This is a genomic window from Streptomyces sp. NPDC002680, assembly GCF_042889145.1.
Classification (GTDB): Bacteria; Actinomycetota; Actinomycetes; order Streptomycetales; family Streptomycetaceae; genus Streptomyces; species Streptomyces adonidis.
This window is the reverse complement of the sequence record NZ_JBIAQP010000006.1, coordinates 456,983-499,620: the sequence shown is the minus strand read 5'-3', so window position 1 is coordinate 499,620 and position 42,638 is coordinate 456,983. Positions and strand designations below refer to the sequence as shown.

Below are 42,638 nucleotides of genomic sequence, written 5' to 3'. Positions count from 1 at the left end.
TTTCGCCCCCGCCGCCCCTACCCGTCCCATCCTTCTGGGGGCTGCGCCCCCAGACCCCCCTTTGTCCTCAAACGCCGGACGGGCTGACTATCCAGCCCGTCCGGCGTTTGAGGACGAGGCCCGTTCAGGGCCGTGGCGGGGGTTCGGGGGCGGCAGCCCCCGAGGATGGGAACGGGTAGGGGCGGCGGGGGCGAGGAACCGTATCGCTCAGCGACACGACTCGCTTGCCCCTCGTCCGCCCGCCCCGGACGCTGACCGGCAACCAGTCAGCATCTCTCCGCCCCCGAGGAGCCCCCATGGGATCCCGTCCCGCCCTCGCCCTGCTGGAGATCCTGCGCGGCGAAGGCGTGGACCGCGTCTTCGGCAACCCCGGCACCACCGAACTCCCCTTCCTCGCCGCCCTCGCACACACCGAGGGCGACATCGAGGGCGACAACATCGAGGGCGACAAGGAGAGCCACACCCCCGAATACATCCTCGGCGTCCACGAAGGCGCCGTCGTCTCCATGGCCGACGGATACGCCCGTGCCACCGGCCGCCCCGCCTTCGTCAGCCTCCACATCGCCGCCGGGCTCGCCAACGGGCTCATCGGGCTGCTCAACGCCCGCCGCTCCCGCACCCCCCTCGTCGTGATGGCGGGCCAGCAGGACCGCAGGCACCTCCAGCAGGACCCGATGCTCTCCGGCGACCTCGTCTCCCTCGCCGCACCCGCCGTGAAGGCCACCTTCGACATCCAGCACGCCCACGACCTGCCCCTCGCCCTGCGCCGCGCCTTCGCCCTGGCCGTCAGGCCCCCGGCCGGGCCCGTCTTCCTCTCCGTCCCCATGGACCTGTTCGCCGAGGACACCGAGGTCGAGGTGCCGGTCCGGAGCGTCCCGCCTGCGCCCGGCCCGGCCGCGGGCCTCGATCGGGCCGCCATCATCCTCGGCGCCGCCGCCCGGCCCGTGATCGTCGCCGGTGACGGAGTCGGCCGCGAGGACGCGGTGAACGCCCTGGTCAGGACCGCCGAGGCCTGCGGTGCCACCGTCCATCACCAGCCCATGGCCGACTGGCTGGACTTCCCGACCACCCACCCCCTCCACGCGGGCATGCTCGCGCCCCGCCACGACGCGATCCGCGCCGCGCTCTCCCCGTACGACACCGTCCTGATCGTCGGCGCCCACGCCTTCACGCCCCACCACTACACGCCCGGGCCCGCGCTCCCGCCCGGCATCACCGTCGTGCAGGTGGACTCCGATCCGGACGAGATCGGACGTAACTTCCCCGTCGCCGCCGGGCTGGTGGGCGCGCTCGCGCCCTCCCTGGACAAGCTCGCCGAGCTGCTGCGCAGCCAGGTTCCCGCGCACACCGCGAAGGCCCGGATCCTGCGCGCCGGTGAGCGGCACACCGCCGAGCGGGAGCGGGCGGAGGCCGCCGCCTTGGCCGCGTACTCACCGGCGCCGCTCGCGCCCTGGGCCGCCGCGCACGCAGTGGCCCGAGGGCTGCCGCCGGATGCCGTGGTGGTCGAAGAGGCCATCACGGCAGGGCTGTTGCTGCGCCGGCTCGTACGGCTCGACCGGCCCGGAAGCTATACGCACACCGTCGGCGGCGGGCTCGGCTGGGGCATCGGTGCCGCAGTCGGACGCTCGCTCGCCGAGCCTGGGCGGCCGGTCGTCGCCGTACTCGGGGACGGGTGCGCCCTGTTCGGGCTTCAGGGGTTGTGGAGCGCGGCCCGTACGCAGGCCCCCGTGCTCTTCGTCGTCATGAACAACGGCGTCTATCGCACCCTCCAGGACACCTACGCGGCGATGGGCGGCCAAGGCGTCTGCCCCGGCACGGAGTTGGGGCCGCTCGACTTCACCCAGGCGGCCCGTTTCTTCGGCGTGGACGCGGTACGGGCGACCGGCGCCGAGCACGTACGGGAGATCGTCGCCGGGGCAGGGGAGTTGACGCGGCCGCTGCTGCTCGACGTACCGCTGCGGCAGCAGTAAGGAGACGTTCCGGACTCATAGCCACGCGCGTCTTGTCACCCGGCCCCCCGGGCCCGACCATCTCCCCATGACGGACGGACCGGTTCCGAAGTCGGTGCTCGCGCGGGGCGTGACGCTGCTGCGAGTCTGCGGTGACTCCGACACCGCGCTGAGCCTCGCCGAACTCGCCCTGCGCACCGGGCTGCCCAAACCGACCGCGCACCGGCTGATCGGCGAACTGGTCCGGCTGGGGCTTGTCGAACGCACCCCCGAGGGCTCGTACCGCATTGGGCTTGCCCTCTTCGTCCTCGGCCAGTCGGCGCCGTCGATACGTGAACTCCGGGACACGGCACTGCCGTTCCTCGGCGATCTGCACGACGCGACGAAGGAGAACGTGCACCTGGCCGTGCCCGACGGCACCGACACTCTGTTCCTGGAGAAGATCACCGGCCGCCGTGCCACCCCGATCGTCTCCCGCACCGGGGGCCGGCTCCCCGCCCACTGCACGGCCACCGGCAAGATCTTCCTCGCTCACGACCCCCGGCTGCCCCGGGCCTCCCTGCCCCGCCTCACGCCCCGCACCCTCACCCTGCCCGGCCAGCTCGCCCGCGACCTGGCCCTGACCCGGGCCCGCGGCTACGGCGTCAACCTGGAGGAGGCCGAGGTCGGCATCTCGGCGGTCGCGGCCCCGGTCTACGGCCGTGACTCCCGCCCCGTCGCCGCCATCTCGGTCACCGGCGGCACCCGCCGTCTCGACGTGGACCGGGTCGGCGCCCATGTGTGCGCGGCGGCCCGGGCACTGACGAGGCGACTCTCGGCCTGAGCGGATGCTGGGTCTGGGTCTGGGTCTGGGTCGTGGGTGGTGGCTCCAGGTGAACTGGCGGATGCCAAGCCCGAGTTCGCGGGAGAAGCACCCCTTCTCACGCCTCCCTCGGCGCCCCTCGCTGAATCGCCACCGCCAACTCGTGCTCCGTCAGCCGCTCCCCGTGCACCTCCGCCGTGATCCGCCCCCGCACGAACACCAGCACACGATCGCACACCTCCGTCAGTTCGGCGAGGTCCGTCGAGGCGACCAGGACGGCCGCGCCGCCCGCCGCCAACTCGCCGACGATGCGGTGCATTTCGGCCCGTACGCCGACGTCGACGCCCCGCGTCGGATCGTCCAGGACCACGATCCTCGGGTCGGTCGCGAGCCACTTCGCGAAGACGACCTTCTGCTGGTTGCCGCCGGAGAGCCGGCCCACGATGTCGTGCGGGCCACCGCGCAGACGCAGACGCTCCGTCAGTTCGGCGGTCCTGCCGACGAGTTCGGTGCGAGACGGCATGACACCACCCCGCCCCAGCGCCAGCCAGCTCACCGCCGTCGCGTTCTCCCACACCGTGCGCCCGGTCATCAGCCCGTACCGCTTCCGGTCGCTCGGCACGAACGCGACCCCGGCCCGTACCGCGTCCCGCAGCGAGCGGGGCTGCCCCCGGCCTCCTATGTCGACCCGCCCGGCGGAGACCGCCGTACGGCCGCACACCACCTCCAACGCGCCCAGATGGCCCGCCCCTTGGAGCCCCGCGACCCCGACCACCTCGCCCGCCCGCACGGTGAACGTCACATCCGTGAGCCGACCGGGCACACTCACCCCGGACAGCACCACCGGCGGCGGTGCGGTGTCGACCGCCTTGCGCGTGCGGCGGGCCGGTGGCTCGGGACGGCCGCCGAGCATCGCCGTCACCAGCTCGGGTACGTCGAGTTCGGCGCGCGGTACCCCGGCCAACGCGACCCGGCCGTCCCGCAGGACCGTCACGCGCTGTGCGAAGCGCATCACCTCCTCCAGGAAGTGGGTGACGTACAGGACCGCGATGCCCCGCCCCGTGAGGGTGCGCAGGACCCGTTCGAGGCGGTCCACGGCGGCGGCCGGGAGCGCCGACGTCGGTTCGTCGAGCACCAGGAGTCCGGGGCGGCGCAGCAGGGCCCGGGCGATCTCCGTCAACTGCTGGTCTGCCAGCGGGAGTTCGCCGAGCAGGGTGCCCGGTTCGACATCGAGGCCCAGATCGGCGAGGACCGGCAGGGCGGCCCGGTCCATGGCGCCGTGGTCGAGCAGGCCGAAGCGGCGCGGCGGGCGGTGCGGGAAGAGGTTCTCCCGGACGGTGAGGTCGGGGAAGAGGCTCAACTCCTGGGAGACGACGGCGATTCGCGTGTCACCGGTCAGTCGTACCGCCCCTTCGTCCGCCGCCAGCGTCCCCGAAAGGATGCGCACCAGCGTGGACTTGCCGGCCCCGTTCTCACCGACCAGCGCGTGCACCTCACCGCCCCGCAGCCTGATCCCGGCCCCGTCCAACGCCCGTACCCCGCCGTAGGACTTGACCAGGTCCTGCGCCACCAGGACATCGCCGTACGTCATTTCAGCGCGCGTCCTTCAGTGGTTTGAGGTTGGCCTGCTGGTCGCCGAGCAGCTTGTCGATCGTCGGCTTGTACCAGTCGTACGCCGCCTCCGCCGACTTCTGGCGGGTGATGATCTCGTCGATGTTGGTGGAGTCCACGACCCCGCCCGGCGACAGGAACCAGCCGTCGAGCAGCTTTCCGTCGTTCTTCCGCACCGCCTCGATCAGCATCGCCGTCGACAGATAGCCCTTGAGGAAGTGCTGCGGGTCGATGGTGACGAAGTTCGAACCGTCCTTGACCGCGTCGAGCGTCTTGGGGTCGACGTCGAAGCCCGCCGTCAGCCACTTGCCGCTCTCCGCCTTCTTGATCTTGGCGAGGTTGTAGCTGTCGGCGTCCCCGACCCCGAGGAAGGCGAGTGCGTCCGGGTGCGCGTTGACCTGTGCCGACCAGGAGCTGTAGTTCTGCCCGGGATCGCTGTACGTCTGGAAGGGGCCGAGGACTTTGACGTTCGGCGCCTCCTTCGCGAACGTGTCGGCGATGCCCTTGGCCCGGTTGTCGAGCACCGGAGTGCCCGGGTTGGGCACGCCGATGACGATCTCGCCCTTCGGGTCGGCGCCGAGCCGCTTCAGGGCTTCCGTGGCCATCAACTCGCCCAGCGCGTAGTTGTCGTTGCCCACATAGAAGGTGACCTTGCTGCCGTCGGTGGGGGAGGTGTCCAGGGCGACGATCGGGATGCCCTGGTCGACGGCGCGGGCGGCCGGACGGGTGAAGATCGGCGGGTCGAGGTTCTCCAGGACGATGCCGTCCTTCGCGCGGGCGGTGAGGTTCTGGAAGAGCTGCACCTCGGCGGGGCCGTCGGTGTTGGGCGGCCCGACCGCCTTGAAGTCGATGTTGCCCGCGTGGTCGGCGGCGCTCTCCGCGCCGAGGACCATCTCGTGCGCGAAGTTCAGCGAGATGTTGGCAACGGCTATGCCCATGTTGAGCTTTCCGCCCGAGCCGGCGGAACCGCTGTCGGAGTCGCCGCAACCGGCGGCGGCCATCAGCACCAGCGCGCCGAGGGCGGCGGACAGCGTACGGAGTCGGCGGTGCATTCAGGGCCTCCAAGGGAGCGGCTCACAGGGGCACTTGGTGTCTCGGCGTGGGGGATCGGCAGTGAGGTGGAGGGAGTTACTTGCGTCGGCGTCCGGTCCGCCGCAGCGCGCTGTCGGCCGCGACCGCGACGAGGATGACCCCGCCGGTCGCGAACGACGTCCAGTTGATGGGGACTTCGAAGAACACGAGCCCGGCGGCCACGACCGACAGGATCATCGCCCCGGCCACCGCGCCGATCACCGAACCGCGTCCACCGGCCAGCGGGGTGCCGCCGATGATGCACGCGGCGATGGCCTGCAACTCGTAGCCCTGGCCGAGCGTCGGGTCACCGGCGCCGTAGAAGGCGAGGGCGAGGGCGGCGGCGCAGGCCGTGGTGAGGCCGGAGAGGGCGAGGGCCTGAACTCGGGTCCGTACGACGGGTATTCCGCTGAACTCGGCGGCGTCGGGATTCGACCCGATCGCCCGCACCCGGGCTCCGAAGCGGGTGCGGGCGAGCACCACCGACAGGACGACGACCACCGCGAGCAGCACCCAGAGCGCGAACGGGACTCCGCCCGCGTCGCCGCCCGCGAGGGTGAAGAACGAGTCGTCCAACGGCAGATCGGTGATCTGCTTGCCGTCCGCGAGGGCCAGCCCGACACCCCGGAACAGCAGCAGCGTGCCCAGCGTGACGATGAACGACGGCAGCGCGAGCAGCGTCGTGACCAGCGCGTTGAACACCCCGAGCAGGATCCCGGTGGCCAGCATCACCGGCACCGAGAGCCAAGGAGGCGTACCTTCCCGCACCAGCAGCGCCCCCACCACCAGGCACATCGCGTAACTGCCGCCCACCGACAGATCGACCTCGCGCATGGCGAGCGCGAACACCATCCCGCACGCCATCAGCGAGATGTACACGGAGTTGTGCGCGGTGGAGAGCAGGTTGTCGCTGGCCAGGAAGTCGGGATACGGGATGCCGATGCCCGCGATCAGCAGCCCCAGGACGAGCAGAACGCCCAACTCGTCCCGTACCACCCGACGCGGCAGCAGCCCGGCGAGCCGCGGCGGCACCCTGAACCGCCGCCGCCCGCCGTCCTGTTCGCGGGCGCGCTCGGCGTCGTCCACGGCACGCTCGGTCTCGGTCATCGGGCACGGCTCCCGTACGGGCGGCTGCAAAGGCGGCTGGGGGGTGCCCCGCAGCGTGGGCCCCCTGGGCGCGGGCGGCAACCGGGCCGTTCCGGCGAGTGAAATGCGCTCTTGCCGAGCGGCGGGTGCCTCATCACACTCGCCCCATGGAGACGCGTACCGCACTGGTGACCGGCGCGGCACAGGGCCTCGGCCATGAGTTCGCCGTGGCGCTCGCGGGCCACGGCTACCGGGTCGCGGGCCTGGACCTGGTCCCGCAGCCCGAGACCGCCGGAAAGGTCCTGGACTACCTGGAGCTGACCGCCGACGTCACCGACGAGACCCAGGTACGGCAGGCACTGGAACGCGTCATCGACCGCTTCGGCACCCTGCACATCCTCGTCAACAACGCGGGCGTCTACCCCTCCGCAGCCTTCGAGGAGACGACCCCGGACGAGTGGCGGCGCGTGATGCGCGTGAACCTGGAGGCGCCGTTCCTGGTCACCCAGGCGGTGCTGCCGCACCTCAGGGCGGCGGGTTGGGGGCGCATCGTGAACATCACGTCGGCGGCCGTCCTCACCGCCCCGCCGACGATGGTCCCCTACGTCACCTCGAAGATGGGCCTGATCGGCTTCACCCGCGCCCTCGCCTCGGCCCTCGGCCCCTGCGACATCACGGTCAACGCGATCGCCCCCAGCATGGTCCGCACGGCGACCGCCGAACGGACCGTCGGCGCGGACGGCGGCTTCGAGCACGTCCGCGCCCAACAGGCCGTACCTCGCACGCAGTTGCCGTCCGACCTCGTCTCGACACTGCTGTACGTGATCGACGAGGGCAGCGGCTTCCTGACCGGCCAGACCCTCAACGTGTCTGGCGGATCAGCCTACTTGTGAGGCCCCGAAGCCAGATGGCCCTGTTCGTGCACCGAGTTGGTCGCCGCGATCTCCTTCCACGACTTCGGCATCACGGGAGCCACCGAGGCCCGCGCCGCCGCAGGCGCGGCAGGCTTCGACGCCTGGAACAGCCACGTGTCGAACAGCGCCCCCAACGACTCGCCGGACACCTGTTCGGCGTACGCCCGGAAGTCGGCGACGGATGCGTTCCCGTACGCGAACTTCGTGGGCCACCCCTTCAGGATCGCGAAGAAGTCCGCCTCGCCGATCTCGTTACGCAGCGCCTGGAGGGCCAGTGCGCCCCGGTCGTAGACGGCCAGGTGGAACTGGTTCTCGGGGCCCGGGTCGCCCGGCTTCACGGTCCAGAACGGATCGTCGGCCGGGTGTACGGCGTACACGTAGTCGGCGAGTTCCTGTGCCGTGCCCTCGCCCTCGTGCTCGGACCACAGCCACTGCGCGTACCGCGCGAAGCCCTCGTTGACCCAGATGTCCTTCCAGCCGGCGAGGGACACCTCGTCGCCGTACCACTGGTGGGCCAGCTCATGGACGACGACGGAGACGTTCGTCCCGTTCGCGAACTGGCGGGGGCTGTAGAAGGGCCGGGTCTGTGTCTCCAGCGCATACCCCGTGTTCGTGTTGGGGACGTATCCGCCGAGCGCGTTGAACGGGTACGGGCCGAAGTACTCCGCCAGCCAGTCCGCGACCTCCCCGGTCCGCTCGATGCTCGCCCGCGCGGCCCCGTAGTTGTCGCCGAGGTCCTTGCTGTAGGCGTTGACCACCGGGATGCCGCTCTCGGTCGTCCCGGTCGTGACGTCGAACTTCCCGACGGCGAGCGTGGCGAGATACGTGGCCTGCGGTTTGTTGGAGCGCCAGTTCCAGCGGGTCCAGCCGAGGCGTGAACTCGTCGACTGGAGCGTGCCGTTGGAGATCGTCTGCGAGCCGTCCGGGACGAGCACCGACACGTCGTACGTGGCCTTGTCGAGCGGATGGTCGTTGCTGGGGAACCACCACCAGGCGGCCTCGGGCTCGTTGGCGCCGACGCCGCCGTCAGGGGTGCGGTGCCAGCTGGTGAAGCCGTACGCCTGCTTCGACGAGGGCACTCCGCTGTACCGCACGACGACGGTGACCGCCGCGCCCTTGGCCAGGGGAGTACGCGGAGTGATCTCCAGCTCGTGCTCGCCGGAGGTGGTGAACGTGGCGCGCGAGCCGTTGACCCGCACCTCGCTGACATCCAGCAGGAAGTCCAGGTCGAAGCGCGACAGATCCTGGGTCGTGGTCGCGAGGAGGGTCGCCGTGCCCTCCAACTCGTCCGTCGCGGGCTGGTACTTGAGCCGCAGGTCGTAGTGCGAGACGTCGTATCCGCCGTTGCCGTACGCCGGATAGTAGGGGTCGCCGATGCCCGGTGCGCCGGGGGAGTAGCTCGCGGCGGACGCCGGGATCGCCAGCATGAGCGAGGCCGTCGCGAGTGCGCCCGACGGGATGAGTCTGCGGTGCACGAAAGCTCCAAGTCGTGGGGGGCATGAAGTCTGTTCGCAGCCTATTCATCACCTGTGTGAGCAGGTGTGTCCACAACCACCCCTGTCACACGATCGCCATTCGGCCGTCATGGGCCCAAGAGACCCTCTTTTGCCCGGGAGTTGACCGCAGTACCGTCCGGCACATGCCGAAACGCACGCGCTTCACGACCTGGAGAACGCTCGCGACGGCGGCCACCGCCGCTTTCATGGCCGCCCTGCTCACCCCGGCCGTCGCCCACAGCGCCCCACGGGAGAGCAGACCCGTCTACTCGTACGACAACGCCATCCGCGAGGCCGTCTGGGTGGACACCGGACTCGACGGCGACAGCGACGGGAAGACCGACCGCGTGGCCGTCGACATCGTCCGGCCGCGCGAACTCGCCGCGCAGGGCCGCAAGATACCCGTGATCATGGACGCCAGCCCCTACTACTCCTGCTGCGGACGCGGCAACGAGAGCCAGCGCAAGACGTACGACGCGAACGGCAACGTTGTCCAGATGCCGCTGTTCTACGACAACTACTTCGTCCCGCGCGGCTACGCCTTCGTCGGCGTCGACCTGGCCGGCACCAACCGCTCCGACGGCTGCGTCGACGTCGGCGGACGCTCCGACATCCAGTCCGCCAAGGCCGTCGTCGACTGGCTGAACGGCCGCGCCAAGGCCTACACGAGCCGCACCGGCACCGACCGCGCCAAGGCGACCTGGACCAACGGCAAGACGGGCATGATCGGCAAGAGCTACGACGGCACGATCGCCAACGGCGTGGCCGCCACGGGCGTCAAGGGCCTGGAGACGATCGTCCCGATCAGCGCGATCTCCTCCTGGTACGACTACTACTTCGCCCAGGGCGCCCCCCTCTACGACTCCGGTCCCGAATGGCTGTCGAACTACGTCGAGAGCCCGGCCGCCCGCGCCAAGTGCGCCGCCGTACAGCAGAAGATCGTCGACGGAGCCCCGCGCACCGGTGACTGGACGTCCTTCTGGACCGAGCGTGACTACGTGAAGGACGCCCGGAAGATCAAGGCCAGCGTCTTCGTCATCCACGGCCAGCAGGACCTCAACGTGCGCCCCAAGCACTTCGGCCAGTGGTGGGACGCCCTCGCGAAGAACCGCGTCGAGCGCAAGATCTGGCTCTCCCAGACCGGCCACGTCGACCCCTTCGACTTCCGCCGCGCCGCCTGGGCCGACACCCTGCACCGCTGGTTCGACCACGAACTCCTCGGCTACGACAACGGCGTCGACGACGAGCCCATGGCCGACATCGAGCGTCACCCCGACCAGTGGGTCACCTCGAACATCTGGCCGCCCCGCACCACGGACACGGTGACCCTGCGCCCCGGCACCGGCGACCAGCCCGGCGTCGGCACCCTGGGCCTGCGCAAGCAGTCCGGCACGGAGAAGTTCACCGACGACCCGACCCTGAGCGAGACCGACTGGTCGGCGCAGATCGACAGTTCGACGTCCGGGAAGGTCGGCTTCACCACGAAACCCCTGGCCAAGGACCTGCGCGTGTCCGGCTCGTCCACGGTGACCGTGACGGCGACCCCGAGCACCACCACCGCCCACCTGACCGCCGTCCTGGTCGACCTCGGCCCCGACACCATCCGGGACTACGCCGACCCCGCCGAGGGCATCACCACCCTCACCGACCGCACCTGCTGGGGCCCGAGCACCACCGGCGACAGCTCCTGCTTCCGCTCGACCCAGGCGAAGACGACCGCCGTCGACTACACGATCCTCAGCCGCGGCTGGGCCGACCTGGGCAACCACGCCTCGGCCACGAAGGGCGTCCCGCTCACCCCGGGCAAGCGCTACACGATCACCCTCGACCTGCACGCCACCGACCACGTGATCCCGGCGGGTCACCGCCTCGCCCTGATCGTCGCGGGCACGGACAAGGACCTCATCGACCCCCCGTCGACGACCCCCACCCTCACGCTCGACCTGTCCCGTACGACGGCCAGGGTCCCGCTCGTCGGCGGTGCGGGCGCGTTCGCGCGGGCCACGGCCGGTACGGTCGCCGCCACCCCGAGCCCGTCCCTCCTCGACGGCGTACGCGACCCGCGCGCCGCCCACCGCATCCCGGGAGCGATATGAACCCGCGTCTGGCCACGGTGATCGCCGCCGCCCTCGCCGCACCCTTACTGTCGGCCCCCGCTTATGCCGCCGAGGCCCAACCGGCGCCCCCACGCACCGGATTCGAGCAGACGAACGGCGCCCGCTGGACCAGCCAGCCCGAGGAACAGGACTTCCTCACCGCCGTGGACCGGGCGAGCACCCGCGTGACCCTCACCGGCATCGGCACCACCAAACAGAACCGCCCCGTCCAACTCGTACGCATCGGCGAACGCCCGACCACCCGAACCGTGCTGCTCATCTGCAGCCAGCACGGCGACGAGCCGTCCGGCCGCGAGGCCTGCCTGACGACGATCCGCGACCTGGCGTACGCGAAGGACGCGCGGACGAAGGAGTTCCTGTCCCGCACCACCCTGCTGGTCGTCCCCACCGCCAACCCCGACGGCCGCGCCGCCGACACCCGGGGCAACAGCGACGGCGTCGACATCAACCGCGACCACCTGTCCCTCCAGACGGCGGAAGCGAGAGCGATGGCGAAGGTCCTGCGGGACCGCCAACCGGATGTCGTCTACGACCTGCACGAGTACGGCGCCACACCCCTGTACTACGAGAAGGACCTGTTCGACCTCTGGCCGCGCAACCTCAACACCGACGCGGCCGTCCACACCGAGGCACAGACCCTGTCCCAGACGTACGTCCGACCGGCCGCCGGAAGCGCCGGGTTCACGACCGGCACGTACGGCATCTGGACCGACCCCGTCACCGGTGACCCGATCCGCCAGGTCGCCGGGGACGGACAGGAACGCATCCTGCGGAACATGTCCGGCGTGAAGCACTCGGTCGGACTGCTGATCGAGAGCCGCGTAGAGCCGCTGACGGAGGGGATCCCGGAAGCGGACAACAACCGGCGCCGGGTGGACTCCCAACTGGCCGCCCTGAAGGGTCTGTTCAGCTTCGCCGGCGAGCGGGGCCGCCAGATCGACACAGCCACGGCCGCCGCCCGCCTGACCGGCTACCGCGACACCGGCCCGGTCTACCTCGGCGGCGCGGACAACGACCCGCCCGAACCGACCGAGGTGATCGAGAACCCGGCGTGCGGCTACCGGCTCACGGGCGAGCAGTACGAGGAGGTGGCCGACGAACTGGCGCTGCACGGAGTACGGGTGAGGCCGGAGGCGGGCGGGGCGTATGTCCCCCTGCGCCAGTCACTGCGCGCCCTGGTACCGCTGCTCCTGGACGAGCGGGCCCCCTACCACCTGACGGAGGGGGAGCCGGACACGAACTGCTGAGCGGGCAGGAAACGGGTTGTCCGCGGTGGTCCGTTGCGGGGCGGGGCGGGAATCGGGTTGTCCGTGGCGGAGGGGGCTGGGCCGGTGATGTCGGGTGGCGCGCGAGCGCCCCCGACAGGGGCGCGGGGAACTGCGCGACCAGCCCCCACCGGCCCGCGGCAAAAAACAAACCCACTCACCCCCCGACAAGCCGCGCAGCGCCCGCCGCACACCCCCAGGCGACCGTAACCCCCGCCCCACCATGCCCATAGTTGTGCACCAACACCCGCCCCCCATCGACCAGTTCACGCTCCAGCCGAACCACGTCACGGGCGGGCCGCAGCCCGACCCGATGACCCAGCACCCTCGCTCCGGCGATCGCCGGCCGTACAACCGCACAGCGCCGCACGATCTCCTCGGCCACCACCGGATCAGGCACCAACGACCACTCGTCCTCCTCCGCCGTACCGCCCAGAATCAGCCCACCCGGCTGCGGAAAGAAGTACGTGGTCTTCGGACCGGAGTGCCCCGCCGCCGTGAACCACGTAGTGATCCCCGGGTTCTCCACGACGACCAACTGCCCCCGCACGGGACGTACCGCCGGATCCGGCACCAGTTCGCGCGCCCCGAGCCCCGTGCAGTTGACGACGACATCCACCCCGTCGGCCCCCGTGGCCTCGGCGAGACTCCTGACGGAACGTTTCTCCATGATCCCGCCCGCCGCGAGGAACCGTTCCCGCAGCCACCCCAGATGAACCGGCATGTCGATCAACGGCAGCCTGGCCCGAAGCCCTTCGTCCGTCTCCCGCAGCCCCGGTACCCGCGCGGCCCACGGACCCAGCTCGTCCAGCCGCTGCCCGGCCTGTACACCCTCGACCATGCGTACGCCCGTCTCCCCGGGCCGCTCCGCCAATGTCTCGTAGACGGAGAACGACGCGAGCGCCCACTCCCCGGTGAGCGCCTCCGGCTCGATCCGGTACGGCCACCACAGCGCGCCCGCAACTGCCGAGGTGGTCCGCTCGGCGGGCTCCCGCGTCCACACCCGGACCCGTCGGCCGCGCTCGGCCAGCACGACCGCCGTCGTCAGGCCGACGACCCCGCCGCCGACCACGATCACTTCACCGCTCCGCCGCGTCTCCACGCGGGGACGGTAGCGGAATATGTCATGCCGTGCTCAGATCGCTCCCAGTGTGGGGATACTCACAGCATGTCTGCCGAGTACGCCACCTTCGGCCTGGCACCGGCGATGCGTGCCGGTGGAGTCCTCGCCAACGGTGACTACCAAGTCCACCGGGACTTCCTCGACTTCATCGTCGACGGCCGTCCCCTCCTCTACCAGCTCTCCGACCTCGACGCGGTCTCCCCGCTCGCCTCCGACGTCCCGCCCGCGATCTTCACCGCCCAGGTCCGCGGCCTGCTTCTGGAGGCCGACGCACCCCTGGAGGGCGGCCGGTACGTCATCTATGGCTGTCCCGAGTGCGCCGACCTCGCGTGTGGTGCCGTGACCGCGGCCATCGAGAGGGACGGCGACGACTATGTGTGGCGCGACTTCGCCTGGCAGACGGACACCCACGCCGACCTGGAGCAGAACGGCTACCACGGCATCGGGCCCTTCCGTTTCCCGGGCGCCGAGTACCGGGAGGCCCTCGGGTCCCTCCTCGACACCGCGGAGGCCACGGAGTCCGTGGAACCGGGCGCGGCCCGTCGCCGGGTCCTGCTGATCGGCGCCCGGGTCGCCGTCCTCGCCAAGCTCGCCGCCGCCCTGCGCACCATCGGTATCGGCGCGGACATCACCCGGGACGCCACGGACGTCCCCGCCGACGAACTGCGCGGCTACGGCGCCGTCGCCTTCGGCCGCGCGATCGACGAGGAGGAACGTGCCGCCGTACGCCGTTCCTTCGAACACGCGGGCGTCGAGGTGGCGTACGTCGACGGGCTCGCCCCGATCGTCCCGCTCCTCGTCGCCCAGATCGAACACGCCCTGGACCGCAGCCCGTTGGAACGTCGCCGCCTCACCCGCCTGGTCGCGGCCGACGGCGAGGCGGGCATAGAGGTCACCTCCACGTGCCGCGTCCACCTCACGGCGTACCGCCAGGACCGCCTGTACCGCACCCAGGCCCACGAGGTCTTCGACGGCATCCTCGAACCGGGCCGGCACCGCATCGCCCTGGACGCGAAGGCGGTGAAGGGGGAGTCGTTCATCGTGGCGCGTACGTCGGGAACGGTGCTGGTCGAGCCGATGGCGAGGTGAAATCCCGGACGCGGTCGGCCATGGACGGCGGCTAGGGTCTGTCGTTCGGATCACGCCGGCTGGGGATTGCGGCGCCCTTGTCTGCCGGTGAGCGGGGTGATGGGGGTCCCCCTGCTCGAGCGAAGTCGAGAGTGGGGGAGCGTGCAGCTGCAAGGCGGAGGAGGGAGTCGACGCGATGGGGGTCCCCCCGCGCGAGTTCGTTCGAGTGTGGGGGAGTCGGCGAGTGACGACAACGCGGCAGATGCGCGCCCGCCGCGGAGCGGCCAATGTCCCGGCCGCCCCGGGGCCCAGGCGTGATCCAAACGACAGGCCCTAGGATCGGCACCCTGATGACTGCCACCCTCGTCGCCAAGAACCTCGCCGCCGGCCACGGCGACCGCTCCCTCTTCTCCGGGCTCGACCTCGTCGTCGCGCCCGGAGACGTGATCGGGCTGGTCGGAGCCAACGGCGCGGGCAAGTCCACGCTGCTGAAGATGCTCGCCGGGCTGCTCCCGCCCGAGCAGGGCGAACTGCGCCTCTCCCCGCCGACCGCGAGCGTCGGCCATCTCCCGCAGGAGCCGGAGCGCCGGGAGGGCGAGACCGTCCGCGACTTCCTCGCCCGCCGCACGGGCGTGGCCGAGGCCCAGCGGGTCATGGACGAGGCGACCCAGGCCCTGGTCGACGGCTCCCCGGGCGCGGACGACGCGTACTCGACAAGCCTGGAGCGCTGGCTCGACCTCGGCGGCGCCGACCTGGACGAACGGGCGGAGGAGGTGGCGGACTCCCTGGCCCTGACGGTGGACCTGGACCAGCCGATGACATCCCTGTCGGGCGGCCAGGCGGCAAGAGCGGGCCTCGCCTCCCTGCTCCTCTCCCGCTACGACGTCTTCCTCCTCGACGAGCCGACGAACGACCTGGACCTCGACGGCCTGGAGCGCCTGGAACGCTTTGTCAAGGGCCTGCGCGCGGGCACGCTGGTCGTCAGCCACGACCGGGAGTTCCTCACCCGCACGGTCACGAAGGTCCTCGAACTCGACCTGGTCCAGCAGCAGATCAGGCTGTACGGGGGTGGCTACGAGGCCTATCTGGAGGAGCGGGAGGTCGCCCGCAGGCATGCCCGCGACGACTTCGAGGAGTACGCCGACAAGCGTTCCGCGCTCCAGGACCGGGCCCAGATGCAGCGCGGCTGGATGGACAAGGGCGTCAAGAACGCCCGGCGCAAGGCGAACAACGACAACGACAAGATCGGCCGCAAGTTCCGTAGCGAGGCGAGTGAGAAGCAGGCCGCGAAGGCCCGCCAGACGCAGCGCATGATCGAACGCCTGGACGTGGTCGAGGAGCCGCGCAAGGAGTGGGAACTGCGCATGGAGATCGCGGCGGCGCCGCGATCCGGCTCGGTCGTCGCCACCCTGCGGGACGCGGAGGTGCGCCGGGCGGGCTTCACGCTCGGTCCGGTGAGCGTCCAGATCGACTGGGCGGACCGGATCGCGGTCACGGGTGCGAACGGGGCGGGCAAGTCGACGTTTCTGGGCGCCCTGTTGGGCCGGGTCCCGCTGGACGCGGGGCACGCGGCGCTCGGCTCGGGTGTGGTGGTGGGGGAGGTGGACCAGGCCCGCAAGCTGTTCCACGGCCCGGAGGCGCTGCTTGACGCGTTCTGCGAGGCGGTTCCGGACACGGAGCCGGCGGAGGTGCGCACGCTTCTGGCCAAGTTCGGCCTGAAGGCGGAGCATGTCCTGCGTCCGGCGGCGACGCTGTCCCCCGGCGAGCGCACCAGATCAGCTCTGGCGCTCCTCCAGGGCCGAGGTGTGAACCTCCTGGTCCTGGACGAACCGACCAACCACCTCGACCTCCCGGCCATCGAACAACTGGAACAGGCCCTGGATTCCTACGAGGGCACGCTCCTTCTGGTCACCCACGACCGCAGAATGCTGGACGCGGTGCGGGTGACGCGGCGCTTCGAAGTGGCGGCCGGCAAGGTGTCGGAGCTGGGGTAGCGGGCATGGCTGCGGCCTGGTGGGGGCCGGCCGCGCAGTTCCCCGCGCCCCTGAAAAGCCCGTCCGTCCCGTTTCGTTTGGCTGCGGCGCCGTCGTGGCTGGTCGCGCAGTTCCCCGCGCCCCTAGGAGGGCGCTTCGCGCCCGTCCGACCCGCCCAGCTGCGGGCATGCGTGCCGCTAGGGGCGGCACGGGTGGGCGCAGCGGCACCCCGTACAGCGCCGGGCTGCGCGACCCACCCGTCGGTCGGCGTCAACGTGGGGTGCCCTCGTGACTAAGGGCAACCCGGCGTTCACCTCCGCTTGGGATCCACCAACCCCGCCTTCCGCAACGCATCCGCCATCGCACTGTTCCCCGGCGCGGGCGCCCCCTGCCGAGCGCCTCCGCCTCCACCCCCCTGCCGCTGCTGCCGAGGCTGAGGCGGCCGCCCGCCCCGCTGCTGAGGCCGGCCCCCGCCCTGCCCCTGCTGCTCCCCGGAGGGTGCTGCCTCGTCGTCCAACCGCAGCGTCAGCGAGATCCGCTTCCGGGGAATGTCCACGTCAAGCACCTTCACCTTGACGATGTCCCCGGACTTGACCACGTCGTGCGGGTCCTTCACGAAGGTCTTGGACATCGCCGACACATGCACCAGCCCGTCCTGGTGGACACCGACATCCACGAACGCCCCGAAGGCGGCCACGTTCGTGACCACCCCCTCCAGCACCATCCCGGAGGACAGGTCGCCGATCTTCTCGACCCCGTCCTTGAAGGTCGCCGTCTTGAAGGCGGGCCGAGGGTCACGCCCGGGCTTCTCCAGCTCGCGCAGGATGTCCGTCACCGTCGGCAGACCGAACGTCTCGTCGACGAATTCATCGGGCCGCAACGACCGCAGCACAGCCGTGTTCCCGACCAGCGAGGCCACCCCGCTCCCCGCCGACTTCACCATCCGCCGCACCACCGGATACGCCTCCGGGTGCACACTGGACGCGTCCAGCGGATCGTCCCCGCCCCGGATCCGCAGGAACCCCGCACACTGCTCGTACGCCTTCGGCCCGAGCCGCGCGACCCCCTTCAGCTGGGACCGCGACTTGAAGGGCCCATTGGCGTCCCGGTGCGCCACGATGTTCTCCGCGAGCCCGGAGGAGATACCGGAGACCCGCGAGAGCAGCGGCGCGGACGCCGTGTTGACGTCGACCCCGACACCGTTCACACAGTCCTCGACCACCGCGTCCAGCGACCGCGACAGCTTCAACTCGGACAGATCGTGCTGGTACTGCCCGACCCCGATCGACTTCGGGTCGATCTTCACCAGCTCGGCCAGCGGGTCCTGCAGACGCCGAGCGATCGACACCGCCCCGCGCAGCGAGACGTCCATGTCCGGCAGCTCCTGCGAGGCGAACGCCGACGCCGAGTACACGGACGCGCCCGCCTCGGACACCATCACCTTGGTGAGCTTCAACTCCGGGTGCCTGGTGATGAGTTCACCGGCGAGCTTGTCGGTCTCCCGGGACGCCGTACCGTTGCCGATCGCGACCAGCTCGACCGCGTGCTCCTTGGCGAGCCGCGCCAGCTTGGCCAGCGCCTCGTCCCACTTGTTCGCCGGGACGTGAGGGTAGATGACATCCGTGGCGACGACCTTCCCGGTCGCGTCCACCACCGCCACCTTCACACCCGTACGGAACCCGGGGTCGAGCCCCAGCGTCGCGCGCGTGCCGGCCGGGGCGGCGAGCAGCAGGTCGCGCAGGTTCGCCGCGAACACGTTGACGGCCTCGTCCTCCGCGACCGTACGCAGCCGAAGGCGCACGTCGATGCCGAGGTGCACCAGGATCCGGGTCCGCCAGGCCCAGCGCACGGTGTCCACGAGCCACTTGTCGCCGGGCCGGCCGCGCTCGGCGACCCCGAACCGGTGGGCGATGATCCCCTCGTACGAGGAAGGGCCCTCCGTCGGCTCCTCCGGCTCCAGGACCAGGTCGAGGACGTCCTCCTTCTCGCCGCGCAGCATCGCGAGGATGCGGTGCGAGGGCAGGGCGGTGAAGGGCTCGGCGAAGTCGAAGTAGTCGGCGAACTTGGCGCCCGCCTCCTCCTTGCCCTCCTTCACCTTGGCGGCCAGCCGTCCGCGCACCCACATGCGCTCGCGCACCTCGCCGATCAGGTCGGCGTCCTCCGAGAACCGTTCGGTGAGGATCGCGCGGGCGCCGTCCAGCGCGGCCTGCGGATCGGCGACGCCCTTGTCGGCGTCGACGAAGGCCGCGGCGGCCGCCAGCGGGTCGACGGACGGGTCGCCGAGCAGGCCCTCGGCCAGCGGCTCAAGGCCCGCCTCACGCGCGATCTGCGCCTTCGTCCGCCGCTTCGGCTTGAACGGCAGATAGATGTCCTCCAGGCGCGCCTTCGTCTCGGCACCGCGGATCTGCGCCTCGACCTCGGGCGTCAGCTTGCCCTGCTCGCGCACCGATTCGAGGATCGCGGCCCGCCGCTCCTCCAGCTCCCGCAGATAGCGCAGCCGCTCCTCCAACGTGCGCAGCTGCGCATCGTCGAGCATCTCGGTCGCTTCCTTGCGGTAGCGGGCGATGAAGGGAACCGTCGAACCCCCGTCGAGCAACTCGACGGCGGCTCTCACCTGCCGCTCCCGTACGCCGAGCTCCTCGGCGATCCTGCCTTCGATGGACCCTACGAGGGGTGTCGTCACGATCCCGTACCGCCTTCTCCACTGAGGTTGCGCGGCAATTGTGGCAGGTGACACCGACAACCGAGGATCAGACGGTTCGGCAACGCGCCCCAAAGGGGCGCGGGGAACTGCGCGACCAGCCACGACGTTGCCGCAGCAGACCGACAACAGGGTTCACCGTCACGTAGAAGACGCCGGCCCCGTCCAGGAGAACTCCGCCCGCCGCCGTTCCAGGAACGCGGCCACCCCCTCCGCCACCTCGCCGCCGGCCCGCACCTGCTCGTCGGCCCAGTACGCGTCCCGGTCGGTGCGCCCGTTCACGAACTCCTTCGCCGCCGCCTGGGTGAGCAGTGAGCGCGAGGCCAGCACGCGCGTGAACTCAGCGACCCGTTTGTCGAGTTCGTCGCCGGGCAGCACCTCGTCGAGGAAGCCGGTGCGCAGCGCCCGTTCCGTGTCGATCAGCTCGCCCGAGAAGAGGAGGTACTTGGCCGTCGCGGGGCCGACCAGGGCCGCCAGCCGCCGGGTGGACGACGCTGGGTACACCAGCCCCAGCTTCGCCGGTGTCACCCCGAACAGCGACCCCTCCTCCGCGAACCGCAGATCGCAGGCCGCCGCGAGCTGCGCCCCGCCACCCACGCAGTGCCCGCGGACCGCCGCCAGCGTCGGCTTCGGGAAGGCCGCGAGCGTGTCCTCCGCCCGCACGGCCAGCCGCTGCGCCTCCTCCGGCGAGCCCTGGAGCGTCGAGATGTCGGCCCCCGCGCAGAACGTCCCGCCCGCCCCGGTGAGCACCAGGACGTGGACGGCCGGATCGGCGGCCAGGGTGTCGAGCAGCGGCGGCAGCGCCCGCCACATGCCGGCCGTCATGGCGTTGCGCTTGGCCGGGTTGTGGATGACGACGGTGGCGACACCGTCGGCGGCACTGTGGGTCAGCTGCGGCTCCATGGGCCGGATCGTATCCGCCGACGCCGAACGCCCGACGAGCGTCCGACGAGGGCGGCAGGCAAACCCGTACAACCCGAATAGTTCATGAAGTCGGCAGGTTGTGACCAGGCGCGGTCGCATATATGCATGTGCCGTGCCTCATCCGTCAGAAGCGCTCGATACGTGCTGACTTCTGTTCAGTTCTCCGGTGGGGACCCGGCGTTACCAACACTCGTCGTGTGGTGACAATCGAGCGCGAGGGCGGCGACCGGACGATGGAGAACCATGGGCGCGAGTCGGACGCACGCCCAGCGGACGACGGCGTGCCCATCGAGCGGAGACCCCTGGATCCGCTTCCCTACGAAGGGGTCTGGAGGTTCACCGCTCCCGCTGTCGACGCCTCCGTCCCACAGGCGCGGCACGCCGTCCGGGACCTGCTGTACCGGCAGGGCGTACCCGCCTCGCCGGACCTGGTGCACGGGCTGCTGCTGATCGTCTCGGAGCTGGCGACCAACGCCGTCCGGCACGCGGCGCTGCTGTCGCCGACGCTCGCCGTGGAGGTCGCCGTCGGCGCCGAGTGGGTGCGGGTGTCCGTGGAGGACAACCACCCCTACCGCCCGACCGCCCTGGAGGCCGACCACGGCCGGACCGGCGGCCGCGGACTGCTCCTGGTCCGCGAGATCGCCAGGGAGGCGGGCGGGGTGTGCGACATCGAACACACGGCGAGCGGCGGCAAGGTCGTCTGGGCGGCCCTGCCGCTCAAACCCGCACCACTACTGCCATAGCCGCAGCTCTGTCACCAGCCGGCCGTCGGGCCCGTCAGCTCCCGGACCGCCGGGCGGGCCGCGTCCAGGACGGTCATGAACCAGGCCGAGAACGGCTCCTTCGCGTGCCGCTCCGCCAGCTCCGCCGGGGTCACGAAGGCCGTGTCCCCGACCTCCTCCGGGTCCGGCGCGAGCGGCGACTGCGCCATCCCGACGAACAGATGGTTGTACTCCTGCTCGACCAGGCCCGACTCCGGGTCCGGGTGGTTGTAGCGGACCGTGCCCGCCTCGGCGAGCAGCGACGGGGAGATCCCCAGCTCCTCGTACGTCCGCCGGGCCGCCGCCGCGAAGGGCGCCTCACCGGGGTAGGGATGGCCGCAGCAGGTGTTGGACCAGACACCGGGGGAGTGGTACTTGCCCAGCGCGCGCTGCTGGAGCAGCAGCCGGCCCTGCTCGTCGAAGAGGAAGACGGAGAACGCCCGGTGCAGCAGACCCGGCGGCTGATGGGCGGAGAGCTTCTCGGCGGTGCCGATCGTCGTGCCGTTCTCGTCGACCAGTTCGAGCAAGATCGCTTCTGCTGTGCCGTTCGACGAACTGTTGTGCGTCGCGGTGGCAGGTGTGATCGGCATACCCATCCTTCGCCTCGGTCTTCGAGCCCCAAGTCTGCCGTACGAATCCGGCACTCCCGGCACTTCGCGGCACCCCCCGCATGTCCGGCGCGAAAGCCCCCGGACAGCGACCGGATAGTCAATCGTGCCCTGTCCCCCGGCAGTGGAACCGTCCGGGAGGGGGGCTTGAAGAAGGGGACGCGGGCGCGCGCCGGACGGCTGCGTTCCGGTCGGCATGGCCCGGGAACGGGCTCAGTGGCAGATGGACTCGTGCTCCGCGTGCCCGCCCGGCTCCAGCTGGAAGGTGCAGTGCTCCACGTCGAAGTGGTCGCCCAGGCAGCCCTGGAGCTCGTGCAGCATCTTCTCGTGGCCTATCCCGCTCAGCACGTCCGAACTGACGACCACGTGCGCCGACAGCACCGGCATCCCGGAGGTGATCGTCCAGGCGTGCAGATCGTGTACGTCCTCCACACCGGGCAGCGCCACTATGTGGGCCCGCACCTCCGCCATGTCGACGCCCCGGGGAGCTGCCTCCAGCAGCACGTTCAGGGTCTCGCGCAGCAGCTTGACCGTGCGCGGGACGATCATCAGACCGATGATGACCGAGGCGATGGGGTCGGCCCGCTGCCAGCCCGTGGCCATGATGACCAGCGCCGAGATCAGCACCGCGAGCGAGCCCAGCGCGTCCGCCGCGACCTCCAGGAAGGCGCCGCGCACGTTCAGGCTCTCCTTCTGGCCGCGCATCAGCATCGTCAGCGAGATCATGTTCGCGACCAGACCGATCAGACCGAAGACGACGGTCACCCCGCCCGCGGTCTCGGCCGGTGTGATGAACCGCTGGATCGCCTCGTACAGGACGTATCCGCCGACGCCGAGCAGCAGCAGACAGTTGGCGAGCGCGGCGAGGATCTCGGCGCGGGCGTACCCGAAGGTGCGGTTGCCGGTCGGCGGGCGGTTCGCGAAGTGGATCGCGAGCAGGGCCATGCCGAGGCCCAGCGCGTCCGTCGCCATGTGCGCCGAGTCCGCGATCAGCGCGAGGGAGTCGGCGACGACCCCGCCGACGACCTCGACCACCATGACGGTGAGCGTGATGGCCAGCGCGATGCGCAGCCGCCCCTGGTACGCGGCTGCCGCCGTACCCGTGGTCGGCGCGCCGTGCGCGTGTCCGTGATCGTGCCCAGCCCCCATGGAAGCCGCCTCCTGTGTCGTCCCTGACCCCGTCCCGTGATCAGTGAACTACGGGTGGGGGGTATGTGGCAACGCGACGCTGAACACCGTTGTCATGTGCCCTGACCTGCGGAAACGAATCACAGGTCAGAGGTGCGGCGGAGGCGGTCGCGATGGTCCCGGGCCTCGGTCACGGCTGGGGGCCATGAACAGCCGGTGAACACGGTCGCGGCCTCATCCGATAACCTCTGCCGACATGCTGCCCGGCCACCGTGGGTCAGGGTTTCCCCCACCATCATGTAAATGACCGGCGTGCACACGTCGGTGTCCAGGGAGTGAGTTGGGTTGCCGACCGCCATCCTCACGGGTCAGCCGGTTCCCGGATCGTCGATCGAGGACGATCTGAGGTCCCTCGGCTTCGACGTGCGGAGCGCGACCGACGTCGCCGGCACCGAGACCCTCCTCGCCGAGTCGCCCTGCGACGAACGGGTCGCCCTCGTCGACGCCCGCTTCGTCGGCCACCTCCACGCCCTGCGCCTCGGTCTCACCGACCCCCGCTTCCCGCTCGCCGCCGTACCGGGCGCCGTGACGGCCCAGCCCGACGCCGGCCGCACGGCCCTGACCCGCGTACTGGCCCGGGAGATCTCCACGGACGCGGACGCCCCCACGGGCCTCGGCAAGGCCGCCTCCGCCTCCGCCGTCGCCGTGGACAGCCTCGCCGACCGCGTCGCCCTCGCCCTGGAGGCGGACGGCGCCGACGTCCACCGCCCCGAGCTGGGCAGCCTGACCGCAGCGGTCCCCGCCGACCCGCAGGCCCGCAACGAGGCACGGCAGGCCGTCGCCGCCGTCGACGACGAGGCCGTACGCCTGAAGTCGGCCGTGAAGTCCCGGGACGGCTTCTTCACCACGTTCTGCGTCAGCCCGTACTCCCGCTACCTCGCGCGCTGGTGCGCCCGCCGCGGCCTCACCCCGAACCAGGTCACCACCGCCTCGCTGCTCACCGCGCTGATCGCGGCCGGCTGCGCGGCGACCGGCACCCGCGGCGGCTTCGTCCTCGCCGGCGTGCTCCTGCTCGTCTCCTTCGTCCTGGACTGCACGGACGGCCAGCTCGCCCGCTACTCCCTCCAGTACTCGACGCTCGGCGCCTGGCTGGACGCGACCTTCGACCGCGCCAAGGAGTACGCCTACTACGCGGGCCTCGCCCTCGGCGCGGCCCGGGGCGGCGACGACGTATGGGCCCTCGCCCTCGGCGCGATGATCCTGCAGACCTGTCGGCACGTCGTCGACTTCTCCTTCAACGAGGCCAACCACGACGCGACGGCGAACACCAGTCCCACGGCCGCCCTCTCCGACCGCCTCGACAGCGTCGGCTGGACGGTCTGGGTACGGCGGATGATCGTCCTGCCGATCGGCGAGCGCTGGGCCCTGATCGCCGTCCTCACGGCGTTCACGACCCCCCGTGTCACCTTCACTGTGCTGCTCATCGGCTGCGGCTTCGCCGCGACGTACACCACGGCGGGTCGCGTCCTGCGCTCACTCACCCGAACGGCTCAGCGCACCGAGCGCGCCGCGCAAGCCCTGGAGGACCTCGCGGACAGTGGGCCGCTCGCGGAGCTGGTGGCGCGCATTCCCGGGCGCACGGCGGGCGGCTCGCGCCTCCTCCTCGCGCTGGAAGGCGCGGCGGTGCTGATCTTCGCCGTATGGGTGTGCTCCTACGGCAGCCCGATCCCCGTCGCTCTCACCGTGCTGTACGTGCTCTGCGCGGGCAGCGCGGTCGCACTGCCCCTCACGGGCCGCCTCGACTGGCTCGTCCCCCCGGTCTTCAGGGTCGCCGAATACGGCACAGTCCTCCTTCTCGCGGGCAAAGCGGAGGTAAACGGAGCACTTCCCGCGGCTTTCGGCCTCGTGGCCGCCGTCGCCTACCATCACTACGACACGGTGTACCGCATCCGTGGCAACGCCGGAGCGCCCCCGCGCTGGCTGGTACGGGCGAGCGGAGGGCACGAGGGCCGGACGCTGGTGGTCGTCGTACTGGCCGCACTGCTCAGTGCCTCGCAGTTCGTGGTCGCGCTCACGGTCCTCGCCGTGGCCGTGGCCCTGCTGGTGCTCGCCGAGAGCATCCGCTACTGGGTGACCGCCCACCAGGGCGGCGCGCCCGCCGTACACGACGAAGGAGAACCCGCATGATCGGCCTCGTGCTGGCGGCCGGCGCCGGACGGCGTCTGCGCCCCTACACCGACAGCCTGCCCAAGGCTCTCGTGCCGGTCGGCCCCGCGGGCGAAGAGGACGGCCCCACCGTCCTCGACCTCACCCTCGCCAACTTCGCCGAGATAGGCCTCACCGAGGCCGCGATCATCGTCGGATACCGCAAGGAGACCGTGTACGAGCGGCAGGCGGCCCTGGAGGAGAAGTACGGGCTGAAGCTCACCCTCATCGACAACGACCGCGCCGAGGAGTGGAACAACGCCTACTCCCTCTGGTGCGGCCGGGACGCCCTCGCCGACGGGGTCATCCTCGCCAACGGCGACACCGTGCACCCCGTTTCCGTCGAGAAGACCCTGCTCGCCGCGCGCGGCGACGGGAAGCGCATCATCCTGGCCCTCGACATGGTGAAGGATCTCGCCGACGAGGAGATGAAGGTGGTCGTGGACCCGGAGAAGGGCGTGCGCAGGATCACCAAGCTGATGGACCCGGCGGAGGCCACCGGCGAGTACATCGGCGTCACCCTCATCGAGGGCGCCGCCGCCGCCGAGCTGGCCGACGCCCTGAAGACCGTGTGGGAGACCGACCCCCAGCAGTTCTACGAGCACGGCTACCAGGAACTGGTCGACCGCGGCTTCCGGATCGACGTGGCACCCATAGGCGAGGTCCCGTGGGTCGAGATAGACAACCACGACGATCTCGCCCGAGGACGGGAGATCGCGTGCCGGTACTGACGAGGCTGATCCCCTCGCCGGTCGTCGTCGACATCCGCCGGGGGGCCCTGAACCATCTGGCGGACGTGCTGTTCGACCAGCGGATCTCGCACTCCGGGAAGATCGCCGTCGCGATCAGTGCCGGCTCCGGCGCCAGGCTGCGCGAGCGGCTCGCCCCGGCGCTGCCCGGCGCGAGCTGGTACGAGGTCGCCGGCGGCACCATCGACGACGCGATCCGGCTGGGCGACGCCATCAAGTCCGGCCACTACGACGCCGTGGTCGGCCTCGGCGGCGGCCGGATCATCGACTGCGCCAAGTTCGCCGCGGCCCGCGTGGGCCTGCCGCTGGTCGCCGTCGCCACCAACCTCGCGCACGACGGCCTGTGCTCCCCGGTCGCCACCCTCGACAACGACGCGGGGCGCGGCTCGTACGGCGTACCGAACCCGATCGCCGTTGTCATCGACCTCGATGTGATCCGGGAGGCCCCGGTGCGGTTCGTGCGCTCCGGGATCGGCGACGCCATGTCGAACATCTCCGCGGTCGCCGACTGGGAGCTGGCGAGCGAGGTCAACGGCGAGAAGATCGACGGCCTCGCCGCCGCGATGGCCCGCCAGGCGGGCGAGGCTGTCCTCCGTCACCCCGGCGGGGTCGGCGACAACGCGTTCCTCCAGGTGCTGGCCGAGGCGCTGGTCCTCACCGGTATCGCCATGTCGGTGTCGGGCGACTCCCGCCCCTCCTCCGGCGCCTGTCACGAGATCAACCACGCCTTCGACCTGCTGTACCCCAAGCGCGCCGCCAGCCACGGCGAACAGTGCGGCCTCGGCGCCGCCTTCGCCATGTACCTGCGCGGCGCGGCCGAGGAAGCGGCGTACATGGCCGAGGTACTGCGCCGGCACGGGCTGCCGGTGCTGCCGGGGGAGATCGGCTTCACCACGGACGAGTTCGTACGGGTCGTCGAGTACGCCCCGCAGACCAGACCCGGTCGCTACACGATCCTGGAACACCTCGACCTCACGAACGACCAGATCAAGGACACGTACGCGGACTATGTCAAGGCCATCGGTAGCTGAACTACGCCCCGTCGTCCACCCCGAAGGGGTGAAGGACCGGCGCAGCGGCGAGCACTGGGCGGGACGCCTCTACATGCGCGAGGTGTCCCTGCGGGTCGACCCGTACCTGGTGGACACCAGGATCACGCCCAACCAGCTCACGTACCTGATGGTCGTCGCGGGCGGTCTGGCGGGCGCGGCCCTCCTGGTGCCCGGCCTCACCGGCGCGATCCTGGGCGTCGTACTGATCCAGCTGTACCTGCTCCTCGACTGCGTCGACGGCGAGATCGCCCGCTGGCGGAACCAGACCTCGATCACCGGCGTGTACCTCGACCGCATCGGCCACTACCTCTCCGAGTCGGCCCTGCTGATCGGCTTCGGGCTGCGCGGCGCCGACCTCTGGGACGGCTCCGGGACGCCCGAGTGGCTGTGGGCGTTCCTAGGCACCCTGGCCGCGCTCGGCGCGATCCTGATCAAGGCCGAGACCGACCTGGTGGACGTGGCCCGGTCCCGCAGCGGTCTGGAGGCCGCCAAGGAGGAGCTGTCGGTACCGCGCTCCGAGGGGCTCGCCCTGGCCCGCAAGGCTGCCGCCGCCCTGAAGTTCCACCGGCTGATCGGTGGCGTCGAGGCGAGCCTCTTCATCCTCTTCGTGGCGATCCTCGACGCCTTCGGCGGCGACCTGTTCTGGACCCGTCTGGGCATCGCCGTACTGGCCGGCATCGCGATCCTGCAGACCGTGCTGCACCTCGTGTCCATCCTCGCCTCCAGCAGGCTCCGGTGAGGAGCGCCATGAGAGTCGGCGCGGTGATCATCACCATGGGCAACCGCCCCGACGAACTCCGCGCCCTCGTCGACTCGATCGCCAAACAGGAGGGCGACCCGGTCGAGGTCGTCGTGGTCGGCAACGGCTCGCCCGTCCCCGACCTCCCCGAGGGCGTACGGAGCATCGAGCTGCCCGAGAACCTCGGCATCCCCGGTGGACGCAACGTCGGCATCGAGGCGTTCGGCCCGGCCGGCGGCGACGTCGACATCCTGATGTTCCTCGACGACGACGGTCTCCTCGGCCACCAGGACACCGCCGAACTGTGCCGCCGGGCCTTCACCGACGACCCGGAACTGGGCATCATCAGCTTCCGCATCGCCGACCCCGACACCGGCCTCACCCAGCGCCGCCATGTGCCCCGCCCGGGCACCACGGACCCGATGCGCAGCTCCCGCGTCACCAGTTTCCTGGGCGGCGCCAACGCCGTCCGCACCAAGGTCTTCGCCGAAGTGGGCATCCTCCCCGAGGAGTTCTTCTACGCCCACGAGGAGACCGACCTGGCCTGGCGGGCCCTCGACGCGGGCTGGATGATCGACTACCGGGCCGACATGCTGCTCTACCACCCAACGACCGCGCCCTCCCGGCACGCGGTCTACCACCGCATGGTCGCCCGCAACCGGGTCTGGCTGGCCCGCCGCAACCTTCCGGCCCCCCTCGTACCCGTGTACCTGGGGGACTGGCTGCTCCTCACACTCCTCCGAAGGCCCTCCCGCCCGGCGCTCAGAGCCTGGTGGGGCGGGTTCAAGGAGGGCCTGACCACCCCGTGCGGACCCCGCCGGCCCATCCGGTGGCGTACGGTGTGGCGGCTGACCCGACTGGGCCGCCCCCCAGTGATCTGAGAAGCTCTTACCCAGTGCCCCCGCGGGCCGACCGCACTCCGCTTCCCGGCCCGCGCTCTGCCCCGTTCAGCTGCGCATATTGAAGACGAAAGTTTCCATTTGTGAGTGAGACAACGCATGACGGCGGTGTCGCGGTGAGCGACCGACCGTCACCCGACGACGGCCTCTCCGCGGCCGGACTCGCCGCGAAGTACGGGCTCGCCGTGAGCGGCGCCCGTCCCCGACTCGTCGAGTACGTCCGCCAGTTGTGGGGACGGCGTCACTTCATCCTCGCCTTCTCGCAGGCGAAACTGACCGCTCAGTACAGCCAGGCCAAACTCGGCCAGCTGTGGCAGGTGGCCACACCGCTGCTGAACGCGGCCGTGTACTTCTTCATCTTCGGCGTGATCCTCGAAGCCGACCGGGGCATGCCCCGCGAGGTGTACATCCCGTTCCTCGTCACGGGCGTCTTCGTGTTCACCTTCACGCAGAGCTCCGTGATGGCGGGCGTCCGCGCGATCTCCGGCAACCTCGGCCTGGTGCGCGCCCTGCACTTCCCGCGCGCCGCCCTGCCGGTCTCCTTCGCGCTGCAGCAGCTCCAGCAGCTGCTCTTCTCGATGATCGTGCTGTTCGTGGTGTCGATCGGCTTCGGCAGCTACCCCAAGCTGTCCTGGCTGCTGATCGTCCCGGCGCTGGTCCTCCAGTTCCTCTTCAACACCGGCCTCGCGCTGATCATGGCCCGGTGGGGTGCGTCCACCCCGGACCTCGCCCAGCTGATGCCGTTCGTGATGCGTACGTGGATGTACGCGTCCGGCGTGATGTTCTCCATCCCGGTCATGCTCGCCGACAAGCCCCAGTGGCTCGCCGACGTCCTCCAGTGGAACCCCGCCGCCATCTACATGGACCTGATGCGCTTCGCGCTCATCGACGGCTACGGCTCGGAGAACCTGCCGCCGCACGTCTGGGCGGTCGCGGGCGGCTGGGCCGCGCTGTTCGCCCTCGGCGGCTTCGTGTACTTCTGGCAGTCGGAGGAGAGGTACGGCCGTGGCTGACCCGATTCCCGGGGACAAGATCCCCACTGTCATCGCGGACGAACTCCACATCGTCTACCGCGTCAACGGCGCCAAGACCGGCAAGGGCAGCGCCACCTCCGCCCTGAGCCGCATCGTGAAGCGCGGCGAGTCACCGGGTGTGCGCAAGGTGCACGCCGTACGAGGTGTCTCCTTTGTCTCCTACCGGGGTGAGGCCGTCGGTCTGATCGGCTCCAACGGCTCCGGCAAGTCGACCCTGCTGCGCGCCATCGCCGGTCTGCTCCCCGCCGAGAAGGGGCACGTGTACACGGACGGGCAGCCCTCCCTGCTCGGCGTCAACGCCGCCCTGATGAACGACCTCACGGGCGAACGGAACGTCATATTGGGCGGCCTCGCGATGGGTATGTCCCGCGAGGAGATCAAGGAGCGCTACCAGCAGATCGTCGACTTCTCAGGGATCAACGAGAAGGGCGACTTCATCACCCTGCCGATGCGCACCTACTCCTCCGGCATGGCCGCGCGGCTGCGGTTCTCCATCGCCGCCGCCAAGGACCACGACGTACTGATGATCGACGAGGCCCTGGCGACCGGTGACCGGTCCTTCCAGAAGCGCTCCGAGGACCGCATCCGGGAACTGCGCAAGCACGCGGGCACGGTGTTCCTGGTCAGTCACAACAACAAGTCGATCAGGGACACCTGCGACCGCGTCCTGTGGCTGGAACGCGGTGAACTGCGCATGGACGGGCCGACGGACGAGGTGCTCAAGGAGTACGAGAAGTTCACCGGCAAGTAGCGGACAGTCGCCCGGCGGATCGCCGGGTGAAATCGGGGCCCCGCCGGAACTGTTCCGGCGGGGCCCCGCGTCTGCAAAGGAAACGTCAACTCCGGCCCGCCCCAGGAATCTTGACGCCAATCGGTTCGTTCTTGTGATGCGCAGGACACCCCGACGGACCACGCCGCGTTGTACAACGTAAGCTGTACCAGTGCTGAATCGCGGCAAGTAGGGCGATACCGCGCGACACCCGGCATCGGACCGCCGCGCGGACGGCTGGGCGGCGTGTCCGAAATAGTGCCCATTGGGTCAGCAGTGTAGAACGGGAGATGTGACGGCGATGGCTACGGAAACTCCCCAGCTCCCCACAGCGTGTGCCGTCTCCGCCCCGGGCAGTGAACGGTGACGGCAACCGGCCATGCGCGCACCGCCGACCCGGAGCGCGGCACGCTCGACAAGGCCGCGGACGAGAACTTCCCCGTGGCACCGTTCTTCCTGCCCAAGGCCTGGCGCACCGACCTCATGGCCGTCTACGGCTTCGCCCGCCTCGTCGACGACATCGGTGACGGCGACCTCGCCCCCGGCGGCGCCGACGCCCGCCTGCTCGGCGTCGCCCCCGAGGCGGCCGACGACCGGTTCGCCCTCCTCGACGCCTTCGAGACCGACCTGCGCAGGGTCTTCGACGGCACCCCGCGCCACCCGCTGCTGCAGCGACTCCAGCCGACGGTGCGCCGCCGCGCCCTCACCCCCGAGCCGTTCCTCGGCCTGATCGCCGCCAACCGCCAGGACCAGCAGGTCAAGCGGTACGAGACGTACGACGACCTCCTCGCCTACTGCGAGCTGTCCGCCAACCCCGTCGGCCGACTCGTCCTCGCCGTCACCGGCACCGCGACACCCGAGCGGATCCGCCGCTCCGACGCCGTGTGCACGGCCCTCCAGATCGTCGAACACCTCCAGGACGTCGCCGAGGACCTCGGCCGCGACCGGATCTATCTGCCCGCCCAGGACATGAAGCGCTTTCACGTCCAGGAGGCGGATCTCGCCGTCCCCACCGCAGGAGCGTCGGTGCGCGCACTGATCGCATACGAAGCGGAACGCGCACGTGACCTGCTGAATGAAGGCACCCCCCTCGTGGGTAGCGTCCACGGCAGGCTGAAGCTGCTGCTCGCGGGTTTCGTGGCGGGGGGAAAGGCGGCAATCCAAGCGATCGCCGCCGCCGAATACGACGTACTTCCCGGCCCGCCCAAGCCCGGCAGGATCCAGTTGCTGCGCAAGGTGGGCACAACCCTGCGAGGAGAGGGGTGATCCGGACCGTGGAGTCGGAACCACACGTGTCCGCACCGGTACTCGCCGCCTACAGCTACTGCGAGACCGTCACCGGGCAGCAGGCCCGCAACTTCGCGTACGGCATCAGACTGCTGCCGACGCCGAAGCGGCGCGCCATGTCCGCCCTGTACGCGTTCTCACGGCGCGTCGACGACATCGGTGACGGCACACTGGCCCCCGAGGTCAAGGCGGCACGGCTGGAGGACACCAGAGCACTGCTCACCCGGGTGCGCGAGGGCGCGGTCGACGAGGACGACACCGATCCCGTCGCGGTCGCCCTCAGTCACGCGGGGACACACTTCCCGATCCCGCTCGGCGGCCTCGACGAACTCATCGACGGCGTCGTGATGGACGTACGCGGTGAGACGTACGAGACCTGGGACGACCTGAAGGTCTACTGCCGCTGTGTGGCCGGGGCCATCGGTCGGCTGTCCCTGGGCGTGTTCGGCACGGAGAAGGGCGCGCGGGGTGCGGAACGCGCCTCGGAGTACGCCGACACGCTGGGGCTCGCGCTCCAGCTCACCAACATCCTGCGCGATGTCCGCGAGGACGCCGAGGGCGGGCGGACCTATCTGCCCTCCGACGACCTCGCCAAGTTCGGCTGCTCGGCCGGGTTCAACGGGCCGAACCCGCCGGAGGGCTCCGACTTCGCGGGTCTCGTCCACTTCGAAGTGCGGCGCGCCCGCGCCCTGTTCGCCGAGGGCTACCGGCTGCTGCCCATGCTCGACCGGCGCAGCGGCGCCTGTGTCGCCGCCATGGCCGGCATCTACCGCCGCCTCCTCGACCGCATCGAACGCGAGCCGGAGGCCGTGCTGCGCGGCCGGGTCTCGCTGCCCGGACGCGAGAAGGCGTACGTCGCGGTGCGCGGCCTGTCCGGTCTGGACGCCCGGCATGTCTCCCGGCGGACCGTCAGGAGGCGGGCCTGATGGACAATTCGGCCCAAGGTGATGTGACCGAGACGAAACGGCGCGCAACCCTCCGGTCCGGGACGGCGTCCCTGACTTCAACGGCCTGCCGTGCGGCGTTCATCCGGCACGGCGGGTGCACAGGGGGGAGTGCGCGATGAGCGACGGTACGCAGCCCGGAGAACGTCCGGGCCACCACGGTGAGAAGAGCGCCGTGGTGGTCGGCGGCGGACTGGCCGGCATCACGGCTGCGCTCTCGCTTGCCGACGCAGGGGTCCGCGTCACGCTGCTCGAAGGCCGGCCGCGGCTCGGCGGGCTCGCCTTCTCCTTCCAGCGCGACGGACTCACCGTCGACAACGGCCAGCACGTGTACCTGCGTTGCTGCACCGCATACCGCTGGTTCCTCGACCGTATCGACGCCGCCGAACTCGCCCCGGTGCAGGCACGTCTCGACGTGCCGGTCGTCGACGTGGCGAAACCCGCCGGACGGCGCCTGGGCAGACTTCGGCGCGATCCGCTGCCCGTACCTCTGCATCTCGGGCGCAGCCTGGCCACGTATCCGCACCTCTCGCTCGCCGAGCGCGCCAGAGTAGGGCGTGCCGCACTCGCGCTCAAGGCGCTGGACCTCGCCGACCCGGCGCTGGACGCACAGGACTTCGGCAGCTGGCTGGCCGCGCACGGTCAGTCGCCGCGTGCCGTCGAGGCACTGTGGGACCTGGTGGGGGTCGCCACCCTCAACGCGGTGGCCGGGGACTCGTCCCTCGGGCTCGCCGCGATGGTGTTCAAGACCGGTCTGCTGTCCGACCCGGGCGCGGCCGACATCGGCTGGGCGCGCGTCCCGCTGGGCGAACTGCACGACACTCTGGCCCGCAAGGCGCTCGACTCCGCGGGCGTGCGTACCGAAGTCCGTACACGCGTCACCTCCATCCAACACAACGAGAACGGCCGTTGGACCGTTCAGGTTCCCGGCGAGACCCTCGACGCGGACGCCGTCGTGCTCGCCGTGGCCCAGCAGGAGGCGCACGATCTTCTGCCCGCGGGTGCGCTCGACGCGCCCGAGCGGCTGCTGGAGATCGGCACCGCGCCGATCCTCAACGTGCATGTGGTGTACGACCGGAAGGTGCTGAGCACGCCGTTCCTCGCGGCGCTCGGCAGCCCGGTGCAGTGGGTGTTCGACCGGACCGAGGCGTCCGGGCTCGGTGGCGACGGCCAGTATCTGGCGCTGTCGCAGTCGGCGGCGCACGACGAGATCGACGAACCCGTGGCGGCTCTGCGCGAGCGGTATCTGCCGGAGCTGGAGCGGCTGTTGCCCCGCGCGCGGGGCGCCGAAGTACGGGACTTCTTCGTCACCCGGGAGCGGACAGCGACGTTCGCCCCCACCCCCGGCGTCGGCCGGCTGCGGCCCGGCGCCCGCACCAATACCCCCGGCCTGTACCTGGCCGGTTCGTGGACCGCCACGGGGTGGCCCGCGACCATGGAGAGTGCGGTCCGCAGCGGCGTCAGCGCGGCCGGTGCCGCGCTGGGCGCCCTGGGCCGGCCCCGCCACCACCTCTTCGACGTCGAGGAGGCGGCCTGATGCTCGACCATCAGCACGCGACGGGCCCCCGCACCCCCAGCACCGCATCAAGAGGAGAGACTGTGCCCACTGTGCCCCCGGCCCCGAAGGCTGCCGACGTAGTGGACGTGACCGCGCTGCTGGAGCGCGGCCGGACCCTGGCCACTCCGGTGCTGCGGACGGCGATCGACCGTCTCGCGGCCCCCATGGACACCGTCTCCGCCTACCACTTCGGCTGGATCGACGCCGAGGGCAACCCCGCGGCCGGCGACGGCGGCAAGGCCGTACGCCCCGCGCTCGCCGTCCTGTCCGCCGAGGTCACCGGCGCCGACCCCGAGGTCGGCATCCCCGGCGCGGTCGCCGTCGAACTGGTGCACAACTTCTCGCTCCTGCACGACGACCTGATGGACGGCGACGAACAGCGCCGCCACCGCGACACCGTCTGGAAGGTGCACGGCCCCGCCCAGGCCATCCTCGTCGGCGACGCCCTGTTCGCGCTGGCCAACGAGATCCTCCTGGAACTCGGCACCGTCGAGGCAGGGCGTGCCACCCGCCGCCTCACCACCGCGACCCGCGCCCTCATCGACGGCCAGGCGCAGGACATCTCCTACGAGCACCGCGACCGCGTCAGCGTGGAGGAGTGCCTGGAGATGGAGGGCAACAAGACCGGCGCCCTGCTCGCCTGCGCCAGCTCCATCGGCGCGGTCCTCGGCGGCGCGGACGACCGCACCGCCGACACCCTGGAGAAGTACGGCTACCACCTCGGCCTGGCCTTCCAGGCCGTCGACGACCTCCTCGGCATCTGGGGCGACCCGGAGGCCACCGGCAAGCAGACCTGGAGCGACCTGCGCCAGCGCAAGAAGTCCCTGCCCGTCGTCGCCGCCCTCGCGGCGAGCGGCCCGGCCGCCGAACAGCTCGGTGACCTCCTCGCCGCCGACGCGAAGAGCAGCGACTTCGAGAACTTCTCCGAGGAGGAGTTCGCCGTCCGCGCCGCCCTGATCGAACAGGCGGGCGGCCGGGAGTGGACCGCCGAGGAGGCGCGCCGGCAGCACACCATCGCCGTCGACGCGCTGAACGCCATCGACATGCCCGACCGGGTGCGCGCGCAGTTCACGGCGCTCGCCGACTTCGTCGTCGTACGGAAGAGATGATCACTATCGGTCGAATAAGCCTCGCGTAGTCGCCGGCCGGCGCCGCGTTCCAGCGGCGCACGGCCGACGGCGGACCCACAGCAGAGACATGCCACTTTGCACGAAGGGGAAGCCATGACAGCGACGACCGACGGAAGCACCGGGGCACCGCCGCCCCGCGCTGCCTCGGCCAGCGAAACCGACACCGACACCCCAGTGGCGGCAGGGGTTCAGGATGCCGCCGCGCGTGCCGTGAGGCGCGCCACCGATCATCTGCTCGCGCGGCAGGACGCCCAGGGCTGGTGGAAGGGCGACCTCGAGACCAACGTCACCATGGACGCCGAGGACCTCCTGCTCCGCCAGTTCCTGGGCATCCGCGACGAACAGACCACCCAGGCAGCCGCGTTGTTCGTCCGCGGCGAGCAGCGCGACGACGGCACCTGGGCCACCTTCTACGGCGGACCCGCCGATCTCTCCGCCACCATCGAGGCGTACGTCGCCCTGCGGCTGGCCGGGGACACCCCGGACGCGCCGCACATGGCGAAGGCGTCCGCCTGGATCCGCGACCGGGGAGGCATCGCCGCCGCCCGGGTCTTCACCCGGATCTGGCTCGCCCTGTTCGGCTGGTGGAAGTGGGACGACCTCCCCGAACTCCCGCCGGAACTCATCTACTTCCCGAAGTGGATGCCGCTCAACATCTACGACTTCGGCTGCTGGGCCCGGCAGACCATCGTGCCGCTCACCATCGTCAGCGCCAAGCGCCCGGTCCGTCCGGCGCCCTTCCCGCTCGACGAGCTGCACACCGACCCCGAGGTGCCCAACCCGGGCAAGTCCCTCGCCCCGCTGATCAGTTGGGACGGCACCTTCCAGCGGCTCGACAAGGTCCTGCACGGCTACCGCAAGGTCGCGGTGCGCAGGCTGCGCAAGGCGGCCATGAACGCCGCCGCCCGCTGGATCATCGAGCGCCAGGAGAACGACGGCTGCTGGGGAGGCATCCAGCCGCCCGCCGTCTACTCGGTGATCGCCCTGCACCTGCTCGGCTACGACCTCGAACACCCGGTCATGCGGGCCGGGTTGGAGTCCCTGGACCGCTTCACCGTGTGGCGCGAGGACGGCGCACGGATGATCGAGGCCTGCCAGTCGCCGGTGTGGGACACCTGCCTCGCCGTCATCGCCCTCGCCGACGCGGGCGTGCCCGCCGACCATCCCCAACTGGTCAAGGCCGCCGACTGGATGCTGGGCGAGCAGGTGGTCAGACCCGGTGACTGGTCCGTCCGCCGGCCCGAACTGCCGCCGGGCGGCTGGGCGTTCGAGTTCCACAACGACAACTACCCCGACATCGACGACACCGCCGAGGTCGTCCTCGCGCTGCGCCGCGTCCGGCACCACGATCCGGAGCGGGTCGAGAATGCCATCGGGCGCGGGGTCCGCTGGAACCTCGGTATGCAGTCGAAGAACGGCGCCTGGGGTGCCTTCGACGTCGACAACACCAGCTCGCTCCCCAACAAGCTGCCGTTCTGCGACTTCGGCGAGGTCATCGACCCGCCGTCCGCCGACGTCACCGCGCATGTCGTGGAGATGCTCGCCGTCGAGGGCATGTCCCACGATCCGCGCACCCGGCGCGGCATCGAGTGGCTGCTCGCCGAACAGGAGGCCGACGGCTCGTGGTTCGGCCGCTGGGGAGTCAACTACGTCTACGGCACCGGCTCGGTGGTGCCCGCGCTGACCGCCGCGGGTCTGGCCGCCGGGCATCCGGCGATCCGGCGCGCGGTGGGCTGGCTGGAGAAGGTCCAGAACGAGGACGGAGGCTGGGGCGAGGACCTGCGCTCCTACCACGACAGCAAGGGCTGGAGCGGCCGGGGTGCCTCCACCGCCTCCCAGACGGCCTGGGCGCTGCTCGCCCTGCTGGCAGCCGGGGAGCACGACTCCAAGGCCGTCGAACGAGGTGTCGAGTGGCTCGCCGCGACCCAGCTGCCGGACGGCTCCTGGGACGAGCCGTACTTCACCGGCACCGGCTTCCCCTGGGACTTCTCCATCAACTACCACCTCTACCGCCAGGTCTTCCCGCTCACCGCGCTCGGCCGGTACGTCCACGGAGAGCCGTTCGCCGAGTCGTCCGGCAAGGTCAAGGGGGGTTGATGGACAGGCAGCCCGAGCCGGCCCCGCTGCTGATCGCCTGTGCGCTCGGCATCGAACGGCTCGCCCTGCGCCGGGGCACCCGCGGCGACGGGCCCGTCACCGTGCTGCGTACCGGCATGGGGCCCGAGGCGGCCGAGGCGGCCGTCACCCGGGCCCTCGCCGACCCGGCGCTGCGCGACGCCGTCGTGCTGGCCACGGGCTTCTGCGCGGGACTCGCCCCCGGGATGCACCCCGGTGACCTGGTGGTCGCCGAGGAGACCCGGGACCCGCGCGGCGTCACGCGCTGTGACGGCGTCGAACTTCTCGTCAAGGAACTGGTGCGTACCGTCCCCGGGCGCACCGTCCACACCGGCCCTCTCACCGGCTCCGACCACGTCGTACGAGGTCACGAACGGTCGGATCTGCTCGCGACCGGCGCGATCGCGGTCGACATGGAATCGGCGGCCACGCTCCACAGCGCCGTGCGCACGGGCGTGCGCCCGGTTGCGGCCGTACGGGTGGTCGTGGACGCTCCAGAACATGAACTCGTCCGGATCGGCACGGTACGCGGTGGAATATCGGCTTTCCGCGTTCTTCGTTCGGTCCTTCCCGCTTTTGTCGAATGGCACCGTTCCTTGCTGCTCCCCAGGAGGTGAGTCAGATGGCCATGCCGCTCCGCCAGACCATCAAGATCGCTACATATTTGGCCGAACAGAAACTCCGCAAGCGGGAGAAGTTCCCGCTGATCGTCGAACTCGAACCGCTCTACGCCTGCAACCTGGCGTGCGAGGGCTGCGGCAAGATCCAGCACCCGGCCGGGGTGCTCAAGCAGCGCATGCCGGTCGCGCAGGCCGTCGGAGCGGTCCTCGAATCCGGGGCGCCGATGGTGTCCATCGCGGGCGGCGAGCCTCTGATGCACCCTCATATCGACGAGATCGTGCGGCAGTTGGTGGCGAGGAAGAAGTACGTCTTCCTCTGCACCAATGCCGTGCTGCTGCGCAAGAAGATGGACAAGTTCAAGCCCTCGCCGTTCTTCGCCTTCGCCGTGCACATCGACGGTCTGCGTGAGCGGCACGACGAGTCCGTGGCGAAGGAGGGGGTGTTCGACGAGGCCGTGGCCGCCATCAAGGAGGCGAAGAAGCGCGGTTTCCGGGTCACCACCAACTCGACCTTCTTCAACACCGACACCCCGCAGACCGTCATCGAGGTGCTCAACTTCCTCAACGACGACCTCCAGGTCGACGAGATGATGATCTCGCCCGCCTACGCCTACGAGAAGGCCCCCGACCAGGAGCACTTCCTGGGCGTCGAGCAGACCCGCGAACTGTTCAAGAAGGCCTTCGGCGGCGGCAACCGGCGGCGCTGGCGGCTCAACCACTCCCCGCTCTTCCTGGACTTCCTGGAGGGCAAGGCCGACTTCCCGTGCACGGCGTGGGCGATCCCGAACTACTCGCTGTTCGGCTGGCAGAAGCCCTGCTACCTGATGAGCGACGGGTACGTGACCACGTACAAGGACCTCATCGAGAAGACCGACTGGGACGCGTACGGCCGTGGCAAGGACGACCGGTGCGCCAACTGCATGGCGCACTGCGGCTACGAGCCGACGGCAGTCATGGCCACCATGGGGTCCCTGAAGGAGTCGCTGCGCGCCATGCGCGAGACCGTCGCGGGAAACAGGGAGTGACGTCGTGACCGCCGTCTCCTTGGGCGTCCCCCAGGTACCGGTCCGTCCGATCGCCGAGCGCCGGGTCTCCCGGCGCATCGAGGTCGGGCCGGTGGCGGTCGGGGGCGGGGCCCCGGTGTCGGTCCAGTCGATGACGACGACGCGTACGTCGGACATCGGCGCCACGCTCCAGCAGATCGCCGAACTCACCGCGTCCGGCTGCCAGATCGTCCGCGTCGCCTGCCCCACGCAGGACGACGCGGACGCCCTCGCCACCATCGCGCGCAAGTCGCAGATCCCGGTGATCGCCGACATCCACTTCCAGCCGAAGTACGTGTTCGCCGCGATCGAGGCCGGCTGCGCGGCCGTTCGCGTCAATCCCGGCAACATCAAGCAGTTCGACGACAAGGTGCGGGAGATCGCGCGGGCCGCGGGCGACCACGGCACGCCGATCCGGATCGGGGTCAACGCCGGTTCCCTGGACCGGAGGTTGCTCCAGAAGTACGGGAAGGCGACGCCGGAGGCGCTCGTGGAGTCGGCGCTGTGGGAGGCGTCGCTGTTCGAGGAGCACGGCTTCCGGGACATCAAGATCTCCGTCAAGCACAACGACCCGGTGATCATGGTGAACGCCTATCGGCAACTCGCCGAACAGTGCGACTACCCGCTGCACTTGGGTGTCACCGAGGCCGGTCCCGCCTTCCAGGGGACCATCAAGTCCGCTGTGGCCTTCGGGGCGTTGCTCAGCGAGGGCATCGGGGACACGATCCGGGTCTCGCTGTCGGCGCCGCCCGCCGAGGAGGTCAAGGTCGGCATCCAGATCCTGGAGTCGCTGAACCTGCGGCAACGGCGGCTGGAGATCGTGTCCTGTCCGTCCTGCGGGCGGGCCCAGGTCGACGTCTACAAGCTCGCCGACCAGGTCACGGCCGGTCTGGAGGGCATGGAAGTGCCGTTGCGTGTCGCCGTCATGGGGTGTGTGGTCAACGGCCCGGGCGAGGCGCGGGAGGCGGACCTCGGGGTCGCCTCAGGCAACGGCAAGGGGCAGATCTTCGTGAAGGGCGAGGTCATCAAGACCGTGCCCGAGTCGAAGATCGTGGAGACCCTGATCGAGGAGGCGATGAAGATCGCCGAACAGATGGAGCAGGACGGCGTCACGTCGGGGGAACCGGCGGTCACCGTGAGCTGAACAGCAGCACGGGCTGACGAGTACGGAAGAAGAGGGGGCCCGAGCGTGACGATTCTGGAGAACATCCGGGGACCACGCGACCTGAAGGCGCTGTCCGAGGCGGAACTCGGTGAACTGTCCGACGAGATACGGGAGTTCCTGGTGCACGCGGTCGCCAGGACCGGCGGCCATCTCGGGCCCAATCTGGGGGTGGTGGAACTCTCCATCGCGCTCCACCGGGTCTTCGAGTCACCGGTCGACCGCATCCTGTGGGACACCGGCCACCAGAGCTACGTACACAAACTCCTGACAGGGCGTCAGGACTTCTCCAAGCTGCGCGGCAAGGGTGGCCTGTCCGGCTATCCCTCGCGGGAGGAGTCCGAGCACGACGTCATCGAGAACAGCCACGCGTCCACCGCGCTCGGCTGGGCCGACGGGCTCGCCAAGGCCCGTCAGGTGCAGGGCGAGAAGGGGCATGTCGTCGCGGTGATCGGCGACGGCGCGCTCACCGGCGGGATGGCCTGGGAGGCGCTCAACAACATCGCGGCGGCCAAGGACCGCCCGCTGATCATCGTCGTCAACGACAACGAACGCTCCTACTCGCCGACCATAGGCGGCCTCGCCAACCACCTCGCGACCCTGCGGACCACGGACAGCTACGAACAGGTGCTGGCCTGGGGCAAGGACGTACTGCTCCGCACCCCCGTCATCGGCAACACCATCTACGAGTCGCTGCACGGCGCGAAGAAGGGGTTCAAGGACGCGTTCGCGCCGCAGGGCATGTTCGAGGACCTGGGGCTGAAGTACGTCGGCCCGATCGACGGGCACGACATCGGGGCGGTGGAGTCCGCGCTGCGGCGCGCGAAGCGGTTCCACGGGCCCGTGCTCATCCACTGCCTGACGGAGAAAGGGCGCGGTTACGAGCCCGCACGCTCGCACGAGGAGGACCACTTCCACACCGTCGGCGTGATGGACCCGCTCACCTGCGAGCCCCTCGCGCCCTCCAACGGGCCTTCCTGGACCTCGGTGTTCGGCGACGAGATCGTGAGGATCGGGGAGGAGCGGGACGACGTCGTCGCGATCACGGCGGCCATGCTGCACCCCGTGGGCCTCGGCAAGTTCGCCGAGCGGTTCCCCGACCGGGTGTGGGACGTCGGGATCGCCGAGCAGCACGCGGCCGTGTCGGCGGCCGGACTGGCGACAGGGGGTCTGCATCCGGTCGTCGCCGTGTACGCCACCTTCCTCAACCGTGCCTTCGACCAGCTGTTGATGGACATCGCGCTGCACCGGTGCGGGGTGACCTTCGTACTGGACCGCGCCGGTGTCACGGGAGTTGACGGAGCGTCACACAACGGCATGTGGGACCTCTCCATCCTCCAGGTCGTTCCCGGGCTGCGGATCGCCGCACCGCGCGACGCCGACCAACTCCGGGCCCAGCTGCGGGAGGCGGTGGCCGTCGACGACGCGCCGACGCTGATCCGGTTCCCCAAGGAGTCGGTGGGGCCGGCGATCGAGGCGGTCGGCCATGTGGGCGGGATGCATCTGCTGCACCGGTCCGAGAAGGCCGCCGACGTGCTGCTGGTGGCCGTCGGGGTGATGGCGCCGGTGTGTCTCCAGGCCGCCGAGCTGCTGGAGGCGCGCGGCATCAACTGCACGGTCGTGGACCCGCGTTGGGTCAAGCCCGTCGATCCCGCGCTGCCGGGCCTCGCCGCCGAACACCGCATGGTGGCCGTCGTCGAGGACAACAGCCGCGCGTCCGGGGTCGGAGCGGCGGTCGCGCTGGCCCTCGGTGATGCCGATGTCGACGTGCCCGTACGGCGGTTCGGGATCCCGGAGCAGTTCCTCGCGCACGCCAAGCGCGGTGAGGTGCTCGCCGACATCGGCCTCACGCCCGTCGAGATCGCGGGACGGATCAGCGCGGGGCTGGCCGCCAAGGAAGAGCTGTCCAAGGAAGAGCCGCCCAAGGGGAAGGCCAAGGAGAAACAGGAATGACGACCGCTGAACCCGGTTCCCCGTCGGGGGAGTTCGACCTCGGCGCGCTGCTGGCCGAGCGCGGCGCCGAACGCTACGAGCTGCACGCCAAGCACCTCAACCACCAGCTCCCGCGCATGCTGCACACCATCGGCTTCGACAAGGTCTACGAGCGGGCCGAGGGCGCGTACTTCTGGGACGCGGACGGCGACGACTACCTCGACATGCTCGCCGGGTTCGGGGTGATGGGCCTCGGCCGCCATCACCCCGTGGTCCGCAAGGCACTGCACGACGTCCTCGACGCCCAGCTCGCCGACCTCACCCGCTTCGACTGCCAGCCGCTGCCCGGACTGCTCGCGGAGCGGCTCCTCACCCACAGTCCGCATCTGGACCGGGTGTTCTTCGGCAACAGCGGCACGGAGGCGGTGGAGACCGCGCTGAAGTTCGCCCGGTACGCCACCGGGAAGCCGCGCGTCCTGTACTGCTCGCACGCCTTCCACGGCCTGACCACCGGCTCCCTGTCGGTGAACGGCGAGGACGGCTTCCGGGACGGCTTCGCCCCGCTGCTGCCCGACACCGCCGTACCGCTCGGTGATCTCGACGCCCTGGCACGGGAGTTGAAGAAGGGTGACGTGGCCGCCCTGATCGTCGAGCCGATCCAGGGCAAGGGCGTGCACGAGGCGCCCACCGGATATCTGCGCGCCGCCCAGGAGTTGCTGCACAAGCACAAGGCGCTGCTCATCGCGGACGAGGTGCAGACGGGCCTCGGCCGGACCGGCGATTTTTACGCCTATCAGCACGAG

The 42,638-nt window shown here is 70.6% G+C and carries 35 protein-coding genes (1 of these 35 cut by a window edge); 26 read left to right on the top strand and 9 right to left on the bottom strand.

The genetic code is table 11. The features are described from left to right. Positions 1-296: 296 nt before the first annotated feature. Together ACFYXF_RS19100 and ACFYXF_RS19095 are read left to right on the top strand one after the other, a co-directional pair. Entirely contained in the window at positions 297-1,970 is a 1,674-nt protein-coding gene (locus tag ACFYXF_RS19100; RefSeq protein ID WP_389350748.1) for a thiamine pyrophosphate-binding protein, read from the top strand. Between the two features lie 67 nt (positions 1,971-2,037). After that, positions 2,038-2,772: an IclR family transcriptional regulator gene (locus ACFYXF_RS19095; protein ID WP_389350747.1), complete on the top strand. Its 735-nt coding sequence runs from the start codon at positions 2,038-2,040 to the stop codon at positions 2,770-2,772. A gap of 97 nt (positions 2,773-2,869) precedes the next feature. On the opposite strand, the gene ACFYXF_RS19090 is transcribed toward ACFYXF_RS19095, so the two are convergent. From ACFYXF_RS19090 to ACFYXF_RS19080, 3 genes are all read right to left on the bottom strand, one after another. After that, on the bottom strand, positions 2,870-4,342 hold the full coding sequence (locus ACFYXF_RS19090; RefSeq protein WP_389350746.1) for a sugar ABC transporter ATP-binding protein: 1,473 nt from the start codon (positions 4,340-4,342) through the stop codon (positions 2,870-2,872). 1 nt (position 4,343) lies between these two features. Next, on the bottom strand, positions 4,344-5,414 hold the full coding sequence (locus ACFYXF_RS19085; protein ID WP_389350745.1) for a sugar ABC transporter substrate-binding protein: 1,071 nt from the start codon (positions 5,412-5,414) through the stop codon (positions 4,344-4,346). A 76-nt stretch (positions 5,415-5,490) separates the two neighbouring features. Beyond that, positions 5,491-6,540 carry an ABC transporter permease gene (locus tag ACFYXF_RS19080; protein WP_389350744.1) on the bottom strand — a complete coding sequence of 350 codons (1,050 nt, stop codon included), beginning with the start codon at positions 6,538-6,540 and terminating at the stop codon, positions 5,491-5,493. Positions 6,541-6,686: 146 nt separating this feature from the next. On the opposite strand from ACFYXF_RS19080, the gene ACFYXF_RS19075 reads away from it, so the two are divergent. Beyond that, on the top strand, positions 6,687-7,412 hold the full coding sequence (locus tag ACFYXF_RS19075) for an SDR family NAD(P)-dependent oxidoreductase (RefSeq protein WP_389350743.1): 726 nt from the start codon (positions 6,687-6,689) through the stop codon (positions 7,410-7,412). Here the strand turns inward: ACFYXF_RS19075 and ACFYXF_RS19070 are convergent. Next, complete coding sequence (locus ACFYXF_RS19070) at positions 7,403-8,908, bottom strand: M1 family metallopeptidase (RefSeq protein WP_389350742.1); 1,506 nt, start codon at positions 8,906-8,908, stop codon at positions 7,403-7,405. The genes ACFYXF_RS19075 and ACFYXF_RS19070 overlap by 10 nt on opposite strands. 164 nt (positions 8,909-9,072) lie before the next feature. Between ACFYXF_RS19070 and ACFYXF_RS19065 the strand changes: the two genes are divergently transcribed. Next, a complete protein-coding gene (locus ACFYXF_RS19065) occupies positions 9,073-11,025 on the top strand; it encodes a Xaa-Pro dipeptidyl-peptidase (protein WP_389350741.1) in 1,953 nt (650 codons plus the stop codon). Continuing rightward, the gene (locus ACFYXF_RS19060; protein ID WP_389350740.1) at positions 11,022-12,293 is read left to right on the top strand and encodes a M14 family metallocarboxypeptidase; all 1,272 of its coding nucleotides are present in this window, start codon (positions 11,022-11,024) and stop codon (positions 12,291-12,293) included. Before ACFYXF_RS19065 ends, ACFYXF_RS19060 begins: the two co-directional genes overlap by 4 nt. Before the next feature lie 175 nt (positions 12,294-12,468). Here ACFYXF_RS19060 and ACFYXF_RS19055 read toward each other — a convergent pair whose 3' ends face one another. Beyond that, the gene (locus tag ACFYXF_RS19055) at positions 12,469-13,389 is read right to left on the bottom strand and encodes an FAD-dependent oxidoreductase (protein ID WP_389350771.1); all 921 of its coding nucleotides are present in this window, start codon (positions 13,387-13,389) and stop codon (positions 12,469-12,471) included. Between the two features lie 90 nt (positions 13,390-13,479). Between ACFYXF_RS19055 and ACFYXF_RS19050 the strand changes: the two genes are divergently transcribed. Both ACFYXF_RS19050 and ACFYXF_RS19045 read left to right on the top strand, forming a co-directional pair. Continuing rightward, the gene (locus ACFYXF_RS19050) at positions 13,480-14,523 is read left to right on the top strand and encodes an oxidoreductase (RefSeq protein WP_389350739.1); all 1,044 of its coding nucleotides are present in this window, start codon (positions 13,480-13,482) and stop codon (positions 14,521-14,523) included. A 329-nt stretch (positions 14,524-14,852) separates the two neighbouring features. Then, the gene (locus ACFYXF_RS19045) at positions 14,853-16,496 is read left to right on the top strand and encodes an ABC-F family ATP-binding cassette domain-containing protein (RefSeq protein ID WP_389350738.1); all 1,644 of its coding nucleotides are present in this window, start codon (positions 14,853-14,855) and stop codon (positions 16,494-16,496) included. A 289-nt stretch (positions 16,497-16,785) separates the two neighbouring features. Here the strand turns inward: ACFYXF_RS19045 and ACFYXF_RS19040 are convergent, their stop codons facing one another. Then, on the bottom strand, positions 16,786-19,158 hold the full coding sequence (locus ACFYXF_RS19040; RefSeq protein WP_389350737.1) for a Tex family protein: 2,373 nt from the start codon (positions 19,156-19,158) through the stop codon (positions 16,786-16,788). Between the two features lie 159 nt (positions 19,159-19,317). Then, entirely contained in the window at positions 19,318-20,079 is a 762-nt protein-coding gene (locus tag ACFYXF_RS19035) for an enoyl-CoA hydratase/isomerase family protein (RefSeq protein WP_389350736.1), read from the bottom strand. Positions 20,080-20,333: 254 nt separating this feature from the next. Here ACFYXF_RS19035 and ACFYXF_RS19030 point away from each other — a divergent pair, with 254 nt between their 5' ends. Next, the gene (locus ACFYXF_RS19030) at positions 20,334-20,843 is read left to right on the top strand and encodes an ATP-binding protein (RefSeq protein ID WP_389350770.1); all 510 of its coding nucleotides are present in this window, start codon (positions 20,334-20,336) and stop codon (positions 20,841-20,843) included. An 11-nt stretch (positions 20,844-20,854) separates the two neighbouring features. On the opposite strand, the gene idi is transcribed toward ACFYXF_RS19030, so the two are convergent. Beyond that, the gene (gene idi, locus ACFYXF_RS19025; RefSeq protein WP_369030991.1) at positions 20,855-21,451 is read right to left on the bottom strand and encodes an isopentenyl-diphosphate Delta-isomerase; all 597 of its coding nucleotides are present in this window, start codon (positions 21,449-21,451) and stop codon (positions 20,855-20,857) included. Positions 21,452-21,682: 231 nt separating this feature from the next. Beyond that, entirely contained in the window at positions 21,683-22,618 is a 936-nt protein-coding gene (locus tag ACFYXF_RS19020) for a cation diffusion facilitator family transporter (RefSeq protein ID WP_389350735.1), read from the bottom strand. 324 nt (positions 22,619-22,942) lie between these two features. On the opposite strand from ACFYXF_RS19020, the gene ACFYXF_RS19015 reads away from it, so the two are divergent. From ACFYXF_RS19015 to ACFYXF_RS18930, 18 genes are all read left to right on the top strand, one after another. Beyond that, complete coding sequence (locus tag ACFYXF_RS19015) at positions 22,943-24,784, top strand: DUF5941 domain-containing protein (RefSeq protein ID WP_389350734.1); 1,842 nt, start codon at positions 22,943-22,945, stop codon at positions 24,782-24,784. Continuing rightward, positions 24,781-25,533 (top strand): sugar phosphate nucleotidyltransferase, encoded by a 753-nt coding sequence (locus ACFYXF_RS19010; protein WP_389350733.1) that lies wholly within the window; start codon positions 24,781-24,783, stop codon positions 25,531-25,533. The genes ACFYXF_RS19015 and ACFYXF_RS19010 overlap by 4 nt, the downstream gene beginning before the upstream one ends. Further along, positions 25,521-26,582, top strand: coding sequence for an iron-containing alcohol dehydrogenase family protein (locus ACFYXF_RS19005; RefSeq protein ID WP_389350732.1), 1,062 nt, complete (start codon positions 25,521-25,523; stop codon positions 26,580-26,582). Before ACFYXF_RS19010 ends, ACFYXF_RS19005 begins: the two co-directional genes overlap by 13 nt. Beyond that, complete coding sequence (locus tag ACFYXF_RS19000) at positions 26,560-27,342, top strand: CDP-alcohol phosphatidyltransferase family protein (protein WP_389350731.1); 783 nt, start codon at positions 26,560-26,562, stop codon at positions 27,340-27,342. Before ACFYXF_RS19005 ends, ACFYXF_RS19000 begins: the two co-directional genes overlap by 23 nt. A gap of 8 nt (positions 27,343-27,350) precedes the next feature. Continuing rightward, complete coding sequence (locus ACFYXF_RS18995) at positions 27,351-28,223, top strand: glycosyltransferase family 2 protein (RefSeq protein WP_389350730.1); 873 nt, start codon at positions 27,351-27,353, stop codon at positions 28,221-28,223. A 101-nt stretch (positions 28,224-28,324) separates the two neighbouring features. Further along, a complete protein-coding gene (locus tag ACFYXF_RS18990; RefSeq protein WP_389350729.1) occupies positions 28,325-29,254 on the top strand; it encodes an ABC transporter permease in 930 nt (309 codons plus the stop codon). Next, a complete protein-coding gene (locus ACFYXF_RS18985; RefSeq protein WP_389350728.1) occupies positions 29,247-30,026 on the top strand; it encodes an ABC transporter ATP-binding protein in 780 nt (259 codons plus the stop codon). Before ACFYXF_RS18990 ends, ACFYXF_RS18985 begins: the two co-directional genes overlap by 8 nt. Positions 30,027-30,407: 381 nt before the next feature. Next, positions 30,408-31,310, top strand: coding sequence for a squalene synthase HpnC (gene hpnC, locus ACFYXF_RS18980; protein WP_389350727.1), 903 nt, complete (start codon positions 30,408-30,410; stop codon positions 31,308-31,310). After that, on the top strand, positions 31,307-32,257 hold the full coding sequence (gene hpnD, locus ACFYXF_RS18975) for a presqualene diphosphate synthase HpnD (protein ID WP_389350726.1): 951 nt from the start codon (positions 31,307-31,309) through the stop codon (positions 32,255-32,257). The genes hpnC and hpnD overlap by 4 nt, the downstream gene beginning before the upstream one ends. Further along, the gene (locus ACFYXF_RS18970; protein WP_389350725.1) at positions 32,257-32,397 is read left to right on the top strand and encodes a DUF6380 family protein; all 141 of its coding nucleotides are present in this window, start codon (positions 32,257-32,259) and stop codon (positions 32,395-32,397) included. The genes hpnD and ACFYXF_RS18970 overlap by 1 nt, the downstream gene beginning before the upstream one ends. Further along, positions 32,394-33,812, top strand: a complete 1,419-nt coding sequence (gene hpnE, locus ACFYXF_RS18965; protein WP_389350724.1) for a hydroxysqualene dehydroxylase HpnE — start codon at positions 32,394-32,396, stop codon at positions 33,810-33,812. Before ACFYXF_RS18970 ends, hpnE begins: the two co-directional genes overlap by 4 nt. A 62-nt stretch (positions 33,813-33,874) precedes the next feature. Continuing rightward, positions 33,875-34,942, top strand: coding sequence for a polyprenyl synthetase family protein (locus ACFYXF_RS18960; RefSeq protein WP_389350723.1), 1,068 nt, complete (start codon positions 33,875-33,877; stop codon positions 34,940-34,942). A 114-nt stretch (positions 34,943-35,056) separates the two neighbouring features. Next, a complete protein-coding gene (shc, locus tag ACFYXF_RS18955) occupies positions 35,057-37,060 on the top strand; it encodes a squalene--hopene cyclase (protein WP_389350722.1) in 2,004 nt (667 codons plus the stop codon). After that, a complete protein-coding gene (locus ACFYXF_RS18950; RefSeq protein WP_389350721.1) occupies positions 37,060-37,695 on the top strand; it encodes a 1-hydroxy-2-methyl-2-butenyl 4-diphosphate reductase in 636 nt (211 codons plus the stop codon). The genes shc and ACFYXF_RS18950 overlap by 1 nt, the downstream gene beginning before the upstream one ends. Before the next feature lie 5 nt (positions 37,696-37,700). Beyond that, complete coding sequence (hpnH, locus tag ACFYXF_RS18945; protein WP_389350720.1) at positions 37,701-38,723, top strand: adenosyl-hopene transferase HpnH; 1,023 nt, start codon at positions 37,701-37,703, stop codon at positions 38,721-38,723. A gap of 4 nt (positions 38,724-38,727) precedes the next feature. Beyond that, the gene (gene ispG / locus ACFYXF_RS18940; RefSeq protein ID WP_389350719.1) at positions 38,728-39,885 is read left to right on the top strand and encodes a flavodoxin-dependent (E)-4-hydroxy-3-methylbut-2-enyl-diphosphate synthase; all 1,158 of its coding nucleotides are present in this window, start codon (positions 38,728-38,730) and stop codon (positions 39,883-39,885) included. Positions 39,886-39,930: 45 nt separating this feature from the next. After that, a complete protein-coding gene (gene dxs / locus ACFYXF_RS18935) occupies positions 39,931-41,856 on the top strand; it encodes a 1-deoxy-D-xylulose-5-phosphate synthase (RefSeq protein WP_389350718.1) in 1,926 nt (641 codons plus the stop codon). Next, positions 41,853-42,638, top strand: partial view of an aspartate aminotransferase family protein gene (locus ACFYXF_RS18930; RefSeq protein WP_389350717.1) — the 5' portion only. Its footprint extends 624 nt past the window's final position; the window shows 786 of its 1,410 coding nt (coding positions 1-786); the start codon lies at positions 41,853-41,855; its stop codon lies beyond the right edge, outside the window. Before dxs ends, ACFYXF_RS18930 begins: the two co-directional genes overlap by 4 nt.

What these genes read in the sequence shown, in the direction of transcription:
- ACFYXF_RS19100 (WP_389350748.1), top strand. Translation starts at nt 297, where the DNA reads ATGGGATCCCGTCCCGCCCTCGCCCTGCTGGAGATCCTGCGCGGCGAA.
- ACFYXF_RS19095 (WP_389350747.1), top strand. Translation starts at nt 2,038, where the DNA reads ATGACGGACGGACCGGTTCCGAAGTCGGTGCTCGCGCGGGGCGTGACG.
- ACFYXF_RS19090 (WP_389350746.1), bottom strand. Translation starts at nt 4,342, where the DNA reads ATGACGTACGGCGATGTCCTGGTGGCGCAGGACCTGGTCAAGTCCTAC.
- ACFYXF_RS19085 (WP_389350745.1), bottom strand. Translation starts at nt 5,414, where the DNA reads ATGCACCGCCGACTCCGTACGCTGTCCGCCGCCCTCGGCGCGCTGGTG.
- ACFYXF_RS19080 (WP_389350744.1), bottom strand. Translation starts at nt 6,540, where the DNA reads ATGACCGAGACCGAGCGTGCCGTGGACGACGCCGAGCGCGCCCGCGAA.
- ACFYXF_RS19075 (WP_389350743.1), top strand. Translation starts at nt 6,687, where the DNA reads ATGGAGACGCGTACCGCACTGGTGACCGGCGCGGCACAGGGCCTCGGC.
- ACFYXF_RS19065 (WP_389350741.1), top strand. Translation starts at nt 9,073, where the DNA reads ATGCCGAAACGCACGCGCTTCACGACCTGGAGAACGCTCGCGACGGCG.
- ACFYXF_RS19060 (WP_389350740.1), top strand. Translation starts at nt 11,022, where the DNA reads ATGAACCCGCGTCTGGCCACGGTGATCGCCGCCGCCCTCGCCGCACCC.
- ACFYXF_RS19050 (WP_389350739.1), top strand. Translation starts at nt 13,480, where the DNA reads ATGTCTGCCGAGTACGCCACCTTCGGCCTGGCACCGGCGATGCGTGCC.
- ACFYXF_RS19045 (WP_389350738.1), top strand. Translation starts at nt 14,853, where the DNA reads ATGACTGCCACCCTCGTCGCCAAGAACCTCGCCGCCGGCCACGGCGAC.
- ACFYXF_RS19035 (WP_389350736.1), bottom strand. Translation starts at nt 20,079, where the DNA reads ATGGAGCCGCAGCTGACCCACAGTGCCGCCGACGGTGTCGCCACCGTC.
- ACFYXF_RS19030 (WP_389350770.1), top strand. Translation starts at nt 20,334, where the DNA reads ATGGAGAACCATGGGCGCGAGTCGGACGCACGCCCAGCGGACGACGGC.
- idi (WP_369030991.1), bottom strand. Translation starts at nt 21,451, where the DNA reads ATGCCGATCACACCTGCCACCGCGACGCACAACAGTTCGTCGAACGGC.
- ACFYXF_RS19020 (WP_389350735.1), bottom strand. Translation starts at nt 22,618, where the DNA reads ATGGGGGCTGGGCACGATCACGGACACGCGCACGGCGCGCCGACCACG.
- ACFYXF_RS19010 (WP_389350733.1), top strand. Translation starts at nt 24,781, where the DNA reads ATGATCGGCCTCGTGCTGGCGGCCGGCGCCGGACGGCGTCTGCGCCCC.
- ACFYXF_RS19000 (WP_389350731.1), top strand. Translation starts at nt 26,560, where the DNA reads ATGTCAAGGCCATCGGTAGCTGAACTACGCCCCGTCGTCCACCCCGAA.
- ACFYXF_RS18995 (WP_389350730.1), top strand. Translation starts at nt 27,351, where the DNA reads ATGAGAGTCGGCGCGGTGATCATCACCATGGGCAACCGCCCCGACGAA.
- ACFYXF_RS18970 (WP_389350725.1), top strand. Translation starts at nt 32,257, where the DNA reads ATGGACAATTCGGCCCAAGGTGATGTGACCGAGACGAAACGGCGCGCA.
- hpnE (WP_389350724.1), top strand. Translation starts at nt 32,394, where the DNA reads ATGAGCGACGGTACGCAGCCCGGAGAACGTCCGGGCCACCACGGTGAG.
- shc (WP_389350722.1), top strand. Translation starts at nt 35,057, where the DNA reads ATGACAGCGACGACCGACGGAAGCACCGGGGCACCGCCGCCCCGCGCT.
- ACFYXF_RS18950 (WP_389350721.1), top strand. Translation starts at nt 37,060, where the DNA reads ATGGACAGGCAGCCCGAGCCGGCCCCGCTGCTGATCGCCTGTGCGCTC.
- hpnH (WP_389350720.1), top strand. Translation starts at nt 37,701, where the DNA reads ATGGCCATGCCGCTCCGCCAGACCATCAAGATCGCTACATATTTGGCC.